The organism is Campylobacter sp. RM15925 (assembly GCF_012978775.1).
In the GTDB taxonomy this organism is placed as follows: Bacteria; Campylobacterota; Campylobacteria; order Campylobacterales; family Campylobacteraceae; genus Campylobacter_A; species Campylobacter_A canis.
This window is the reverse complement of record NZ_LIWP01000008.1, coordinates 1-57671: the sequence shown is the minus strand read 5'-3', so window position 1 is coordinate 57671 and position 57671 is coordinate 1. Positions and strand designations below refer to the sequence as shown.

The 57671-nt window shown below is 38.9% G+C and carries 60 protein-coding genes (1 of these 60 running past the window's edge); 24 read left to right on the top strand and 36 right to left on the bottom strand.

Annotated features, from left to right (window positions below):
* The 4 genes from CDOM15925_RS10095 to CDOM15925_RS06260 form a co-directional block, all read right to left on the bottom strand.
* Window positions 1-391: the 5' portion of a hypothetical protein gene (locus tag CDOM15925_RS10095; protein WP_249934700.1), read on the bottom strand. The gene continues 305 nt to the left of window position 1, outside the view; the window shows 391 of its 696 coding nt (coding positions 1-391); its start codon is at window positions 389-391; its stop codon lies beyond the left edge, outside the window.
* Window positions 392-471: 80 nt separating this feature from the next.
* Window positions 472-2760: an ATP-binding protein gene (locus tag CDOM15925_RS06270; protein WP_169942213.1), complete on the bottom strand. Its 2289-nt coding sequence runs from the start codon at window positions 2758-2760 to the stop codon at window positions 472-474.
* A gap of 9 nt (window positions 2761-2769) precedes the next feature.
* Complete coding sequence (locus CDOM15925_RS06265; RefSeq protein ID WP_169942210.1) at window positions 2770-3483, bottom strand: PilZ domain-containing protein; 714 nt, start codon at window positions 3481-3483, stop codon at window positions 2770-2772.
* 224 nt (window positions 3484-3707) lie between these two features.
* Window positions 3708-4307, bottom strand: a complete 600-nt coding sequence (locus CDOM15925_RS06260; protein ID WP_169942208.1) for a peroxiredoxin — start codon at window positions 4305-4307, stop codon at window positions 3708-3710.
* A 202-nt stretch (window positions 4308-4509) separates the two neighbouring features.
* Between CDOM15925_RS06260 and CDOM15925_RS06255 the strand changes: the two genes are divergently transcribed.
* The 6 genes from CDOM15925_RS06255 (at window position 4510) to CDOM15925_RS06230 (ending at window position 7816) form a co-directional block, all read left to right on the top strand.
* Window positions 4510-4794, top strand: a complete 285-nt coding sequence (locus tag CDOM15925_RS06255) for a DUF362 domain-containing protein (RefSeq protein ID WP_169942207.1) — start codon at window positions 4510-4512, stop codon at window positions 4792-4794.
* Window positions 4795-4893: 99 nt separating this feature from the next.
* Entirely contained in the window at window positions 4894-5307 is a 414-nt protein-coding gene (ndk, locus tag CDOM15925_RS06250) for a nucleoside-diphosphate kinase (RefSeq protein ID WP_169942205.1), read from the top strand.
* An 8-nt stretch (window positions 5308-5315) separates the two neighbouring features.
* Entirely contained in the window at window positions 5316-5672 is a 357-nt protein-coding gene (locus CDOM15925_RS06245) for a DUF177 domain-containing protein (RefSeq protein WP_169942203.1), read from the top strand.
* A gap of 11 nt (window positions 5673-5683) precedes the next feature.
* Window positions 5684-5830, top strand: coding sequence for a 50S ribosomal protein L32 (gene rpmF / locus CDOM15925_RS06240; protein ID WP_169942201.1), 147 nt, complete (start codon window positions 5684-5686; stop codon window positions 5828-5830).
* A gap of 5 nt (window positions 5831-5835) precedes the next feature.
* On the top strand, window positions 5836-6825 hold the full coding sequence (plsX, locus tag CDOM15925_RS06235; protein WP_169942199.1) for a phosphate acyltransferase PlsX: 990 nt from the start codon (window positions 5836-5838) through the stop codon (window positions 6823-6825).
* A gap of 4 nt (window positions 6826-6829) precedes the next feature.
* Window positions 6830-7816 (top strand): beta-ketoacyl-ACP synthase III, encoded by a 987-nt coding sequence (locus CDOM15925_RS06230; RefSeq protein WP_169942197.1) that lies wholly within the window; start codon window positions 6830-6832, stop codon window positions 7814-7816.
* A 515-nt stretch (window positions 7817-8331) separates the two neighbouring features.
* On the opposite strand, the gene CDOM15925_RS06225 is transcribed toward CDOM15925_RS06230, so the two are convergent.
* Both CDOM15925_RS06225 and serC read right to left on the bottom strand, forming a co-directional pair.
* The gene (locus tag CDOM15925_RS06225; protein ID WP_169942195.1) at window positions 8332-8970 is read right to left on the bottom strand and encodes a Crp/Fnr family transcriptional regulator; all 639 of its coding nucleotides are present in this window, start codon (window positions 8968-8970) and stop codon (window positions 8332-8334) included.
* A gap of 198 nt (window positions 8971-9168) precedes the next feature.
* Window positions 9169-10248, bottom strand: a complete 1080-nt coding sequence (gene serC / locus CDOM15925_RS06220) for a phosphoserine transaminase (protein ID WP_169942193.1) — start codon at window positions 10246-10248, stop codon at window positions 9169-9171.
* A gap of 143 nt (window positions 10249-10391) precedes the next feature.
* Here serC and CDOM15925_RS06215 point away from each other — a divergent pair, with 143 nt between their 5' ends.
* From CDOM15925_RS06215 to CDOM15925_RS06175, 9 genes are all read left to right on the top strand, one after another.
* Window positions 10392-11819, top strand: a complete 1428-nt coding sequence (locus CDOM15925_RS06215; RefSeq protein WP_169942191.1) for a CYTH and CHAD domain-containing protein — start codon at window positions 10392-10394, stop codon at window positions 11817-11819.
* 10 nt (window positions 11820-11829) lie between these two features.
* The gene (gene ubiE, locus CDOM15925_RS06210; RefSeq protein WP_169942189.1) at window positions 11830-12546 is read left to right on the top strand and encodes a bifunctional demethylmenaquinone methyltransferase/2-methoxy-6-polyprenyl-1,4-benzoquinol methylase UbiE; all 717 of its coding nucleotides are present in this window, start codon (window positions 11830-11832) and stop codon (window positions 12544-12546) included.
* Window positions 12540-13703 carry an exodeoxyribonuclease VII large subunit gene (gene xseA / locus CDOM15925_RS06205; protein WP_169942187.1) on the top strand — a complete coding sequence of 388 codons (1164 nt, stop codon included), beginning with the start codon at window positions 12540-12542 and terminating at the stop codon, window positions 13701-13703. The genes ubiE and xseA overlap by 7 nt, the downstream gene beginning before the upstream one ends.
* A gap of 9 nt (window positions 13704-13712) precedes the next feature.
* Complete coding sequence (locus tag CDOM15925_RS06200; RefSeq protein WP_169942185.1) at window positions 13713-15215, top strand: DUF1266 domain-containing protein; 1503 nt, start codon at window positions 13713-13715, stop codon at window positions 15213-15215.
* The gene (locus CDOM15925_RS06195; RefSeq protein WP_169942183.1) at window positions 15212-16699 is read left to right on the top strand and encodes a DUF1266 domain-containing protein; all 1488 of its coding nucleotides are present in this window, start codon (window positions 15212-15214) and stop codon (window positions 16697-16699) included. Before CDOM15925_RS06200 ends, CDOM15925_RS06195 begins: the two co-directional genes overlap by 4 nt.
* 80 nt (window positions 16700-16779) lie before the next feature.
* Window positions 16780-17451 (top strand): CsgG/HfaB family protein, encoded by a 672-nt coding sequence (locus CDOM15925_RS06190; RefSeq protein WP_169942181.1) that lies wholly within the window; start codon window positions 16780-16782, stop codon window positions 17449-17451.
* Between the two features lie 9 nt (window positions 17452-17460).
* The gene (locus CDOM15925_RS06185) at window positions 17461-17832 is read left to right on the top strand and encodes a DUF4810 domain-containing protein (RefSeq protein WP_169942179.1); all 372 of its coding nucleotides are present in this window, start codon (window positions 17461-17463) and stop codon (window positions 17830-17832) included.
* Window positions 17822-18493 (top strand): DUF799 domain-containing protein, encoded by a 672-nt coding sequence (locus tag CDOM15925_RS06180; protein WP_169942177.1) that lies wholly within the window; start codon window positions 17822-17824, stop codon window positions 18491-18493. The genes CDOM15925_RS06185 and CDOM15925_RS06180 overlap by 11 nt, the downstream gene beginning before the upstream one ends.
* 2 nt (window positions 18494-18495) lie before the next feature.
* Complete coding sequence (locus CDOM15925_RS06175; protein WP_169942175.1) at window positions 18496-19044, top strand: DUF7821 domain-containing protein; 549 nt, start codon at window positions 18496-18498, stop codon at window positions 19042-19044.
* A gap of 60 nt (window positions 19045-19104) precedes the next feature.
* Here the strand turns inward: CDOM15925_RS06175 and CDOM15925_RS06170 are convergent, their stop codons facing one another.
* Complete coding sequence (locus CDOM15925_RS06170; RefSeq protein ID WP_169942173.1) at window positions 19105-19827, bottom strand: ankyrin repeat domain-containing protein; 723 nt, start codon at window positions 19825-19827, stop codon at window positions 19105-19107.
* Between the two features lie 92 nt (window positions 19828-19919).
* On the opposite strand from CDOM15925_RS06170, the gene CDOM15925_RS06165 reads away from it, so the two are divergent.
* The 4 genes from CDOM15925_RS06165 (at window position 19920) to CDOM15925_RS06150 (ending at window position 23372) form a co-directional block, all read left to right on the top strand.
* On the top strand, window positions 19920-20951 hold the full coding sequence (locus CDOM15925_RS06165) for a DUF6630 family protein (RefSeq protein WP_169942171.1): 1032 nt from the start codon (window positions 19920-19922) through the stop codon (window positions 20949-20951).
* Between the two features lie 2 nt (window positions 20952-20953).
* A complete protein-coding gene (locus tag CDOM15925_RS06160) occupies window positions 20954-22021 on the top strand; it encodes a DUF7821 domain-containing protein (protein WP_169942169.1) in 1068 nt (355 codons plus the stop codon).
* Between the two features lie 83 nt (window positions 22022-22104).
* Window positions 22105-22557 (top strand): DIP1984 family protein, encoded by a 453-nt coding sequence (locus CDOM15925_RS06155; RefSeq protein ID WP_169942167.1) that lies wholly within the window; start codon window positions 22105-22107, stop codon window positions 22555-22557.
* Between the two features lie 248 nt (window positions 22558-22805).
* A complete protein-coding gene (locus tag CDOM15925_RS06150; protein ID WP_169942165.1) occupies window positions 22806-23372 on the top strand; it encodes a hypothetical protein in 567 nt (188 codons plus the stop codon).
* Between the two features lie 157 nt (window positions 23373-23529).
* Here the strand turns inward: CDOM15925_RS06150 and CDOM15925_RS06145 are convergent, their stop codons facing one another.
* From CDOM15925_RS06145 to CDOM15925_RS10210, 23 genes are all read right to left on the bottom strand, one after another.
* Window positions 23530-23940 (bottom strand): Fur family transcriptional regulator, encoded by a 411-nt coding sequence (locus CDOM15925_RS06145; protein WP_169942163.1) that lies wholly within the window; start codon window positions 23938-23940, stop codon window positions 23530-23532.
* A 63-nt stretch (window positions 23941-24003) separates the two neighbouring features.
* Window positions 24004-25833: a 1-deoxy-D-xylulose-5-phosphate synthase gene (dxs, locus tag CDOM15925_RS06140; RefSeq protein WP_169942276.1), complete on the bottom strand. Its 1830-nt coding sequence runs from the start codon at window positions 25831-25833 to the stop codon at window positions 24004-24006.
* 11 nt (window positions 25834-25844) lie between these two features.
* The gene (gene fliH, locus CDOM15925_RS06135; RefSeq protein ID WP_169942161.1) at window positions 25845-26729 is read right to left on the bottom strand and encodes a flagellar assembly protein FliH; all 885 of its coding nucleotides are present in this window, start codon (window positions 26727-26729) and stop codon (window positions 25845-25847) included.
* Window positions 26726-27757, bottom strand: a complete 1032-nt coding sequence (fliG, locus tag CDOM15925_RS06130; protein WP_169942160.1) for a flagellar motor switch protein FliG — start codon at window positions 27755-27757, stop codon at window positions 26726-26728. Before fliG ends, fliH begins: the two co-directional genes overlap by 4 nt.
* On the bottom strand, window positions 27757-29454 hold the full coding sequence (fliF, locus tag CDOM15925_RS06125; protein ID WP_169942158.1) for a flagellar basal-body MS-ring/collar protein FliF: 1698 nt from the start codon (window positions 29452-29454) through the stop codon (window positions 27757-27759). The genes fliG and fliF overlap by 1 nt, the downstream gene beginning before the upstream one ends.
* A gap of 3 nt (window positions 29455-29457) precedes the next feature.
* Window positions 29458-30558, bottom strand: coding sequence for a histidinol-phosphate transaminase (gene hisC / locus CDOM15925_RS06120; protein ID WP_169942156.1), 1101 nt, complete (start codon window positions 30556-30558; stop codon window positions 29458-29460).
* Window positions 30555-31634 carry a prephenate dehydratase gene (gene pheA, locus CDOM15925_RS06115; protein ID WP_169942154.1) on the bottom strand — a complete coding sequence of 360 codons (1080 nt, stop codon included), beginning with the start codon at window positions 31632-31634 and terminating at the stop codon, window positions 30555-30557. Before pheA ends, hisC begins: the two co-directional genes overlap by 4 nt.
* Entirely contained in the window at window positions 31618-32400 is a 783-nt protein-coding gene (locus CDOM15925_RS06110; RefSeq protein ID WP_169942152.1) for an HAD-IIA family hydrolase, read from the bottom strand. The genes pheA and CDOM15925_RS06110 overlap by 17 nt, the downstream gene beginning before the upstream one ends.
* Window positions 32397-33635: a diaminopimelate decarboxylase gene (gene lysA / locus CDOM15925_RS06105; RefSeq protein ID WP_169942149.1), complete on the bottom strand. Its 1239-nt coding sequence runs from the start codon at window positions 33633-33635 to the stop codon at window positions 32397-32399. The genes CDOM15925_RS06110 and lysA overlap by 4 nt, the downstream gene beginning before the upstream one ends.
* Window positions 33636-33691: 56 nt before the next feature.
* Complete coding sequence (locus CDOM15925_RS06100; RefSeq protein ID WP_169942148.1) at window positions 33692-34753, bottom strand: LptF/LptG family permease; 1062 nt, start codon at window positions 34751-34753, stop codon at window positions 33692-33694.
* 246 nt (window positions 34754-34999) lie between these two features.
* Window positions 35000-35551, bottom strand: coding sequence for an aminoacyl-tRNA hydrolase (gene pth, locus CDOM15925_RS06095; protein ID WP_169942146.1), 552 nt, complete (start codon window positions 35549-35551; stop codon window positions 35000-35002).
* A 15-nt stretch (window positions 35552-35566) separates the two neighbouring features.
* Window positions 35567-36103 (bottom strand): 50S ribosomal protein L25/general stress protein Ctc, encoded by a 537-nt coding sequence (locus CDOM15925_RS06090; protein ID WP_169942144.1) that lies wholly within the window; start codon window positions 36101-36103, stop codon window positions 35567-35569.
* Between the two features lie 63 nt (window positions 36104-36166).
* On the bottom strand, window positions 36167-37378 hold the full coding sequence (locus CDOM15925_RS06085) for a type IV pilus twitching motility protein PilT (protein WP_169942142.1): 1212 nt from the start codon (window positions 37376-37378) through the stop codon (window positions 36167-36169).
* 10 nt (window positions 37379-37388) lie between these two features.
* The gene (locus CDOM15925_RS06080) at window positions 37389-38399 is read right to left on the bottom strand and encodes a transaldolase (RefSeq protein ID WP_169942140.1); all 1011 of its coding nucleotides are present in this window, start codon (window positions 38397-38399) and stop codon (window positions 37389-37391) included.
* A gap of 11 nt (window positions 38400-38410) precedes the next feature.
* Window positions 38411-39034 (bottom strand): phosphoserine phosphatase SerB, encoded by a 624-nt coding sequence (gene serB / locus CDOM15925_RS06075; protein WP_169942139.1) that lies wholly within the window; start codon window positions 39032-39034, stop codon window positions 38411-38413.
* A 10-nt stretch (window positions 39035-39044) separates the two neighbouring features.
* Window positions 39045-39545: a chemotaxis protein CheW gene (locus tag CDOM15925_RS06070; RefSeq protein ID WP_169942137.1), complete on the bottom strand. Its 501-nt coding sequence runs from the start codon at window positions 39543-39545 to the stop codon at window positions 39045-39047.
* A 3-nt stretch (window positions 39546-39548) separates the two neighbouring features.
* Window positions 39549-41894, bottom strand: coding sequence for a hybrid sensor histidine kinase/response regulator (locus CDOM15925_RS06065; protein WP_169942135.1), 2346 nt, complete (start codon window positions 41892-41894; stop codon window positions 39549-39551).
* Window positions 41895-41903: 9 nt separating this feature from the next.
* The gene (locus CDOM15925_RS06060) at window positions 41904-42851 is read right to left on the bottom strand and encodes a chemotaxis protein (RefSeq protein ID WP_169942133.1); all 948 of its coding nucleotides are present in this window, start codon (window positions 42849-42851) and stop codon (window positions 41904-41906) included.
* Window positions 42844-43578 carry a UDP-2,3-diacylglucosamine diphosphatase gene (locus CDOM15925_RS06055; protein ID WP_169942131.1) on the bottom strand — a complete coding sequence of 245 codons (735 nt, stop codon included), beginning with the start codon at window positions 43576-43578 and terminating at the stop codon, window positions 42844-42846. The genes CDOM15925_RS06060 and CDOM15925_RS06055 overlap by 8 nt, the downstream gene beginning before the upstream one ends.
* A gap of 1 nt (window position 43579) precedes the next feature.
* Window positions 43580-44584, bottom strand: coding sequence for an N-acetyl-gamma-glutamyl-phosphate reductase (gene argC, locus CDOM15925_RS06050; RefSeq protein WP_169942129.1), 1005 nt, complete (start codon window positions 44582-44584; stop codon window positions 43580-43582).
* On the bottom strand, window positions 44585-45073 hold the full coding sequence (greA, locus tag CDOM15925_RS06045) for a transcription elongation factor GreA (protein ID WP_169942127.1): 489 nt from the start codon (window positions 45071-45073) through the stop codon (window positions 44585-44587).
* Window positions 45074-45075: 2 nt separating this feature from the next.
* Entirely contained in the window at window positions 45076-46107 is a 1032-nt protein-coding gene (gene lpxB, locus CDOM15925_RS06040; RefSeq protein WP_169942125.1) for a lipid-A-disaccharide synthase, read from the bottom strand.
* Complete coding sequence (locus tag CDOM15925_RS10210; RefSeq protein WP_169942123.1) at window positions 46104-46541, bottom strand: lysozyme inhibitor LprI family protein; 438 nt, start codon at window positions 46539-46541, stop codon at window positions 46104-46106. The genes lpxB and CDOM15925_RS10210 overlap by 4 nt, the downstream gene beginning before the upstream one ends.
* 128 nt (window positions 46542-46669) lie before the next feature.
* On the opposite strand from CDOM15925_RS10210, the gene surE reads away from it, so the two are divergent.
* Both surE and CDOM15925_RS06025 read left to right on the top strand, forming a co-directional pair.
* Window positions 46670-47443: a 5'/3'-nucleotidase SurE gene (gene surE / locus CDOM15925_RS06030; RefSeq protein ID WP_169942121.1), complete on the top strand. Its 774-nt coding sequence runs from the start codon at window positions 46670-46672 to the stop codon at window positions 47441-47443.
* Complete coding sequence (locus tag CDOM15925_RS06025; RefSeq protein ID WP_169942119.1) at window positions 47436-48080, top strand: tRNA threonylcarbamoyladenosine dehydratase; 645 nt, start codon at window positions 47436-47438, stop codon at window positions 48078-48080. The genes surE and CDOM15925_RS06025 overlap by 8 nt, the downstream gene beginning before the upstream one ends.
* A 129-nt stretch (window positions 48081-48209) precedes the next feature.
* On the opposite strand, the gene CDOM15925_RS06020 is transcribed toward CDOM15925_RS06025, so the two are convergent.
* Together CDOM15925_RS06020 and CDOM15925_RS06015 are read right to left on the bottom strand one after the other, a co-directional pair.
* On the bottom strand, window positions 48210-48362 hold the full coding sequence (locus CDOM15925_RS06020) for a hypothetical protein (protein ID WP_169942117.1): 153 nt from the start codon (window positions 48360-48362) through the stop codon (window positions 48210-48212).
* A 51-nt stretch (window positions 48363-48413) separates the two neighbouring features.
* Window positions 48414-48839 (bottom strand): isoleucyl-tRNA synthetase, encoded by a 426-nt coding sequence (locus tag CDOM15925_RS06015; protein WP_169942115.1) that lies wholly within the window; start codon window positions 48837-48839, stop codon window positions 48414-48416.
* Between the two features lie 246 nt (window positions 48840-49085).
* Here CDOM15925_RS06015 and CDOM15925_RS06010 point away from each other — a divergent pair, with 246 nt between their 5' ends.
* From CDOM15925_RS06010 to CDOM15925_RS06000, 3 genes are read left to right on the top strand one after another with little or no spacing between them, the layout of a single operon-like run.
* Window positions 49086-49733 carry a MerR family transcriptional regulator gene (locus CDOM15925_RS06010; RefSeq protein ID WP_169942113.1) on the top strand — a complete coding sequence of 216 codons (648 nt, stop codon included), beginning with the start codon at window positions 49086-49088 and terminating at the stop codon, window positions 49731-49733.
* Window positions 49730-53194: an acyl-[ACP]--phospholipid O-acyltransferase gene (locus tag CDOM15925_RS06005; RefSeq protein ID WP_169942111.1), complete on the top strand. Its 3465-nt coding sequence runs from the start codon at window positions 49730-49732 to the stop codon at window positions 53192-53194. The genes CDOM15925_RS06010 and CDOM15925_RS06005 overlap by 4 nt, the downstream gene beginning before the upstream one ends.
* Window positions 53181-54161: an amidohydrolase family protein gene (locus CDOM15925_RS06000; RefSeq protein WP_169942109.1), complete on the top strand. Its 981-nt coding sequence runs from the start codon at window positions 53181-53183 to the stop codon at window positions 54159-54161. The genes CDOM15925_RS06005 and CDOM15925_RS06000 overlap by 14 nt, the downstream gene beginning before the upstream one ends.
* A gap of 254 nt (window positions 54162-54415) precedes the next feature.
* Here CDOM15925_RS06000 and gdhA read toward each other — a convergent pair whose 3' ends face one another.
* From gdhA to CDOM15925_RS05980, 4 genes are all read right to left on the bottom strand, one after another.
* A complete protein-coding gene (gene gdhA / locus CDOM15925_RS05995) occupies window positions 54416-55774 on the bottom strand; it encodes an NADP-specific glutamate dehydrogenase (protein ID WP_169942107.1) in 1359 nt (452 codons plus the stop codon).
* 256 nt (window positions 55775-56030) lie between these two features.
* Entirely contained in the window at window positions 56031-56453 is a 423-nt protein-coding gene (locus tag CDOM15925_RS05990; RefSeq protein ID WP_169942105.1) for a Sua5/YciO/YrdC/YwlC family protein, read from the bottom strand.
* 81 nt (window positions 56454-56534) lie between these two features.
* The gene (locus CDOM15925_RS05985; protein WP_169942103.1) at window positions 56535-57356 is read right to left on the bottom strand and encodes a DNA-methyltransferase; all 822 of its coding nucleotides are present in this window, start codon (window positions 57354-57356) and stop codon (window positions 56535-56537) included.
* A partial coding sequence (locus CDOM15925_RS05980; protein WP_169942102.1) for a DpnII family type II restriction endonuclease occupies window positions 57346-57671 on the bottom strand: 326 nt, incomplete at its 5' end. The genes CDOM15925_RS05980 and CDOM15925_RS05985, both read right to left, overlap by 11 nt.

Sequence of the window (57671 nt, the reverse complement as noted above, 5' to 3'; positions counted from 1 at the left end):
TAAAATCTGCCGCATAATCTTTAGAATCGTCCAAAGAAGAGTTCTGCTGGCTTAAAGCAGCCGATTCTTTATCGCTACTTGTATCCATATTTTCAAAATCACTTAAATTTAAATCAAGAATGGCAGTTTGCACGGAAGCAACCTGCAAGCTTGTCTCTTCGCCAAAACTTTCGTTTAATACGACGCTTTGATCAAGCTTTAGCGCATCGCTTCCTATCAGAGTTATCTCTTTATCGCCAAGTGCAATTACAACTTTATCGTTTATAGAATTTGTGATTATGGTATCGCCTGTCGTTACGCTATCACCTACGATAAGCCCTAGAAGTTCGCCGCTTTCATCTTTTACAAAAGCGCTTCCTAAAATTTCTTTTACAGTACCGACACTTGACATAAAAATCCTTATTTTCTATTTTTGATGTTATTGTAGTAAAAAATAAGGCTTTAGTGTATTGTACTTTGGTACGATAAGGGTTATCGCCAGAGGATAACTACCTTTTCATCGTATATATCGCTATTTTTTGGAGAAATTTCTATCTCGTTTATGTCGATATTTTTTACATCGTTTTTCTCTTTTAGCTTGCCGGCCTCTTCTTCAAATTTAGCCATTAAGGCTTCTATATCTGCGTTTATTTCAGCTACGGTTTGTTCGCTAAGCTTTACGTCATCGCGCTCTTTTAGGATTTTGTTTGCGCTTTTTGCAGAGCTTGCCACTTTGCCTAAATTTGTGCGACTTAGCAAATTTCTACCAAAGATTGCTCCTATTATGCTTGTCCCTACACTAATAGCGGCTTCAAGTCCCTTTGACTTAACCTCTTTTTGCTCTTTGTCTAATTTCAACAAGGCTTTATTTAGCTTGTCTTCAAGCTTAGCCTTTTCTTTTTGAAATTTCTCTGTAAGTTTTGCCGTCTCATCTTCTAAAATTTCATTACACTTATCGCTTAATCTTAGATAAAATTCCTCCCTGCTCTCGCTTGGAGACGAATTTAGCCCAAGAGCGCTAAAAAGACTAAGTTTTACATTTCTATAAACATAATCTTTAAAATTTTTACTTACCGCCTTAAAGTCTTTTGCGTTGGTTATCATAGCGGGCAACTGAGCAAAGGATATCTTGCCGCTTGGCTCGCCGACAGTAGCTATGCGTATATCCTGCGCCGCCTCACCCCAATCAATCTCGTTTTGCTCTTCATCGAGCCTATAAAGAAAACTCACTTCCTTGGTGTGGTCAAGTCCCTTTTTAGCGTCATAAAATCTCACTTTAGCTTTAGCGTAAAGATAGCCTTCAAGCTCATCGCTATTTGATGCGTAAATTTGCTCAATCTGCGGCGAGATTATAGGTTTAGCGCTAGTTTTTGAGCTTTTATTTTTCTGGCTTAAATTATCAACTTGAGTCTTTTTGTCTTGCATCAAATTTGAAATTTGCTCGCGGCTCAAAGGCCCCTTTAGATAGCTTAGCGCCCATCTGGTTGAGATAACGCTAAGCCCGTCTTCGTGAATGTTTTTAACCAAAAAATTTCGCTTAGCTAAATTTGAGATTAGATCCTCTATCTCTTTTTTATCCATGTCCGAGCCTGAAATTCCCGTCATACCGTCAATGACGCGAGCTTTATCTTGGGCGGTTTGAAGTCTGCCGATAAACCATGTTCCGATATTGCTAAGACCTTTATAATCAAGATCGACAGGGTTTTGCGTGCTTAAGATAACGCCAAGTCCGTGCGCGCGAGCCTGCTTTAAAAGTGTAAGCATCGGAGTTTTTGAAGGAGGATTGCCGTTTGGCGGAAAGAAACCAAAAATTTCATCCATATATAAAATCGCCCTAAGTGAGCTTGTTCCCTCGGTCTTTCTCATCCAAGCGATGATCTCATTAAGCAAAAGTGTCACGAAAAACATCCGTTCGCTATCTTTAAGGTGTGAGATAGTAAAGACATTGCAACGCGCCTTGCCGTTTTTATCAAACAGCATCTTGCCTATATCTAAGCGCTCGCCGTTTAACCAAGCCTTAAAATCAGGGCTTGCAAGAAGAGTGTTTATCTTTATGGCAAGCTTCATGCGCTCGCTTGAAGGGTAAAATTTCTCCACGTCAAACACGCCTATTTTCGCAAACGGCGGAGTTGCGATAAAGCCTATGAGCTCTTCAAGTGTAACGTCTGAGTTTTCTTTAAATTTGTGAGTAAAGATATTTGATATGAGCAAATGCTCTTTGGAATTTACATCGTTATCAACACCGATAAGCGATAAAATCGAGCTTGCAAGCGAGCTTACATACTCGCTAAATTCCTCTTCGTTATCCATATAAGGACAAGCAAAATCGCCAAGCAAAGCCACTCCGACTCCCGCAGAGCTCTTTGGAGTGTAAATTTTAAGCTCTACGCTATCTTTGAAAGTTTTTACGCGCTCTAAACTTTGAAACGAATTTTCTATACCTTTTTTCCAAGTTTGGCTCTCATTTTGCGCAAATTCCTCTACGCTTAATCCTTTATTTTGAGCCTCGCTTTCTTCTATATAAGGCAAAAAATCCTCAGCCCTCATCTCTTCAAAAGCAAGCGCTAAATTCGTCATATCACCCTTTGGATCGATGATGATAGACGGGATATTATCTATACAAGCCTCTTCTAAAATCGTTATGCCAAGACCTGTTTTGCCGCTTCCGGTCATACCGATAATCGCCGCATGTGTCGTTAAGTCTTTATTTTTATATAAAAACGGCTCTTTATCTTTAAGTCCTACATAAAATAGCTTTAAATTTTCTTGTATAGTTTTCATAAATTCACCTTAGTTGTATAAGCTAAGTTGCTCTTTTAGCTCCTCTATAGTCTCTTTAACTCGCTCTTTTGTAAATCTTGCGATATCCGCCTGTCTAGGCTGACCGCTTAATATCTGACAACAATACCTAACCGCTCCGCGATAAACCAGATCGGCAAGCAGCTTCATCTGCACCTCGATACTGACAATCTCTTTTGTCGAATTAAACTCAAGTTCAAATTGCGCTATGATAGGTTTTTTCTTATCAAACGGCGCACAATCGGCACTGACGACACCTATGCCGCCTTCTGAGATATCATATAAATTTCCCTTAACTTGAATTTCACCCTGCTCTAAAACGACTTTTGTGTAACGATTTGGATATACGCGCTGAAACTGCCTTAAATTCGCATGCAAGTTGTTCATATAGATAAAATTTCCAAGCGTAACTGTTAAATTTGAGATATCAAAAGATATTATGTCGGCCTTTAAATTCTGAGCGAAAAAAAGATCGGTTACTATGTATGCGTTACGCTCTTCTTTCATGGCTAAAATTTGCAACAAAGTAGTTTCGCATACTACGGTATCATTTTCAACGGATAAAATTTTACCCAAGCACTCAACTTTAACACCATTGTATAAATTTAAAAAATGCACCGAATGCCCATCGTTTAGGGCTTTTTCAAAGACATCGATGGCTCTTTTTAAAATTATGGAGTTACTATTTTTTACACCTTTATTCATTCAGTCCGATCTCCTCCCTCCTGACAAGTGAAATTATTGATCAAAAATTTGCTAATTATAGTAAAATTTTTCTATTGATTTTATTAAATTGAAACTATTTTATCTAAATTTATAAAATGTATTTTAAAATTTTAAACTATTTTTTGAATTTTATTTTAGAAAGCTGTTTTTGTTTAAGAAGAAAGAGGGGCTAAATTTGCCCCACTCAAATTTTATATTAAGTCCTATAACTTGTCGCAGTTATTAGCTAGGTAATCGGCAACTCCGGCAGTATCAGCTTTCATACCCTTATCACCCTTATTCCATCCCGCAGGGCAAACTTCTCCGTGCTCATTAGTAAATAGCATAGTATCAACCATTCTTATCATCTCGTCGATATTTCTTCCAAGTGGCAGGTCATTTATAACCGCATGGCGAACTTTACCGCATTTGTCGATCAAAAATGATCCGCGAAGAGCAACTCCAGCCTCTTCGATTAGCACGTCAAATCCTTTTGATATAGCGTGATTTGTATCAGCTACGATCGGGAAGCGAACTTTGCCTATGCCGCCTTTATTTACAGGTGTTTCTTTCCATGCAAAGTGTGAGAATTGATTGTCTGTTGAAACCGCTATAACCTCGATACCGCGAGCCTTAAATTCATCATATCTTTTATCAAACGCTATTATCTCGCTTGGGCAAACAAAAGTAAAGTCCATCGGATAGAAAAATACCACCGCGCCCTTATCTCCTATATTTTTATATAGGTTAAAATCATCTACGATCTCATTGTTTCCTAAAACCGCTGCAGCCGTAAAGTCAGGCGCTTGTTTTGTTACTAACATTATATGTTTCTCCTTGTAATAATTTTTATTAATGGCTAGATTGTATCATTTATTATTTAAATTACAGTTAAATTTTATATTTTAAATTTGCCATTAAACAGAAATTTATAAATTTAAACCCTTGAAATAAATTTTATTTTTTATATCAAATTTACTAATATTTTGATATCGTTACAAAAATTTTTAAACCCAAGGAGAAAATATGTCAGTAAAAATTACCGATATTTGCATAAGCTGCGGCTCTTGCATAGATGAGTGTCCGGTAGAAGCCATAGTAGATGATAGCGATAACCCGACAGGAGAAGATATATACTACGTATATGCCGATAAATGCGTTGAGTGCGTAGGACACAACGACGAACCGGCTTGCGCTTCAGCCTGTCCGACCGACGGCTGTATCGTATGGGATATGCCTTACGAAGGACAGCCGTCACGCGATGAGATAAGCTCTGATATGAGAAAAAACGCAACTCCTGTTATAGCTTAAATTTTAATAAGCCTGTTTTAGCGGGCTTATTTTGTTTTTAATATTTTTTTTGATATAATCCCCAACTCTTGAAAAAAATCAACAACACAAGGAAATTTGATGCAACAAACACTTTCTATCATTAAGCCTGATGCTGTAAAAAAAGGTGTGATCGGCAAGATAGTCGATAGATTTGAGAGCAACGGACTAAGAATCGCGGCTATGAAGAAATTAAGACTTAGCAAATGCGACGCTAAGGCATTTTATGCGGTTCATAAAGAAAGACCTTTCTTTAACGATTTGGTTGAATTTATGACTAGCGGACCGGTTGTAGTTATGGTTCTTGAAGGTGAAAATGCAGTAGCTAAAAACCGCGAACTAATGGGAGCTACGAATCCTAAAGAAGCGGCACCCGGCACTATCAGAGCTGACTTTGCCGAAAATATCGATGCAAACGCGGTTCACGGAAGCGATAGCCTAGAAAACGCGAAAATTGAAATCAACTTTTTCTTTGCCACAAGAGAAATCTGCTAAGGAAAAATTTGAAAATAGCATTTGCAAAGATTGCAAACAACGAAATTCCTTTTGAATTAAAAAAGGAAGATCTGAAATTTAGCGGAAATTTAACAAGAACTGGTCACAGTTTAATTGATTGCAAAGCTAGTATAAACGGCTCTTTAGAGCATACCTGCGATAGATGCGGCGATGACATTACGCTAAATTTGGATGAAAATTTAAAATTAATCATAAGCGATGGAATTTACAAAGGCTCGGAAGAAAATTTAGACGATGTAGTTGAATTTTTTGACGGATTTGTAGATTTAGATGAAGTTTTTATAAGTGAAATAGAGGCTTTTAAAAGCGATTATTTTTATTGCGAAAAATGTAAAAATTTATAAAGGAGAATGAAATGGCAGTACCTAAGCGAAGAGTTAGCCACGCACGTGCGGCAAAAAGAAGAACTCACTATAAAGTAACACTTCCTATGCCGGTTAAAGATAAAGACGGCTCATGGAAAATGCCTCACCGCGCAAACAAAACAACCGGTGAGTATTAAAATATATGACAAGCATTTGTATTGATGCAATGGGCGGGGATTTTGGTCCCAAACCCATAATAGAAGGTGTAATAGAGGCTTTAAAAATAACCAAATTTAACGCTGTTTTAGCGGGCGAATCTAAAATTTTAAAACCTCTTATCCCTCCACACCTAGAAAAATACATTAGTTACCTAGAAGCGTCTGAAATAGTATCAATGGAAGACGGTGCAACGGACGCTCTTAAGAAAAAAGAAAGTACAATTTATAAAGCTATCGAACTACTTAAAGCAAAAGAGGTTAAAGCGGTCGTATCTGCAGGTCACAGTGGAGCTACGATGAGTTTAGCCACATTACGAGTAGGCAGACTTAAAAATGTCTCAAGACCCGCGATAGCTACACTTATGCCAAATGTTTTAGGCAAAAAAACTCTTGTTTTGGACGTCGGAGCAAATGTTGATTGCAAAGCCGAACATCTATTTCAGTTTGCCGTAATGGGCGAAGCTTACGCAAAAGAGATCTTAAAAATCAAAAATCCCAAAATAGGACTTTTGTCAAACGGCGAAGAAAAAAGCAAGGGCAACGAAGTTACAAAAGAGGCTTACTCGCTACTTTCCAAATTAGACAGCTTTGTCGGAAACGCCGAGGGCAATCAAGTATTTGACGGGAGTGTAGATGTGATAATCTGTGACGGCTTTGTCGGCAACATATTGCTTAAAACAAGCGAAGGAGTAGCCGATGCTATAACTAAAATCATCAAAAAGCACGTTAAAAAGTCCCCTATCGCGATAGCCGGCTCACTTCTAATGAAAAAAGTTTTCAAGACGCTTAAGCAACAAGTTGATTACGACGAATACGGTGGCGCACCGCTTCTTGGAGTAGATGGCTGTGTTATTATAAGTCATGGCAAAAGCAATGCAAAAGCCATTAAAAACGCTATCTTTCAAGCTTTAAATTTCGCGGATTCAAATATAAACGAAGTCATCAAAGACGAACTTTCACATTTTGTAAGGTAAATTTATGCCAAAAGCCTCTCTTATCTCAATCGGCGCTTACGTTCCAAAGGACACTCTTACTAACTTTGATCTTGAAAAAATGGTAGAAACAAGCGACGAGTGGATAGTAAAGCGAACAGGAATTCACACTAGACACATAGCCACAGGAGAGATAACAAGCGAAATAGGCGCAAAGGCGGCGCAAGTTGCGATTAAAAGAGCGGGTATAACTACAAACGACATCGACGCAGTTATCTGCGCGACAATAAGTCCCGATCATCTTTGCATGCCTTCCACAGCCTGCAAGATAGCTAAAATTTTAGGCATAGATAATGTAACCGCTTTTGACATAAGTGCGGCATGCACGGGTTTCATCTACCTGCTTGAGCTTGCAAAATCTCTCATAGAAAGCGGTGCGAAAAAAAATGTACTTATCGTAGGCGCAGAAAAACTTAGTTCAATAGTTGATTACAAAGACCGAAGCACTTGCATACTATTTGGCGATGGAGCGGGTGCGGCTATCGTTACGGCAAGCGAAGAAAACGAGATCATCGACGTGCATACTGCAAGCGATGGAAATTTCGCTGACTTACTCATAACTCCGGGATGCGGAAGCGTATATCCTTGCTCGCCTCAGATGCTTGAAGAGAGGCTAAATTTTATCCAAATGGCAGGTAACGAGGTCTTTAAAATAGCAGTTCAAACGCTAACTAAAGATGTAATTGATATACTTGAAAAAAATGGTGTTACAAGTGATGAAATCGATCTTTTTATACCGCACCAAGCGAATTTACGCATAATAGATGCCGTAAAACAAAGGCTAAATTTCAGCGACTCCCAATGCGTAGTAACTGTCGGCAAATACGGCAATACAAGCTCCGCATCAATTCCTATGGCGATAAATGAAGCTTATGAGGAAGGTAGGCTTAAAAATGGAGATTTGATGCTTCTTGACGCATTTGGCGGCGGATTTACTTGGGGAAGCGCTTTGCTTAAATTTGGTGGCAAATAAAATTTATTAAATCAAAACTAATTCTTTTACTGTCTATTTTTAAATCTTTTTAATGTAGTTTATCGACTTCGATAAGCTTAATAATTTTATATCAAGAAAACTAATTCTATATTTTAAAATTTTCAGATTTTACATAACACAAGCTCCCAAGCCAAACAAATAAGCTGTTGATAACTTTACACGAATTAAAAAGTATATGAAAAAGGTGTATGTAACAATATTATGCGCCTAAACTATACTTAACTTTTGTATGCATATCTGTAGAGTAACTTCAAAAATTTCACTAAGCAAATTTGTGGATAAATTATTATTAAATTCAAAAAGTATCTTAACGGGTATTCGCAAATATCAATAATAAAACTAAAATTTTAACTCTCTAAATTCGCCAAAATTGCTTTCGCTGAAGTTCTTGCCAAAAAACCTATATAGCCCTTAGAGTATATCAAATCTCTTTTTAATTATAAAAACACAAGACTAAGCCGCACAAGGATAATTCAAGCAAAATACCCAGATATTCACGCCTCATAAAGCTCTTTTAGCTTGTCATGTTCAAGTATGGTTATATTCTTCTTAGCGTCTATTGCTATGTAGCCGTTTTTCTTAAATTTAGTAATAACGCGAGAAAAAGTTTCAGGCGTAGTATTTAGCATTTGAGCGATTTGCGAGTACTTTTGCATCGGCAATTCGTTTTGATATTCGCTGATAAAAAGAGCTATCTTGCCCTCCACGCCAAGGGCTATTTCTCGGTGTAAAAGTCCTTGTATCATCCTAAAATTTTGCGAAAGCGACCTGATGATCTCCATACAGACATTAACATCATTCATAAAATTTTTCTTAAATTTAGCAAAGTCTATCATCAAAACTTCCGAATCCTCGACAAAAACAGCCGAAGCGGGAAAAGGAGTGTCGTCGAAATTTGCGAATTTAGCCACGGGCGAACCCGGCAAAAACTCATGCACAAACAGCTCTTTACCGTTTGGCAGGGTTTTGTAAATTTTAACTCGCCCCTTTAAAAGTATATAAAACCACTTTGGCGTTTCGCCTTCGATAAATAGTATTTCGTCGCGCTTATAGCCTCTGATTATGCTTATATCGGCAAGTTTTTGCAAACGTTCGTCATCAAGCGAACTAAATATCTGAATATCTTTAAGCATTATTTCCGCCTTTTCTTGCTTTTTTTGGATTTTATAAAATCTAAAATAAATTTTCAATATTTAACCGGAGTGTCAAATTTGTAATAATATAAATTTAAGCTAATTTAACGCCAAAGATAGCTCGTTTGGTCATTTAAAAGCAAATTCACCCGCCAAAGCTCTTTTAAATAATATAAAGCAATAGCGGGAGGATAATCTCTAGCCGAATTTCTTAGCGAATTCGCCCATAAACGAAACTAAAGTTTTAACGTTTTCAAGGCTTACGGCATTATAGATAGAGGCGCGAATTCCGCCAAGATGACGGTGTCCTTTTAGACCTATCATGCCCGCTTTTTCGGCTTCTGCTACAAACACCGGCTCAAGCTCGGAATTTGCGGCGATATTGTAGCTTACGTTCATTATGGAGCGATCTTTTTTGATAGAGTGCCCTTTGTAAAAACCGCCCGAATTATCAATGGCTTCATATAAAATCGAAGCTTTTTGCTCGTTTATGCCTTTTATCGCGTCAAGTCCGCCTTGAGACTCGATCCACCCAAGAGTTAAATTTAGTAGATAAATTCCAAATGTCGGAGGCGTATTAAAAAGCGATTTTGCGTCGGTGTGAGTTTTGTACTTAAGCATCGTAGGCACATTTTCGCCTGCTCTATCAAGCAGGTCTTTTCTGATTATTACTACGGTAACGCCACTTGGGCCGGCATTTTTCTGAGCTCCGCCGTATAGCACGCCGATATTTGAAAAATCCATTTTATAAGAGAAAAAGTCGCTTGAAGCGTCAATCACAAGTGGCGCTTTTGTCTTTGGTAAGCTCTTATACTGAGTGCCGTAGATTGTATTGTTCGTGCAGATATAAGCATAATCCGCATCGTCGCTGAAATTTATATTTTCAGGAATTCTGTCGAAATTCGTATCTTTTGAGCTTGCGATCACTTCGTAATTTATGCCCTGTATCTTGGCTTCTTTGATCGCTTTGCTCGTCCAGACTCCCGTATCTACATACTCGGCTTTGCCGCCTTTGCATAAATTCATAGGGATCATTGCAAACTGCAAGCTTGCACCGCCTTGCAAAAACAAAATTTCATAATCATCGCTTATACCATAAAGCCTTTTTATCTTATCCATCGCACCGAAATGAATCTCTTCAAAAACCTTGCTTCTATGGCTTATTTCCATTATAGAATATCCCTTGCCTTGATAGCTGGTCAGCTCTTTTTGAGCATGCTCCAACACGCTTAAAGGCAATCCGCTAGGTCCTGCGCTGAAATTTATTTTTCTATCCACGAAAGCTCCTTTAAAAATTTTTTAAAATTTAGCACAATTTGAGTTAAAAATTAATTTTAATCCCGTTTTTTAAACTAAATTTTCAAAATTTACACTTTAAGCTATGTTTTGATACAATCTATTACTTTCCAAAGGGGCGAATTTTGGTTTTAGAGATTGAACGTAAATTTATATTAGACGGAATTTCAGCTATACAAACCCTCGAAAAAGACGGTATCTTAGCAACTTCTAACGAGATAATTCAGTTTTATACGAAGATCACACAGCTTGAAGAGATCAGGTTTCGCAAATCGGGCGACAAATTCACCGTAACGCAAAAAATCGGCAGGGGACTCGTCCGCAAAGAGAGCGAAATTCCAAGCGATAAAAAAAGCTACAAAGACGCTCTTAAAGAGATCGTAGGAATGCCTATAAAAAAGACTCGTTTTGAGTTTAAGATCAACAATCTTCCATGTAATATCGATATCTATCACGAATTTCTTGAAGGGCTTGCTACGCTTGAGATTGAATTTTTAACAGTAAATGACGCTCAAAATTTCGCCATACCTGAATTTTTAGCAAGATATATAACATCAGAAATTACCGAAGATGAGCGCTATAAAAACAAATCATTAGCGCTTTTTGGCGTGCCCGAAATCAAATTTGACATACAATCAACCCTTAAAATAATAGATCAAAATCACGATTTAAAACTTGCTTTTCCAAGCTCTTTACGCTCTTTTGACGCCGCTAGGGTTATGTTTTTTCAAATTTACAAACAGATACGAAAATATCGACAAATATATCTTGAAACAAAAGATGAAGAAGCGCTTCATCAGTTTCGTGTAAATTTACGCAAAACCCGCTCAATGCTTAAGCTTTTAAGCTCGGTTTTTGACAAAAAAACAGCAGATCACTTCAATAAAAATTTCAAAACCATAGCCAGCTCAACAAATAAAAAACGCGATATAGACGTATTTTTAGACTTTTTAAAAGAAGAAAAACGAACCAAACCGCTAATCTTACTCGCCCAAGAAGTAAAAGAGGCCGAAAATATAAAAATCACGGCTATGCTAAATGCGTCAAAAAGCGAAGAAGTCTTTAAAGACTGGGAGATATTTTTAAAAGAGCAAAGCGACTTTTATCAAGGAAAAGACTATGATAAGCCTATCAAAAAAGTCGTCGCATACGCACTTAGACTACAGATATTAAGACTTCAAAAATCACTTGCACTCCTAAACAACGAATGCGAAAATTTACATTTTCACAACACCAGAATTCAAATAAAAAGATTAAGGTATCTTCTTGAAATTTTCATAGATATGTTTGCGATAAAATCGCTTGAAAAGTGCAGGCAAAGAGCAAAAGAGATACAAGAAATTTTTGGCGATCTGCAAGATAGGGATATCTGGCTTGAAATTTTAAAAGATTTAGAACAAAACAGCAAAGATTCGATTGAAATTTCATCAAAGTTAAAAACTAAAATTTACAAACAGATGTTTAAACTAAGATATAAAATTTTAGATAAAAAACCGAAATTTATGAGAAATTTAGGCAAAATTTCAAAAAATTTAAAAATTTATTACATGTAAAGAAAGATATATGCAAAAACAAGAAAAAATAGTTCAGATGTTTAACGAGATAGCTCCGACTTACGACCTTGCAAACAGGGTTTTAAGCGCAGGAATTGATATCAGATGGCGCAAGATAGCTTGCAAAAACGTGCTTGAAAAATTTAAAAATCAAAGCGTAGATATAGCCGATGTAGCTTGCGGCACGGGCGACATGATGGGATTTTGGAACAATATCGCAAAAGATTTTAACGTAAATATAAACAGCCTAACGGGCATTGATCCGTCAAGCGGCATGCTAAAAGTAGCAAAGCAGAAATTTCCAAGCTTTAAATTCATAGAAGCGAGCGCTACGGACACTACGCTACAAAGCGCCGGCATAGATGTGCTAAGTATCAGTTACGGCATAAGAAATGTCGTTGAAAGAGAGCTCGCGCTAAAAGAATTTAACCGCGTGTTAAAAAATGGCGGCTATTTGGTGGTTTTAGAATTTACCAAGCGCAATAAAAAAGGCATGACGACACAGGTAAGAGACTTTTATCTAAGCAAAATTTTACCTAAAATCGGCGGATTTATCTCAAAAAACAAAGAGGCTTACGAATATCTGCCAAGCTCGATAGAAAATTTCCTTGACAAGCAAAGCTTCGTTGATGAACTGCGCACGGCGGGCTTTGAGATAGAGGTCTGCAAGGGCTTTTCAATGGATATCTCGACACTTTTTATAGCTAGGAAATTTAAAGATTGCTAAGTGTCAGCGAGCTAAACGAACAGGCAAAAACTCTACTTGAGACTACATTTTCTTACGTGGAGGTTGAGGGCGAAATTTCGCGCCTTACCAAGCACAATTCAGGACACTGGTACTTCACGCTTAAAGACGAAAAAGCCTCGATCTCGGCGGTAATTTATAAATTTAACAACGCAAAACTAAAATTTGAAATCAAAGACGGCATGAAGGTCGTTCTTTACGGCAAAATTTCACTCTACAGCCCAAGCGGAAGCTATCAGTTTATCGCAACTTCCATCAAGCCAAGCGGCGAAGGAGAGCTTGAACTTGCATTTAAGCAGCTTAAAGAAAAGCTTGAACAAGAGGGTCTATTTGAAATTTCGCGCAAAAAATCGCTTCCTAAATTTCCGCGCAAAGTAGGCATCATCACTTCGCGCACCTCAGCAGCACTTCAAGATATGCTTAGGCTCATAAACGAGCGCTGGCATCTTAGTGAAATTTATATATTTGACTCGCTCACACAAGGCGAAAATGCTCCCTTGTCCCTTATAAAAGCTTTAAAAAGAGCCGAGGCAAGCGCGCTTGATGTGATTATTTTAGCTAGAGGCGGGGGCAGCAGAGAGGACTTGTGGTGCTTTAACGATGAAAATTTAGCGCGTGAAATTTATGCCGCGACAACCCCTATCATAAGCGCAATCGGACACGAGATAGACTACGTTATAAGCGATTTTGCGGCTGATTTTAGAGCGCCTACTCCAAGCGCTGCGATAAATTCGCTAATGCCAAATAAAGAAGAAATTTTTCAAACGATCGATATGATGAGCCAAAGCCTTCAAAGAGCGTTTGAACTAGCACTTGAGCGCAAAGAAAATCTATTAAAAAATTTGCAAACTAAATTTTCTCAAGCAAGTTTAGAGCAAAAAATCGCCCACAAAGAGCAAATTTTAATTAATTTTAGATCAAATTTAAAAAATGCAATCGGCACAAAATTTCTTAAATTCGAAAACAAAATTTTAACTCTACAAAAAAGCTACGCCCAACAAGAGGCGTTTTTCGAGCAAATTTCATCGTTTGTCAGAGTTCAAAAGGACGGAAAAACAATAAGTCTAGCCGATCTGCAATCAGGCGATGAGGTCGTTTTAAGCTCGGTTCAAACGACTAAAAAAGCAAAAATTTTATAAACTATAAAAATGAATCTAAAATTTATCCCTCAAAACGTCTTTCAGGCTACACAAAGAACAAATCACCTCGATAGAGCCTTCTTGTCCAAAGAGCTTTTTGTAGATCAGTTTTTTAGTTTCACAAGCTCAAACCACCCGTCTTTCTTGCAAGAACTAAGACAAAACCTAAAAGAAACTCACAAAGTAACGAGCAAAGATAGCGTCTATACCGCCATAGATGAAGTAGTCAGCTATGCTTGTTATTACAATATCATCTTAGATCTTTTGTATAAAGCTTACGAGGAGCTTGGTGAGAGCCTTGAAAGTATAACTTGCGAAGAGTTTATGGGCACGTATCTTACGGACGAGTATCTAAAAAACGCTTTAAAAGCGGTTCAAGCCAACTTTTCTTATAGAAAATTTGAGCTTCATAAAGAGAATTTTGCTTATTTTGCAAAGTCGTTTTTTGGCGTTAGCGGCGAAGAGGACGACGAAAACGACGTGCCTAAATTTGTGAAATTTTGCAAGCAGACAAGTGAAATTTATGCGCTTTGTAAAAACGTGGGCAACAGAGGCTATGAACTCTCAAAAATTTTTGAAATCATATCTGATAGCTTTGCGGTGGGTTATATCAACGAGAGCGAATTTTGTGAGTTGATGAACTTTTACGCAGAAAAAGTGCAAAAGATATTTAGCGGTTGGGACGAGTTTATCGCAAGCTGCGTTCTTGGAGGCGCGTTTAGATTTTTTGACGAGGGCGAGATTGATTACATCAAAGAAAGCTACGATCAGATAAACGCCTTTCATAGGTTACTAAACTCGGCTTACAACGTCTTTGGCGCAAGCGGAATTTGGACGCAGAATTTTGACAAAGCAAAGATAAACATTTTAAATCTGCTTGATAAATACGCCGATTTCAAAGAAGAGAAAAACGATAAGGAATACACCCAAAATATCCTAAATTGGCTTGAAAAAGAGACGCAAAAATGCGGTTTGGAATTTAAACACTTGCAACAAGCGACGGAAATTTATTACAAGTGTTTTTACAGCACTCTTAAAAACTCTCGCATCGAATTTATGCTTGAATCAAAAAATAACGGCGTAATAACACCTAGAAAAACGCTTGAGCTGGAGCATTCCTTATACAAAGAAGTTAAAATTTTCATGGATGAAACGGGCTTTAAATTTAGCGACAAAGAATTTCCCGTCCTTCTTATCTTAGCTCCTAAAAAGACGCTAATAACCAACCAAGCCGTCTATACTTACAGCGGAGTACTCTTTAAAAAGCTTAAAGAATTTAACCTGCAAGAGATAAGTTGCGAGGTGAAATTCGCCTATCCTGATGAAATTCACTGCTATTTAAACGACAAAGAGTATTTTTGTATAAGTATCAAAGAGTATTTAAATTTAACGGGCAAAAAGCCGCTTAAAGTCGTAAGTCATAAAGACTTTTTTGACAATGAAATTTCATCGCTAAATTTAGCAATAAACGAGCTTAAGAAAACTGCGAAAACTTTAGGGGAGAATTTGTGAAAAAAGATTTTATAGCGGGCAATATATTTCAAGTTATTTACAAAGTAAGCGACATAGACAGGATTTTCGTCTCAAAAGAGCTTGCAAAAGAGCGGATTTTTAGCCTTGTGGATTTCAACCACCCAAAAAATCTGCAAGAGATCAAGCAAGCCTTGCAGGAATTTTACGATATAACCGATAAAAACAGCATGTATCAAGCGATCATGCACTATGACAGCTTGGAATTTGAAGGGGTTTTAGTCCGTCTGCTTTATATGGCGTATAAAGAATTTAGCGACAAGCTTACGGATATGACTTGGGCTGAATTTGCGCCTAGATACCTAAACGAGAGCAACTTAAAAGATGCGCTTAAAATTTATCTTATAAACTTTAGCGATGAAGATTTCAAAGCCTACAAAGAACGATTTGAAAGCTTTAGCAAGGGATTTTTTGGTTTGGGTGAAAGTGAGCGAAATTTAGTTCCAAATTTTGTAAATTTCTGCAATCAAACAAGCGAGCTTTTTATTCTTTGTGAGCGCACGAGCATTAGCGCATTTGATTATGCTAGAGTGCTTCAAATCCTAAGTTGCAGCTACGCGGTAAATTACATAGACGAAAAAGAATACTTCGAGCAATATAAGTTTTATATGAATTTAATAACTCAAATTTTTAGCGGATTTGGCGAATTTATGGCAAGCTTTTTACTCGGTTCGGCGTTTATGAATTTAAGCTATAGCGATGATAAAACGGACTTCATAAAAGATATAAACGAGCGCATAAAAGCTCTTTACGTCGCGCTAAATTCGCCTTACGATATGTTTAAAGAAAGCGGAATTTGGGCTGATAGCTTAAAAGCCGAGCGAGCTAAACTAAATGAAATTTTAAGCAAGCATATAGACAAAAATGAAAATCAAAAGAAGCTTGATGAGATGAACTCGCTTCTTGATAATCTAAAGCAAGATATCAAAAAACACGGCTTTAGCTTTGAAATTTTTACTCAAACGCTTGATCTGTTTTACAAGAACTTCTATAACATCCTAAAGGAGTATAGAGTGGAGACTCTCGTATCAATCCCCGATCAAAATTTAATCTTTACTCCGCGAGACGAGCTTGAACTTAACTTCTACGCTAGTGCAGATACATTCATAAAAAAGGCTAAAATTTTATTGCAAAGCGACGAATTTCCGATTATGGTAAATTTAAGCGGCAAAAGCTGGCTTATCACAAATAAAGCCGTTTATATACTAAGCGGAATGCTGATGTTTAAAAAGCTTAAAAGAGTTGCGCTAAACGAGGCTGATTTTAAGATTAAGACGCATTACACGCGAGAAATTCGCTGCTTCGTTAATCAAAACGACTATTTTGAGATATACACTAACGAGTATGAAAAGCTAACGGGCAAAAAACTAGGAGTAGAAGATGACAAGAACGATTTAATCTTTAAAGATGAAATAGAAGCACTCTGGCTTGCGTTTAACAAGCTAAAGAGTATTGCAAAATCTTAAAGATAAAATACGGTTGCAAATTTATCTGTTTGTTATCTTAATTAGTTATCATTATAAAATTTATAAATAAAAGGAAAAACATGCTAAAAACAGGTTTGAAATTTATAGCCGCAGGAGCCATGATAGCGCTGCTGGCGGGTTGTGCAAAAGAGAGTTCAAGAGTGGTTGAAACTCCAAAAGTAAATACCGTAAATACATACTATGGCGGCACAAAAGTAGCGATATCAATAGGCAGGTTTAACAACCAATCCTCTTATCAAAACGGAATTTTCGGCGACGGAGAAGATAGACTAGGCAATCAAGCCCAAACTATTTTAGTAAGCAATCTGCAACAAACCGGTAGATTTTCCGTGATGGATAGAACAAATATGAAGGCTATCAAACAAGAGAGCAACATAAACAAAAAAGCGCAAAATTTAAAAGGCGCTAAATACGTTATCACGGGCGACGTAACCGAATTTGGCAGAAAAACTACGGGCGATCATCAGCTATTTGGAATCCTTGGCAAAGGTAAGACTCAAACCGCATACGCAAAGGTAAATTTAAACGTAGTTGAGGTTGAAACTTCCGAGGTTGTCTATTCGTCTCAGGGTGCGGGAGAATACGCGCTATCAAACAGAGAGGTTATAGGATTTGGCGGAACGGCAGGATATGACTCTACGCTAAACGGCAAAGTTTTAAGTCTAGCCATAATAGAAGCGGTAAATAATCTTGTTGCAGGGCTTGAAAGCGGCGCTTGGACAGCAAAATAAGGCTAAAATTTGAACACTAAAATTATATTGCCCGTGCTTTTTGCGTTGCTTTTTGCAGGCTGCGCATCTAGCACCCCAAGGCAAATTTATTATTGGAACGGCTCTTATACGGCTTCGACGTATGATTATTTAAACGAAACAAGCGATTTTTATAAGCATATAGACGAGCTTGAAGAAACGGTTGAGTACGCATACGCTTCAGGGCGCAAGATACCGCCCGGACTGCTAGCTCACATTGGTCTTTTATACTCAAACATAGGCAACGATCAAAAAGCAAGTATGTATCTTGAAAAAGAGGCTGAAATTTTCCCGGAATCAAGAGCTTATATCGAGTTTTTAAAACAACAAAAGCTAAAAAAAGGTCGCAAAAATGGTAAATAAATTTAGATCAACTCTTATTTTGGGTTTATTTGCGATTCTTTTTTCGGCATGCGCAAGCGATCCTAGACCGCAGTATGACTACTCCGCATTTTTACAAACCAAGCCAAGATCGATACTGGTATTAATGCCTACAAACGAATCAACCGAGATAAAAGCATCCTCGGCAGTGCTTGTAAATGCTATATTTCCTCTAAGCGAGGCAGGGTATTACGTATTTGATCCTTCCTTGGTAAATGACACGTTTAAATTTAACGGGGTTTACGAGCCAAGCGAAATTCATCAAATTTCAGTAAATAAGCTAAAGCAAATTTTCGGTGCCGATAGTGTTCTTTATATAAATATCAAAGAGTATGGCTCAACTTATATGGTGCTTGATAGCGTTACTAAAGTATCCGTTGAAGCAAAGCTGGTTGATACAAATACAGGCAATATCATGTGGCAAAAAACAGCATCGGCGACAAACAGCTCCCAAGGCAGTAGCGATATAGCAAGCATGCTCTTAAACGCGCTGATAAAACAGGTAGCCGACACTTTAAGCGATGTTAGCTATGAGTTATCGGCTAGGGCGGATAGAATTTTATTTGCTCAAGACTGCTACGACTGCTTGCTTTATGGACCGTATTCGCCGTATTATGGCAAAGATAGCCAGCTTACAAAGTAGCCATGGAAGTTAAAAATTTTATCAAGATAGAGGAACACTTGCTAAAAAATCACTTAGCAAGTCTCTATTTTGAAAATTCGCCTTTAAAAACAGATATAGCTTTAAGATACTACTACTATCCTCACGACGCAAAAGAGGCTACTAACGACACCATAGAAGCCTCTTTAAAACAAGCCGGCTATCAAAAGCTCTACATACCGCTTAGAGATATGATGAAAACGGCAAATATAACGCCTCCGCCCGAACATGAGATGGATAGTGAAAACAACTGGGTATTTTGCTTTATAAATTTAAAAGTATCTCCGCCGATAAAAGAGAGTTTTAAAAAATATTTTAATGAAGAAAAGATAACCTTTATCTGCGTGCCTTTTATAAATAGCCAAAATAAAAGAGATTTTAGTCTCCTCATCTCATCGCCATCAACCGGAAGGCTGTTTTTGGAGATGAAGTCTTGTAGGCTACTAAAAAATAGCGACGAAACAGATAAAAAATATTTTGAAATTTTTAACGAGGCTGTAAATTTTATCTGCGAAGAATTAGAAATTCACTAAAAAGATGACGCAAATTTGTCTTAAAATATAAATCAAAAGGAGCGCTTGCTCCTTTTAAAGTTATTTGCAGCTTGGCTTGCCTGTGCGGTGATTTATAGCTCCGTTTTCTATAAGCAGCTTAACCATCTCGGGATGATTATTATCGCAAGCAAAGGATAGTGCGCTTTGATCCTTTGGAGTCGCTACCAAATTTACGTCTGCACCCTGAGATATTAGATATTTTGCTATCTCGATGCGATTATTGCTTGCAGCTACGATTAAAAGCGTCTCTGCATCACTCTCTACGGTCTGATCGTTAAAATCAATCTTCTTGCCTGTCTTTTCCTCTATCTTGGCTTGAATTTTACGAACGATGTTAAGATTTTTACCTAAAACGGCTGACTTTAAAGAGTTATAAACATCACCCCTGTCGGTTGCAAAGACATCAGCGCCTTGCGCTATGAGATAATCAACCATATCCTCATACCCGATAAATGCCGCCCAACCAAGTGCAGTCTGCCCCAAATTTGCCTCGTCTTTAGCCTCGATATCCTGACCGCTAGCAACCATCTGCTTAACTTTTTGCAAATTTCCTTGCTTTACAGCATCAAACCACTCGGCATCTTTCCCGCTTGAGGCCTCTTTGTAAAATATCCTCCACTTTAGTTTGGTAGGACTTGCGATGTCTTGCATCTCTTCTAAGCTAAAGCGAAATTTACTCAGATCCGCATCTTTTGCGTTTGCCACGCCAAAAACCGAACAAATAGCCAAAACAGCGGCTAAAATTTTAAAATTTTTTTGCATTTTTACTCCTTGAAGTGCGAATTTTATCAGAGAATTTACGATTTATTATTAACGCTATTTCAATAAAATAGTTAAAATTTAAAAAGGTCGTTATGAAAGAGTTACAATATATACCCGATATCATAGATTTAATCCAAGAAGAGCTTTCGGGAGGTCATTTTGCAAACCCTCCCTTTGGCGGCAACTATATGAAAGTTTGGCAGTTTTTCTATCCTTTTAGCATATCTTACGCAACCAAAGGGCTTACAAATCACTTCTTACCAAAAGCGGGTTACACCGACACTTATACACCGCTTAAGGAATTTATGAGCAAAGCAGGCTTTAGCGCGATACCAAAAGAGGAATTAAACGACGACTACAACGATGTATTTTTGATGATTAGCTTTTATCATTATCCGGCTATATCAAATAAATTAAAAAAGCTATACGCTAATGAAAAGCTGTTATTTTTCGTTATCCCCTATGGAGAAAGCGAAGAGGATTATAAAATTTTACTCAAATCAGAGCCAAACGAAAATATATTTTTAGATATGAAAGAAAGTAGGATTTTAGATCCAAATAGCGAGGATAAAGAGGATCAAATCTACCTTAATACACTGAGCAAAGCGATTAAATTTATCTACAAAAGACTTGGCATAGTAATTGATGATGAGCTTTTAAATTTAACTACCGATGAGGCTTTGAGCGAATTTATGAATTTATGCGAAGTAAAAGACAAAGAGGAGTTTAAAAGCTGCTTTTATAAAGTGCTTCTTGAGCCTGAAATTTGCAGCGCCGAGCTTGCCGAGCAGGGTTATGCCGATCCCGATGAAACTCTTAGTGAAAAAGAGTTATTTTATAGTTTTTTACTTGCACCGATGCTTGAGGCTCATGAGGACGACTGGAAATTTGACACGAAGGATTTAAGCGCTTATATATTTAAATTTACGGGCAAAAGGTTGCGCTTAAGTGAGGATATGGAGCTTTTTGATGTTGCAGATAGGCTTGAAAAAAGGTCGGAATTTTCGCTGATTGAGATTGATACGCAGATGGATAGCATCTGTGTTTTTGTATGCAAAAAAGAGCACAAAGAAAAGATTGTAGATCTTGGGCGAATGCTTGGATTTGAGATTAAGGGGTTTTAAAATTGAAAAACGCAGTTGAGAAATTTAAAGATATAGAGAGATATTTAAACGAGAACGAGACTACAACTATAAGCTTTGATAAATCTCCTTTTGCTGCAGACGTAACGGTTGATTATTATTTCTATCCGCAGGAATTTTTAAATGATGAAGAGGCGCAAAACGCGTTAAAAAGAGCTAAATTTAACAACCTATACGAACCGCTTGCAAAACTTATGCAAAACGCCAAGCTAATTCCGCCTTCAAAGGAGCGGATTGATAGCGGCGAAGGCTGTTTTTTTACCGTTATAGGAGTGTGTGTAAAGCCGGTGATAAAGCTTGATATGAAAAAATATCTGCGCTTAGAAGATATCGCCTTCATCTGCTTGCCGTTTGAAGATGATGAGGGCAACGAGGGCTTTAAGATACTCATCAAGTCGCCTACTACGGGAGATTTGTTTTTTGAGATGAGAGACTGCAGGCTTTTGGACGAAGATTTAAAAGACGAGCAAGAGAAAAAATACATAGAAGTGTTCATAAAAGCTGTAAATTTCATCCACAAAAGGCTAAATTTAAGTACAGATGAAACCGAGGATATAAATTTAAGCACCCAAGACGCTCTTAGCGAATTTGCAAATCTAACCCAGATGAGCGCTAAAAACGAAGCGGAATTTGTAAAAAGATTTTTCTTGGCTCAAAATGAACCCCAAAAGTGCGCGAAAATTTTAATAGAAAAAGGAATTTTATGGCAAGGATACGAAAACCATACTCCAAGCCGGGAATTTCTAGTCTATAACTTTATCTTAAAAGACACTCTTAAAAGCTTTGAAAGCCATTGGGAAATAGATATTTCAGGGCTTAAAAGATACATAAAGAAAACAACGGGCAATGAGCTTAAAATCGGCAAAAGCGATATCCTAGAGCCTTACAAGATAGCTTTAAGGCTGGAAGAAATTTCAGACTACACGATACTAAACGTAAATCCGAGTAAAGATAGCTTAGAGGGGTATTGCTTCTTTGTCTGCAAGAAAGAGGATAAAGATAGGATTTTAAAGCTGGCGGAGTTTTTAAATTTAAATATCCACGAATTTTGATTTTTCAAGATAAATCAAGAAATTTTAACGCCGTCTTAAAAATTAAAGGTATAATTTTTACAAAATAAATTTTAGGAGCAGCTATGAAACTGGCAGAAGCACTTATCCTGCGCGCGGATTTGCAAAAACGCATCGAACAGCTTCGTGTGCGACTTAACAACAATGCAAAAGTCCAAGAAAACGACAAAGTTGCGGAGCAACCAAGCGAACTTTTAAAAGAACTTGACGGCTGTATAAACGAGCTAAATTCTCTCATATCAAAGATCAATAAAACCAACTGTGCTTCGCAAATCGAAGGGCAAAATTTGGTCGATCTTATAGCTAAGCGCGATACTATGACGATGAAAGCGGGAATTTTGAGGGGCTTTATAGAAAACGCCAGCAGAAAAGTCGAGATGTATTCAAGCAAAGAGATTCGAATCTTAAGCACGGTGGACGTAGCAAGCCTGCAAAAAGAGCTTGACGGAATTTCAAAAGAGATTCGCCAGACCGATACACTGCTTCAAAGAGCAAATTGGCAGGTTGATCTGATTTAAATTTTGGTTAAATATCATCAAAAGCGAGTATAAATCCGTTTAAAACTAGGCTACACCCGCGATTCGGAGAGATCGCAAACAAGCAGATTTATCTCAGTAATCTTACAAGGGCAAAGTTAGCGAGTAATGTTACTACCATATACTGATTTGATGATACAGGGTGGGTTTGGGGGCAGATAAACCAAGCGGCTAATTCAAAATTCGGTTTAAATTTGATCCGCTAAAATTTAAAACAAAAAGGAAGATAAATGTCGAGATATATTAAATTTTTAAGCCTAGCGATAACCGCGGCTTTGTTTTCAGGTTGCTTTGAAACTAAAAAAGAGTTGGCTTGCGATGATAAAAATGTTCAAGAGACTATTAAAAAACTTATCAAACCTCATCTTGGCGATCTTTTTGCTGCAAGCGTTTATAAAGACGAGCTTAACTCAAACAAGGCGGTAAAGGATGTAGTATCCAATCTATCCTCAGGCTTTTCGCTCAAAAAAGTTCTTCAAACAAGCCATGTCGCGCAAAAATTTAATCCCTCAAAAGAGTGCGATAAAGACGATCTGCTTTGTAAAATCATTAAAACATCGGATAAATTTAATGAAAAAGCCACTTTGGATATGATTGTGCTTAACGGCTTTAATGCCTCAGATAAAAGCAGTGACGGAAATACTATCGCTTGCAGCTCGGATATCGGCATTAAAGATACTCAAAAAATAATTCCCGATATAAATGTGACAAATTTTCCTAAAATTTCTACACTTGATTATGAAGCGAAGCTAACCGAAGATAAAAAGCAAATCAGAGTCGAGATAAAAAGACTTTAAAGAGCTTTCAAACGATTTTTTATAGCAAGATAGAAAAATAAACTGAAATCAAAAATGAAAATTTGAGTAAATTTATAAAATAAGATTGGGTTGTTTTGTATTTAAATTTTATGAATTGACTAAAATAAAAAGAAGCGGTAAGGGCTAAATTTAGCCCTTATCTGCAATGCTTGCAATCCTTAACTGTGGCCAGGACGTTCATTCTCTCAACTATATTTCCAAGTCTTTTTTCAAGCTTCTGCTTACAATCATCAAGCGATATATCACTATGGGCTACGTCGCTGACTTTACCGCATTTTTCGCATACCACGTGGATATGAGGCTCTTCAAAGATATCATATCTTGCCTTTTGGTTTGGCATATTTACTTCAACTACAAGACCTTCATCTTTTAGCATATTTAGGTTTTTATATACCGTAGCAAGCGATACTGAAGGATTTTCGATACAAATTTCTTCATAAAGCTCATCGATAGTCGGGTGCATATGACGATTTAAAATTTTTAGCACGCTAATGCGCTGCGGAGTTGCTTTTAGTCCGTGTTCTTTCAATAAATTCATATAGTTCATGCTTCTCTCCCAATTTTTTTAGCTAACTATACAAAAAATTTATTTAAAAGTTTATTATAGTTGTTAATATAAATTATCTTTTAGTATTTTTTCAGAAATACTTTTAACATCCACTCCAAGATATCGCTCAACGGCCTCGGTTTTACCGTGGCTTATAAATTTATCCTCATACTCAAAACTGGTTATTTTAACGTCATAAATTTTTTCATCCTGTAAAAATGCTGCGAGAATTTCGCCTACGCCACCCTTTTTGGCTCCATCCGAAAATACATACCATATCTTTTTTTCTTGAGCTAAATTTAAAAGAAGCTCCCTATCAAGCGGCTTTATAAAAACCAAATCAACAAGAGTCGCATCAAGCTTACCGACGAGCTCTTTTCTAACCAAATTTGCTTTTCCGACCGCGTTTCCGTATCCTATAAATACTATTTTTCCATCTGCAGGAGCTAAAATTTCGCCTTTACCAAGCTTAAATTCACGAGCTTCAAATTCACCCTCTTCAAGCAGAAAATTTCCGCGCGGGTATCTAAAAGCACAGGCTCCGGTATGCATATATGCATACTCCATAGCAAATTTAAAATTTGCCGCGCACCTTGGAGCAAAAAGCGTGATATTTGGAACTAAATTTAGATAACTGATATCAAAAGCTCCCTGATGAGTCTCTCCGTCTTCACCCACGATACCTGCTCTATCCATGGCAAAGACGACGTTTAAATTCATAATACAAGCGTCGTGAATAACTTGATCGTAAGCTCGCTGTAAGAAAGTTGAGTATATAGTGATAAAAGGCTTAAAACCCTCTTTTGCCATCGCAGCCATAGAGGTTACAGCGTGCTGCTCGGCGATTGCCACATCCCAAAATCTATGCGGAAACTTCTCTATAAGTGCGTCAAGACCTGTTCCCGTAGGCATCGCGGCAGTAACGCCTACTATATTTTCATGCTTGCTTGCAAGCTCTGTAAGATACTCGCTATAAAGAGCGGTTGCCGATTTTGCGACGGATTTTTTGATACTCTCTCCACTTTTAAGGTCAAACGGACCCACGCCATGCCAGTTTGCGTAGTGTCCTTCGGCCTTTTCATAGCCTTTGCCTTTTAAGGTTTGAGCATGCACTATAACGGGTTTTTTCATAGCTTTTGCAACTTCAAGTGCGTCTATGAGGGCTTTGATGTCGTGTCCGTCGACAGGACCTATATACTCAAGTCCAAGCTCTTCAAAAAACATGCCCGGAGTTATAAGTCTAATCCCCTCTTCCATCCTGCGCGCCATGTAAGCGGCAGAATCAGGCATGTAGCTTAAAAATTTCTCGACCCTGCTTTTAAATTTCTGATAAGGCTGTCCCGCCATCATCTGGCTTAGATATTTGCTAAGCGCACCTATCGGCTTACTTATGCTCATCTCGTTGTCGTTTAGGATGATGACGCAAGGGTATTTGCGGTCTCCAAGCTCATTTAGCGCCTCGTACGCCATGCCCGCACTCATCGAGCCATCGCCTATCATAGCTACAGGCAAGCGATCTTCGCCTTTAAGTCTTATTGCTTTAGCGGCTCCTACGGCAAGGGAGATAGAAGTAGAGCTGTGTCCCGCTACAAAATAATCAAATTCGCTTTCGCTTGGCTTGGTGTAGCCGCTTATGCCGCCAAATTGCCTTAGCGAGTCAAATTTATCCCAGCGACCCGTTAAGAGCTTATGTGCATAGCTTTGGTGGCTCACGTCAAATATAAACGGGTCTTTACTCACGTCAAACACGTAATGCATAGCAACTATAAGCTCTACCGCACCGATGTTTGAACTAAGATGCCCGCCGTTTTTACTCACGGTTTGTAAAATTTTATCTCTAAGTTTTTGAGCAAGTTCTTCTAGCTCGCTCACACTCATCGCTTTTAAATTTATCTCATCCATTTTCATTCGCTAATTATCTTTTTGATCTTTTCAAATCTTGATTCTATAGTGCCGTCAAGATTTCCGATATCGCTCATCACGATCACGCCGCCTACATTGATGGCTTCATCAGGCACAACTTGTATATTGTCGCTTGCGCCAAACTGCTCTTTTAAAAACTCAAAATCCTTTTGACTAACGCGAATTTGCACATCTTTAGCTTCGCTTAAATCCTTCATCAAGGCTTTTGCCAGTGCGTAAGCCACACTTGAAGAGCTTGTTGAAATTTCTTTTTTAACTATCTGCCTTGCGATATCAATAGCGGTATTTGAGAGCTCCTCTTCGCTTGAAACCAAAAAACGCTCAAATTTAGCAGATTCGTTATCAAGCCTTGAAACAGAAGAGCTATATCTGCTTTCAAGCTCTTTTAATTTCTCTTCAAATTTCGCTTTAGCCTCGGTATTGCCTTGCTGCAAGCCTTCCTCTTTAGCTCTTGCAACTTCGTTTTCAAGGCGTCTGGCAAATTCGGTCTCTTGATTTTCTATCTGCATTTGAAGCTTTATGATACTGCCTGATAGCTCATCGATTCGCTTTAAAAGCTCCTCTACGAAATTTGACTGACCAGATTGATCCTGTAAAACATTAGCCTGCAAAGTTTTTTGAGGCGCTTCTTTTGTTGAAGCAAAATTTGAATCAAAAATTCTAACATCGTCAGTCGAGCCTATATCTTTGTTGTATTTTAAGCCTCTACCGACAAAAACGCTGCTATCATCAGCGCTATCAACATCTAGAGTGTTATCATTATCATGGCTCTCTTCGATCTTTTTTTCCTGACCCAAAACCTTAAACCGATAATTTTCAACAAAGTGCTTTTTAGCATCTTCGTTGGATATAACGCTACTTCTCATTCTATCATCTCATCAGCTTCACCGACTTGGAAGACTCCTTGATCGGCTAAAGCTTGGACTTGCTCTACTATTCGGCGTTGCGCCTCTTCGACGTCTTTTACGCGAACGGCGCCAAGATACTGCATCTCCTCTTTAAACGCCTCGCTTGCACGCTGTGACATACTGGACATAAATTTCTCTTTAAGCGCGTCGCCCGAGCCCTTAAGTGCAACCATAAGATCTTTTTTATCGACGTTTTTAAGAATTTCTCTAATGGCGATTTGATTAAGCGTGTTGATATCTTCAAATGTAAACATAAGCTCTTTGATAACGGTAGCAAGCTTTTCATCGCTGTCTTCGATATGCTCAAGCGTTGATTTTGAGGCTTTTTGCCCAAGTCTATTAAGCACTTCGGCAACCGCTCTTGGACCGCCGACCTCAACTTTATATGAAGTGAGACTTTCAAGCTTGCCTTCAAGCACGGTTGAAACTCTTTTGATAACAGAAGGGCTGATATCGCCTAAATTTGCCATTCTCATCACGACTTCGCCTCTAAGATCGTCGCTAAAATAAGAAAGCGTTTCCGCAGCGCTCGTTGAGTCCATATGAGCAAGTATCAAGGCTATGGTTTGAGGGTGTTCTTTGGTGATGAAGTCCGCTAACTGCTGAGGCTTGATCTTGGTTAGATAACCAAAGCTCTTGGTGCTTTCCATGCTTTTAGCAAGTTTATCAAGAATTTTTTGCGCGGTTTCAGGACCAAAAGTACGGTATAAAATTTCCTTAGCATACTCAAGACCGCCGCTTCTCATGTATTGATTTGACTGCATAAGTGCGTAAAATTCTTCCAAAACCGCAGCCGCAACCTGTCTATCTACGCTTTTTGCCGTAGCGATGTAGCGTGAAATTTCAGTTATAACATCAACTTCCATATGAGAAAACAAAAGCGTAGTGGCATCTTCTCCAAGCTGGATTAGAAGTATCGCGACCTTTTCTGGCATTGAAAGATCGTCGTAAATTAACTTTTGTTGTTCGTTTAACTTAGTAGCCATCAAAAATCCTTGCGGTTGCTAAAATCAACGTCATTTTTAATCATATCCTGAATAAGCACCGATATCTCCTCGCTTCGCTCTTGCACGATAAGCTTAGTCTTTTCAAGTAAGACATCGTATCTTAGCTCGTCTTCGTTGAAATTTTCACCGATTCCAAGTTGCTCTTCGACTTTTTTCTTAGCAGCTTTAAATTTCTCCAAAGCGTCTTCGCTATCGTCAAGATCTATCATATCAGGCAACTCTTCAGGCTCTTCTTCTTTGATATTTTCAACCATTTTTTCCATGAACGGCACGATGATTTTCTTATAAAATATAAATAATAAAAGCGCGACAAAAAGATACTTAAGCATCGGCAAAAACGGCGTTACGTAAGCGTCAAAAAACGAATTCACCTTACTTGCAGGCGTTTCGTTGTTCGGGCGCTGGAATTCAAAATTGCTAAGAGTAACTTCATCGCCTCTATTTGCATCAAAGCCTACGGACTGCTTGATAAGTGCGTTTATCTGATCAAGCTGTTCTTTGTTAAGCGGTATGTATTCGATCTCTTTTGTTAAATTTCCGCTCTCATCTTTTTTATTTTCGTATCTTCCGTCAACCACTACCGCAGCGCTTAAACGCTTGATAGTAGCGAACTGATCCTTGATACGCATAACTTTCTTTGAAATTTCATAATTCGTAGTTGCCGAGCTTTTGGTATAAAGCTCCTCAAGTTTTTTATCTTCAAGACCCTCAACAGGACCTATATTGCTAACCGCACCAGGCACGCCCTGCACTTCAGGCGCTTTAGAGCCTTGGCGCTTTTCTTCGATACTCTGCTCGCTTCTTGCGACCGAATTTGGATCAAAAGTCTCGCTTTCGCTATCTTTGCGCGAAAAATCAAAATCAATCGTAACCTTAGCCACGACCTTATGCATGCCGCCTACGATAGGCGAAAGCACATTCAGTATCTTTTGCTCGAGCGCATTTTCGGCTTCGCGCTTGTATCTTATCTGCTGAGCGATCATATCGCTATCATAGTCGCCATCCTCTTCTCCCAAAGGAATTCCGTCTTGATTTACGATTTTTACGTTTTGAGGAGTGAGATTTGCAACCGCCGAAGAGACTAAATTTTTAATTCCGGTAATCTGCTTTAAATTAAGACTCTGTCCGTCTTTTAAATTTAATACTATCGAGGCTGAAGGAGGAGTCGTCCGCTCCGTAAATAACGTCTCTTTTGGGATTGCTATTCGCACAAGAGCCTTATCTATCGGCGCTAGGCTTTCTATCGTACGCGCTAACTCACCTTCAAGAGCTCTTTGAAATTTGACCTTTTGCTCGGCATCCGTAGCTCCAAATTCCTGCTTGTCAAAAATTTCAAAACCGACTTTATTGTCCTTTAAAATTCCCATAGAAGCTACGGAAATTCGCTCTTTATAAACGTCGGCAGTCGGCACTAAGATGGTGCCTTCATTGTAAATTTTATATTTTACGCCGTTTTTTTCAAGCTGCTGAACGATAAGCGCGGAATCACTCGGAGAGATGTTTTCAAAAAGTACGCTATATCCGTCATAGCTTTGAGCTTGAGAGCTTTTATAAATACTAAGAAAGACCAAAAAACCCACGACAAACACAACCGAGCTTGCCGCGATTATACGCTGTTTTAAAGAGAGATTTTGATAAATTTGTCCAATCTGCTGAAATATCGCTTTAAAATCCATTTCCTATCTTATAGTCCCCTCTAATTCGCTTAAAACTCTATCATTTTGCCACTGTAGTCCTATTGTGATACGAACGGCATTTAGTCCATAACTTTTTAAATCACGTAAAATTATACCTTTTTTTAGCAGAATTTGCGCGATATCGCTTGCATTTAGCTCATTAAATTTATAAGTTATGAAATTTGTATAGCTATTTATAAACTCGATTTGGTTTTTCTTTGCAAATTCTTCATACCTTATCATCTCTTTAAAATTCGCTTCTATCGAGCGCCTTACGAACTCCTCGTCTTTTAGAGCCTCAATCGCCGCTTTAAGACTTAAATTCGTGATGTTAAAAGGCGCCCTAAGCTTGCCAAGCTCGCCTATGACGCTAGCGTCTGCGATACCGTATCCCACTCGCATACCGCCAAGCCCGTAAGCCTTAGAAAAGGTACCAAGATAAATGGCGTTTTTAAATTTCGCTATAAGCTCGTTTGGTTTTATCTCTTTTTTAGCGTCTTTAAATTTTGCAAATTCCTGATACGCACCGTCGATCACCACAAGCACGTTTTCATCAACTTCGCCAATAATTTTATATACTTCATCAGCATCTATACACTCGCCAAGGGGGTTGTTCGGCAAGCAAAGAAATATGATAGCAATCTCGTCTTTATGCGCATTATAAATTTCTCTAAATTCGTTTAAATCATGTTCTTTGGCTTTGGTTTTATAGATTTTAGTACCGGTTTGTTTGGCGTAAATTTCATACATAGCAAAGGTCACTCCCGCCATCAGCACGGCGTTTTTAGCATTTGCCTTTGCATGAACGGCAAATTCTATCACTTGATCGCTTCCCGAGCCTATTATAAGGCACTTTTCATCTACGCTAAATTTCTTTGCAAGTGCAGCTTTTAGCTCAAAATAGCTATCATCAGGATACAAGCTCATCTTGTTTGCATACTCTCTTATAGCTTCAACGACGGCTTTGCTCGTGCCAAATGGATTTTCGTTACTAGCTAGCTTGATCACGTCATTTGCTGCTATGCCAAATTCTCTAACTACAAGTTCGATCGGCTTGCCCGCTTCATAATTTATCAAATTTGCCAAATTCTCGTTAAATTTCATCTCTCATCTCCTGAAATGTAGCTTCCAAGCCAGGTTATCTCATCACCGAATGTCTTTACTTTTTCAATGGCTCTAACGACGTTTTCATCGTCTATATGACCTTCAAAATCTATATAAAAGACAGTCCTAAACTCGCGCTCTTTTATAGGACGGCTTTCAAGCTTGGTTAAATTTATCCCCTCGTCCCTAAAGGCTCCAAGCAGGTCGGCAAGCCCACCGGGACGGTGATCGGTGCGAGCCAAAATAGATGTTTTATTTCTCTGAGCGCGTTCGTTTTTAAAATCACTCAGTATAAAAAATCTCGTGCGATTTGCCATATTATCCTCAATCGTCTCAAACAAAATCGGCACATTATAAAGCTTGGCTGCAATCTTTGAGCAGATAGCCGCCGAATTTGGCTCAGTTGAAGCGAATTTCGCAGCCTCTGCGGTTGATTTTGTAGGGATAAATTCGGCACTTGAAAGCAGATGATCATCTAAAAATTTAAGGCATTGGTTGTATCCTTGCGGATGTGAATAAATACGCTTAATGTCGCCTAAATTCTCGCAAGTACTTGCAAAGCTATGGTGTATATCCATGTAAATTTCAGCCACTACTTTAACGCCCTCAAACCTGCCAAGACAATCAAGCGTCGCACCAACTGCGCCTTCGGTGTTGTTTTCGATAGGAACTACACCGTATTTTGCCTCTTTGTGCTTAAGCTTGGTAAAAACCGACTCAATCGTAGCAAGCGGCAGATACGAGCTCATCGCGCCAAATCTACTCTCGGCAGCCTGATGAGTGTAAGTGCCTTCAGGCCCTAGATAGGCGACTTTCTCGGGCATTTCAAGATTTCTGCTAACTGCGAAAATTTCAAGATATATCGCTTCGATTGCCGATTTATTTAAGATATTTGAGCCGCTACTTTCAAGGCGGTTTAGTATCGCTCTTTCTCGCTCGGGACGATATATAGAAGTGCCGCTGGTCTGCTTTAATTCGCCGATTTTTTTGACAAACTTCATGCGCTCGTTTAATTTTTTTAAAATTTCATCATCAATCTTGTCGATTTCACTTCGCAAATCATTTATATTTTGCATATAGCTCCTTTAAAAACTCAGAAACATCGGCGTAAATTTTATCTACTACGTGTGGCTTAACGCCTGAATTTTTAGCATCCTTTACCTTGCCGCTTAAAACAAGAGCCGTTTTCATGCCAAGCTCTTTTGCGCCCACCAAATCGCCCTTAGCATCATCGCTGATTATCAAAATATCGTTAAATTTAGCCTTTGCATTTTGTAAATTTAATAATTCCAAAGCGGCTTTATAAAACTCCTTGCTTGGCTTTCCGATGACTTCATATTCGCGTCCCGTAGCGTAATTTAGCATCTTGGCTATCGCTCCTACGCCGGGATAGCTTCGATTATTTTTTTTATATATGCTAGTTTCACTCATTGCAATTAGTTTTGCACCGTTTTGCAAAATTTCTATCATTGAAGCGAATTCATCAAATTTAAAGTCATCTCCGCTAGCCACTATCACGGCTTTAGCGAAATTTTCATCAAGCTCATAGCCTAAATTTCTCATGGTTTGTTTGAATTTATCGGCTCCAAAGGCTGCGATTTTACAAGGCGGCAAGATGCTTTCAAGTACGCAAAAAGGATCTATATAAGCACCCTCTTTTATCGCTAGCCCCTTGCTTCTAAGCTCTGCTAAAAACTCATCGCTTTTAAATTTCGTGTTATTTGTTATGACGACATACGGAATGCTTTGCAAATTTAAACACTCAATCAGCTCACAAGCGCCGTTTATGGGGCTTTTGTCACTATCGCTTATCAAAGTGCCCTGAACGTCGATAAATATCACAAAAGATCCTTTTCAAGAGCGATCAGATCTTCAAAACTTTCGCGACGCCTAATCAAAAAATCCTTACCCTCTTTTACGCCAACTTCTGCAGCCCTTAAGCGCGTGTTGTAGTTGCTACTCATGCTAAAGCCGTAGGCTCCTGCTGATTTTACTACGAGTAGATCCTTGCTATCGCAAGTCGGTAAATTTACATTTTTGGCTAAAAAATCGCCGCTTTCGCATACTGGGCCTACTACATCGCAAAGGCTAAAGTCAAATTTGTCCAAATCCTCTTGCTTGCAGCTGCAGACCGCTTGTCCGTCTTTAACTGCAAAAATTTTATGCTCCGCTCCGTAAAGGCTTGGGCGAAGCAAGTCGTTCATCGCTCCGTCAACCACGACAAAGCGCTTTTGTTTATTAAATTTCTCATACAAAACGCTAGTTAAAAAATACCCGCTATTGCCTACGATAAATCTACCCGGCTCACAAACGATCGTTACGTCAAGACCGCTTAAATTGCTTAAAATTCCCTGCGCGTACTCATATAAATTCGGCTCTTTTTCATCGCCATATACGATACCAAGTCCGCCGCCAACGTCAAAAAATTTGATATCGATCTCAATTGATTTTAATTCCCTAAGCAGATTTGAAACGACCTTTGAAGCCTGCACTATAGGCTCTATATCGGTGATTTGCGAGCCGATATGAGAGTGTATGCCGACAGGCTCAAGGAAGGCTGAATTTTTAGCGTGTAAGTACATTTTTTTAGCGGTTTTAATATCAACGCCAAATTTATTTTCATTAAGTCCCGTTGAGATGTAAGGGTGGGTTTTAGCGTCTATATCGGGATTTACCCTTATACTTATGCGAGCCGTTTTACCAAGTTCTTTTGCAACCTTTTCAAGACTATACATCTCGGCTTCGCTCTCTAAATTTATCATCAAAATTTCATTTTCAAGGGCGAATTTGAGCTCATCATCGCTCTTGCCTACGCCGCTAAAAATGATCTGATATTTTTTAGCTCCCGCCGTCAAAGCTCGCCTTACTTCGCCTTGGCTTACGCAATCAAACCCTGCGCCTAAATTTGCAAGATGCTTCAAAACGCTTAAGTTTGAATTTGCTTTAACGGCATAGCAAACCAAAGATTTTCTAGCGTGAAAAGCCTGCTTTAAAGCCTCATATCTAGCGGCTATATAATCAAAATTATAAACATAAAGAGGAGTGCCGTAAGTTTTGGCTAAATTTGTAAAATCCATAAAACTAACCTTGATAGAAATGATTAGATTTTACTGAATTTTCGCCTAAATTTGACTTAACGGTGCTTAAAATAAAGATATAAAGCAACCCCAAATATACAAACTATCGGCAACAAGACTCCAAGCTCCGGCAGTATAACACCGTTATGAGCAAATCTCATGAGTACAAATAGAGCACCCCAAACACAAAGTGTTACTATAATAAACACAAAACTGGCAAGTGCGAGATTAAAAAATCTACCAGTAACAGGCAAGAAATAATAGATTATAAAAACCATTAGAGGCGCAAAAAACGGAGAAAAGGCTAGATTGTACAAGGTGGTTTTAGCCGCATTTAGCCCAACGCCTTCTTTTTCAAATGCAAATATAAAATCAAGCGCGTCTAAAATGGATATGGAGGAGCTTGCCTGATAGGCATTTTCTATGGTTTTTGGTTTAAAGCCCTCCAAACTCTCAAGAGTGTCAAAGTGCTTTATATCAAGCCCTTTTGCGCCAAGCTTTACGATTTCCGGCATAGTAGTTACATTTACATCTTTAAGTAACCATTTGTTATCGCTAAAGCTTGCTTCGTTACCAAAAGTAGCGCTTAGCAGCTTTCCATTAGACACATCAAATATCCTTATGTCTTTTACCGTAGCCGTTACGGGATTAAGCTCTTTGATGTAGATAAATTTGCCCTCAAATTTCAAAAATATATCAGAACTAACACGCGAAATTTGAGAAGTTTTCATCAAATTTCTTTGAAATTCGTAGGAGTAGGCAAAGGGGGTAAAATTTAAGCCGACATACATAAGAGTAATCACAAGAGCAATTATAAAAGGCGGTTTAATAAGCGTGTTTTTGCTAATACCAAGAGCGTAAAAGCTAACAAGCTCGTTGTTTCTAATCATGCTAAATTTACTAACAATCAAGGCGAAAATCAAAGATAGCGGAAGCACGTAATTAACGGCAGTAAGCGATGTAAGCGAGAAATAAAGCAGTCTTAAGTTCGCACTTGTAGGCATGTCTTTTAGATTTGTAAGTATATCGATACCCACGTAAAAAAATATGAGGGCTAAAAATATCACAAAAAACGATTTAAAATATAGCCAGCCGACATATCTTGCATACAAATTCACTAAAACACCTTCATTAAATTTGTCGAATTCTATCTAATTTAAATTAAATCCAGCCTATTTAAAGATAAATTTTAAGTTTCAATTTGACAAATAAGATATTTTTGACTTTTGCAATAATGAAATTTATAAGAATCTTGGGGTTTCTTTTAAATAAATAGTTTTCAACGAAAGAATAAAAGCTGATTTGGGAATTTTTATTGTTTAATTTTAACTCTTTAAAATCAAATTAAAATTTAGGATTTTAATTTAACAAATTCCTTTTTTTGTAGAGTATTTTTGAGAAATACTAGCAACATCGCTCCTAATAAGCTCTAAGACCGCCTCTTTGGTATAACTTAAAACTTTTTGCAAGCATTCATTTTCATCTTCGCTAAATGCACTTAGAACATGGCTTGTGACACTTGTCTTATCGCTTCTGCCTATGCCTATACGGACTCGTTCATACTCGCTTCCAATTAAGCTGTCGATCGATTTTAGTCCATTATGCCCGCCGCTACTACCGCCTATTTTAAATTTAACCGTTCCAAGCTTAAGGTCTAAGTCATCGTGAATTACTATAATGCGCTCCGGTTTGTAAAAATCATTTACCGCTTTTACGCTGTTTCCTGATAGGTTCATGAAGGTTTGAGGTTTTAAAAGAAGCAAATTTGAAAATTTAAAAAGTTGGCCTTGAAATTTGCTAGAACTAACGTCGGTAAATTTCTCGGTTTTAAGTAGGTCTATAAGCATAAACCCGATATTGTGTCTTGTTTTTTCGTATTGTGAGCCGGGATTTCCCAGCCCAACTATAAGGATCAATCTATAAGCCTTAAACTACTTAGCTTTTACGACTCCGACAACTGCAACATGACCGGCATCAACCATGCTAACGCCTGTAGGAACGGTGATATCTCTTACTAATATCGTATCTTCTACGTCAAGCTTGCTAACGTCAAGCACAAATGAATTTGGTAGGTTTTCAGCTGTACATTTTACCGCAAGTCTCTTTTTAGATAGGATCAAAACACCTTTATTTTTAAGGCCGATCGGTGTTCCAAAAGGCTTAACAGGGATTAAGTATTTTGATACTACACCAGGAAGTGCAACTTTTAGATCCACGTGCTTAAGAGCGTTTGTGATAGGATCTTTTTGATACTCCACGATAACGACTTTAAGTACCTTATCGCCAACCTTTACATCAAATGCAAGACTATCTTTTTTGCGCACCTCTTTGATAAATTCATTCACCTTAAAAGCCGCCTCAATATTCTCTAATCCTTTTCCGTAAATGTTCGCGATTAGATAACCATCTCTTCTCAAAGCTTTAGAAGCTTTTTTACCGATACTCTCTCTAACGATACCTTCTAACATCGTTTTCCTTTCATAAAAAATAAATGCCGATTTTAGCCAAAATTTTATAAATTTAGCCTAAATTTAACTGTCCAAGTCTTTAAGCGCGATTACGTCGCGTTTTAACCTTTCAGTGTAATCTTCTTCTCCGCTTGCAAGATCAAGCATGCCCTCTTTTGCTAAATTTGCGTTTTTGATCTTGATTTCAAGGTTATTTCTCTTACTTGATTTTTCCAGAGCCTCTTCAAGGTCTATTATCTCTTCATTGTAAAGTTCAAGCAGATGCTGATCAAAAGTCTGCATACCGTAAGTGTTTTTACTCTGCTCTATCGCGTCATAAATTTCACCCTCTCTGCCATCCATGATCATGTTTTTAATTCTTACGTTTTTAATCATCACTTCAACGGCAGGTCTTCGTGTATTTTGAAGAGTTCTAACAAGTCTTTGAGAAATTATCGCTTCCACAACCGAAGCAAAGGTCATCTTTATACGATTTTGCTCCTCTTTTGGAAACATATTTATAACCCGCCCCACAGTCTCTTTAGCATCCAAAGTATGCAGAGTAGAAAGCACCAAGTGTCCTGTTTCAGCCGCAGCCATCGCTGTTTTTACGGTTTCAAGATCTCTCATCTCGCCAACCAAAATCACATCGGGATCTTCGCGCAAAGATGCACGCAAAGCGTCTGAAAATCCGCTCGCATCTTGCCCTATAGCTCTTTGATTTACGATACTTTTTTGATCGGTATATACGTACTCGATAGGATCTTCAATAGTGATAATATGACGCTTTTTTTGAGCGTTCATTCTATTTATCATACTTGCAAGAGTTGTCGTCTTACCGCTTCCTGTTGGACCGGTAACTAAGATAATCCCACGATTTACCGTATCGCAAATTTTTTCTATTATAGGCGGGAGATAAAGCTCTTCAAAATTTGGAATTTTCGTAGGTATAGTTCTAAAAACCGCAGAAACACCTTCCATTTGGAAAAATATATTTACACGAAAGCGATAATCGTCATTTAGCTTATGGGTAAAGTCGATATTTTTCATATCCACAAGCTCTTTAAAGCGCGAACGCAAAAGCTCTTTTGCCAAAGTAATGCTATCTGCTTGACTCATTATTTCGGTATTCATTTGGCGAATTTCACCGTTAAATCTACCGTAGATATATCCGCCCGATTTTATGTGAAGATCGCTTCCGCCGCCTTCAACAAGCTTTGAAAGATATCCGTTAAGTTTATCTCTTAAGATAAAATCTAATTTACTGACGTCTACTTCAAATTGAGAAATTTCCATAGCTCGCTCCCTAAATTTGGTTTTGTTTTAATGCTTTCATTATCTCTTCATATGCCTGCACAAACTGCTTTATGCCGTCATTTAAAAGCTCTTTATAAACTCTGCTCATATCTATATCGGCTCGTTTTACCACCTCAAAAAATCTCTCGATACTATCATCGCTTGCGGCTTCTTTTGGCTCGCTATTTTGGCTTATAAAAGCTTTGATCGTATCAAGCGGAGCTGTATTGATCGAGTTTTTATACATTAGCTCTTTTACGTAATAATCCTTGCTAAGCTCATCGCCCTTTACGCCGGTGCTTGCAAAGAGCGCTCTTACGTTGGCTAAATTCCTAGCCTCTATGATTTTATAAATTTTAGTAGCATTCATTATGCCGATTTGTCCCGTAGGAAGTGAACTTTGACGCATCTTTTCGTCAAGCAATCTATCAAAACGGCTTACAAAAATACTTATCACGCCTTGAGGAAGTTTTGTATTTGGGAATTTTTTCTCGTAAATTTTTGTTCCGCTCTCAAAGGCTTCAAGGCAAGATATCGCTTGCTCAGGTGAAAATATAAGCGTAGCATTGACTGAAATTCCTCTTGCTATAAGCGCGCTCATCGCTTCAAATCCGGCCTTTGTCGCAGGAATTTTTATCATAACATTTGGCATAGCCATCTCATTAAACAGCCTAACACCCTCTTCTATCGTGCCTTGAGTATCATCACAAAGGTTTGGATCAACCTCGATACTTATAAACCCGTCATCGTCGTTTGCGAAATTTTTTATAAGCTTATTTGCCGCGATTTTGATATCTTGCATAGCAAGAGTCTCGTAGATATTTTTAGGATGTTTTCTCTCGCTTTGCTCTATAGTGCTTTTGTAAGCACTTGAGGTTAAAAAGGCCGATTTAAATATCGCGGGGTTTGAAGTAGCTCCGTTTATCGCACCTGAATTTATAAGTTCTACAAATTCTCCATTTAAAAAATCCCTCTCCACAAAATCACACCATAGCGAAAATTTGACATTACCGTTAAACATCTTTTTGCCTTTTATACTAAATTTATTATCTCTCTTAAATCTTTTTTATCTATACAGTGCGTCGCTTTGGCTCTTAAAATTTCTTTAGCGCAAAAAGCGATTTTAAGACTTGAATGTTCAAACATGGATATATCATTGGCTCCGTCTCCTACACTCATAGTTTCGTCTTTGCTTATGCCTAGCAAATTTTGCAAATTTTGCATCATAGCGCCTTTTGAGAAACCAAACATCATCTCGCCTCCCACAAGTCCGCTTAAAGCGCCGTCTTTTGAGTGCAAGATATTTGCAAAGCTAGCGTCAAATTTAAGCTTAGCTTGCGCCCTATCCGTTCCTGCGTGAAATCCTCCGCTAAAAACGACTACTTTTATGCCTTTGGATTTTAGATGAGCTATCAGATCAAAGGCTCCTGGCATAAGCGGTAAATTTTCACAAATTTCATCTACTTTCTCTACGCTAAGTCCTTTTAGCAGGCTTACGCGCTTAGTTAAACTCTCAAAAAAATCAAGTTCGCCCGCCATAGCGCGCTTGGTTATAGCACTAACTTCATCACCTACTCCTTGAGCCTGCGCTAAAAAATCAATAGTCTCTCCGTCCATCAAAGTAGAGTCAAAATCAAAAACACAAAGTTTTATCAAAATTTAGCCTTTAAAAATCGCGCTTTAAGAGCGACTCAACTTTTAAAATCGTAAGGATATTTTGATCTCTTTTGCCGATTCCATAGATCATGCCTTTTTCTTTCAGCAAAGTCTCAGGCGGCGGATCAATCCTATTCTTTTTAATTCTAATTGCCTCGGTTAGCCTATCTATAACAAATCCCGCCACTCTGTTTTCATCATCTTTCATCACGATATATCTCGTGTTTGCATTAGGCTTTGTGGCGTTTAGCGAAAAACGCTTCCTAAGATCAATTAGCGGTATAACGCTTCCGCGCAGATTAAACACACCTAAAACATACTCGGGCACGCTAGGCACGCGAGTATATTCGATCGGTTTAATAATCTCTTGGATGTTTAAAATCGGTATCGCATACTCCTCGTCTCCTACTATAAATCCGACAAGTTGGACTATCTCGTCTCTATCCTTTTCGCTAGGATCTGAAATTTGCTTTTTCTGTCTTTTTAGAACCTGATTTAATTTGTCATTCATGTTCTATCCTATCATTTTAATATTTTTTCTAACTACGTTTTCAAGGTATTCCGATGAATACGGCTTAGTGATATACTCGGTCATTCCCACTTCAACTCCTCTTAATCTATCCGTCTTTGAAGTCCTTGAAGTAACTGCTATCAGCGGTAAATTTCTATACTTTGAGTATTTGCGAATTTCCGCAGCCAAAGTATATCCGTCCATCCTTGGCATCTCTATATCTATAAGCATAGCATCAAGAGCGTGTTCGCCCGATTTTACTATACTAAGCGCTTCAACGCCGTTTGTAGCTTCTATAACGGTTACGCCAAGCGGCTCAAGCGATCTTTGCATGATATTTCTATCCATCTTGGAATCATCCACTATCAGCACCTTATAATCGCTCGGCTTTTCTTTAGTCGCTTTTGAAGCCTCAAGACTGGCTCTAATATCTACTTTGATATCTTTTGCCATCTCCATCATAGCGGCAACGTCGATTATAAGCGTTACGCGTCCGTCACCTCTTATAGTAGCGCCTGCAATTCCTGGGATGTTTTGCAAGTAATCGCCCATGGATTTTATAACGATCTCTTCTTGACCTACAAGGCTATCTACTATGATACCAAGCTTAGCTTCCGCAACCCCGATGATAACTACATAAGTCTGCTCTCCTCCGTCAAATACCTGCTTAACGCCAAAGATGTCTGAAAGCTTAACAAGCGAAAGAACCTCGTCTCGCAACCTAAGTACGTTCTTGCCGTCGATAGTGTATATATCATCTATAGGCACTCGAACCGTTTCAAGAACACTTGCAAGCGGGATAGCGAAAAATTCCTCTTGAGAGCCAACTAAAAGTGATTGGATGATAGCTAGAGTAAGAGGAATTTTAAGTTTTACGACCGTTCCTTTTCCAAGCTCGCTATCTATATCGATTAATCCGTTTAGCTTTTCTATATTTGTCTTAACGACATCCATTCCTACGCCGCGTCCGCTTACGTTTGTGACCTTTGCCGCAGTTGAAAATCCGGGCTTAAATATAAGACTAAACGCCTCTTTATCACTCATCGCATCAGCTTCACGCTCGGTTATTATGCCTTTTTCGATCGATTTTGCTTTAAGCATATCGGCATCAAGGCCTTTACCATCATCTGCGATCTCAACTACTATGTGATTACCTTCGTTATAGGCTTTTAGCTGAATAGTTCCTTTTTCGCTCTTGCCTGCGGCAATTCTAGTCGCGCCGTCTTCTATGCCATGATCACAAGAATTTCTTATCATATGCACAAGTGGATCGCCGATTTGCTCGACTATGGACTTATCAAGCTCGGTCTCTTCACCCGCGATTTCAAGATCGATCTGTTTATTTAACTCACGACTTAAATCTCTTATCATACGAGGGAATTTGTTAAACACTTTAGCAATAGGAAGCATTCTTGTCTTCATAACCGCAAGCTGGATATCCGTAGTTACAAGGCTTAAGCTAGAAACCACTTGATTTAGCTCTTCAAGGAATTTTTCGCCCTCATATCTTTCCTCTACGTCATCATAAATTTTAAGCAAGCGGTTTTTGCCAAGCACGAGCTCGCCGATTAAATTCATCAAATGATCAAGTCTTTTAACTTCTACGCGTATAGTCTGTTCCGCATCGCTTCCGCCTGCTGAAGGAGCTGGGACTTTCTTCTCGGCTTCTACTTTTTTAGGAGCACTTGGCGCAACAGGTTTAGGCGCAGACTGGACGGCTGCTTTTGGAGCCTCAGGAGCTAAATTTGCACTTGGTGCAGGCGCGCTTGCCGCTTTTTGCGCTCTACGGGCTTGATCTTCCGCTTTTCTTACTTTAAGCAGTCTTTCTATCTCGGCTTCTATCTCGTCATCGCTTAAATTTGATAAATTTTCATCGCTAATCGGCTCAGGTTCAGGCTCGGCTTGCACTTCCTCTACAGGCTCGGCTTTTGGGCTTTCTTGAACCGCGGCTGCGCTTTCGCCCTCTGAAATAGCAGTAAGTCTAGTGCAGATATCATTTATATCTATGCCTACATCGGTGTCGTTTCCATTATCTCTAATTCCGTGCAGAAGCGACTTCATCATGTCGATTGATTCAAGTACGACATCCATGATGTCAGGCGTTATCTTAAGCTCATCTTTTCTAGCTTTGTTTAAAACATCTTCCATATGATGCGTAAGTTTGGTTAAAACATCAAAATTTAAAAACGAAGATGATCCTTTTACGGTGTGAGCAACGCGGAAAATTCTATTTAAAAGCTCCAAATCTTCAGGGTTTGACTCAAGCTCGATAAGGTCATGGTCGATTTGCTCAACTAGCTCAAAGGCTTCTACCAAAAAGTCTTCAAGTATCTCTCTCATATCATCCATATCTTACCCCTATTTCGCTGATTTTTGCGCTTCAATAACACGAAGCACCTCATTATAAAGAATAGTCGCATCAAATTTCGTTAAGTACGCAGCACCGCCCGCCTCTTTACTCTGAGCCTCGCTATAAACATTGCTCAAAGAGGAGTTAAAGATAATAGGTATGTTTGAGTATCTACTATCATCTTTAAGAGTCGCCGCGAAACGGTATCCGTCCATCTGAGGCATCTCGATATCGCTTAATATAATCCTTAAATGTTCGTTTAATTTATCTCCGTACATCTCGTAAAGATCTTTCATCTTAGAAAGTCCTTCGATACCGTCTTTTGCCTCAACTACTTTTAATCCCATCTTTTCAAGAGTATCTTTTACGAGCTTTCTGGCAGTCGAGCTATCATCAAGAACAAGCGCTACGCCGTGAAGCTTCTTAGCCTCATCTATATCAACCTCTATCTTAGGACTATAAATTCCAAGCTCTTCAACGATACTTTCAAGATCCAGTATCAACAAAACTTCATCGTTTTCTATGCGAGTTACGCCTGTTATTTTGCCTTTGTCAAGCGTGCCTGAGCTTGCAGAAAAGCTTGCAGCTTCTATATCCGCCCAATTAATTCTGCGAATTCTTTTAGCTTCATGAACTATAAAACCTATCAAAATTTCGCTAAATTCCGAAATTATTACGCGCGGTTTCATAACGGCTTCTTGCGGCTCTTTTATATTCATCCATTTGGCTAAATTTATAACCGGTATCACTACGCCCCGTAAATCAAAAATTCCTTCTATATATTCAGGAACACCCGGAAGTTCGGTCAAATTTGGCATCTTGATGATTTCGCGGACCTTGGCGACATTTACGCCGTATATACCCTCATATACTCTGTCGCCAGTCTGCTTAAAAATTCTAAAATCAACAAGCTCCATCTCGTTTGAACCGGTCTTTAAAACGTTATCATCAAACATCTTGGCCCCTTGCGCTCTTTAGAGCAAACTTAATCTTTGGTGCGTATTCTACTATAAAATAACTTTGCTCGCATGCAAAACTTGGAACGTTGATATATTGTTGATTTTGAAACTCAAATATATCTCCTTGGTGAAAATGCCCTTCGATTATGATTTCTTCGGTATAATTCGCCACTCTTTTTGCCGCTAAATTTTTAAAATTTGGAATTTTATAAGTTAAATTTTTATGTCGTAATTTTTTAAAAAGTGCTTTTGAAATTTTAAAATTTAACAAATTATCAATAAAATTCATACATTTTAAAAATGGTTTGAGCCTTAAAAATCTCAAAGCATATTTGCTAACAAAAGGCAAAAATATATCTCCGTGCGCAATAGCCACGTTTTGCGCGCATTCGCTCTTAAATTTGACAGGTTGCGCAGCGATCGGAAAGACTCGCACGTTTTTTAAGATTTTTGAAAGGTTAAAGTCGTGATTTCCTTCAAAATAATAAATTTCCATCCGCCCTGAAAGCTCATTTATAAGCCTTATATGCTCGCTTGCAAATTTAAGCGGATAATCGCAGTAATCCGATAAAAAATCAAACATATCACCCATCAAAAATAGCTGCGGAGCGCAAATTTTGCCCTCTTTTAATGCTCGTAGAAATTTTAAAAATTCGGGGCGATTTTCGTTAGCGTGAGAATCGGCTATAAAAATCGCGCCATTTTTTATCGTCAAATTTTGCATTTTAAGGAAGACAAGTATAAATAGGAAGTGCCGTATCTTCGCTAAATCCGCAGATTAAATTCGCATTTGCAAGAGCTTGCGAGCTGGCACCCCGCAAGAGATTATCGATGGCTGAGTTTATAAAAATTTTATCCTCGTGCACATAAGCCGTTATATCGCAAAAGTGCGTTCCGGTAACGCTTTTGATGCTAACGGGCTCATTTTTAACCCGCACGAATTTTTCAGCTTCATAAAATTTATTTAAAATTTCGCAAGGATCTATCTTGCTAGCAAGTTTCGCATAAACACTTACCAGCATTCCGCGCGTTATAGGAAGCAAGTGAGGCACGAAAAGCGTGGGTATTTGCCTGCCTGCAATAAGTGAAATTTGCTCTTTTATCTCGTCGCTATGGCGGTGCTTTATCGGATTATAGGCGTTTGCGTTTTCATTCACGCTCACAAAATGGCTTGTCGCGCTTAGTTTTTTGCCCGCACCGCTAACTCCGCTTTTTGCATCTATTATCACGCCAAATTCCATGTCGATAAATGGCAAAAACGGCGCGATAGCCAATATCGAAGCAGTCGGATAACATCCCGGATTTGCGATCAAATTTGCTCTTTTTATGCGTTCGCGGTTTAGTTCTACTAGTCCATAAACCGCACTTGATAAATTTTCAGGATCTAGGTGCTCGCAGTAATTTTTCTCATAAAGCTCAAGACTCAAGCGGTAATCGGCCGAAAAATCAACAACCTTAACGCCAAATTTCAAAAGCTCTTTTGCATACTTCATCGCCTCCTGATGCGGCAACGCCAAAAAGACAAGTTCGCATTTTTTAGCCGCTTGGCTTGCGTTTGCAGCGCTTACTTCAAACTCGAAAACGCCTTTTAAAGATGGGAAAATTTCCTCTATCCTAGAAGCAGAGCTTGCAGCAAGGTAAGCGATCTTAAATTCAGGGTGATTTAAAAGCAGCTTTATAAGCTCAAATCCCGTATATCCGCTAACGCCGATGATGCCTACATTTATCATCTACTCTCCAAATTTGATAGGTTTATAGCTAACGGAGATGATCTCTATCTCGCTTGCGCCGTTTGGCAAATTTAGCGTCACGTCATCGCCCTCGCTCTTGCCTATAAGCTGCCTGCCAAGGGGTGAGTTTATAGAGATTAAGCCTCGCTCTAGGTTGCTCTCAGGCGTTCCTACCAGAGTATAGGACTTTTCTATCTCGGTTTCAACGTCCATTATCACAACCGTTGAGCCGAATTTCACCTTATCATGCTCGTATTCGCTGGGATCTATAACTTTTGCTCTGCTTACTATGTCGCTAAGCTCGGCGATCCTGCTTTCTATGAAGGATTGCTTCTCGCGGGCTGCGTGATATTCGGCATTTTCTTTTAGATCGCCATGACTTCTTGCGATGTCGATCTCTTCAACTATGCGCGGACGATCCACGGTTTTTAAATTTTTAAGTTCGTTTGTGATTTTTTCGTATCCAAATATAGTCATCGGTTCAGTCATTTTTATCCTTTTTTATTTTGTATAATATTTGCAACTGCGTTTGCAGAGCCGTGCTCAAGATACTCTCTAAGCTGCGCACAGCCGTTTATAAATTTTTGCCTATCACACTCTTGATAAGCCTTAAGCAAATTTTGCACAGTTACTTCATCCTGCAAAAGCTCGGTGTGAAGCGGCTCTTTGCCTAAAAAATCAAAGATGATATTAGCAAGCCCTGCAAATTTCACTTTCACAAGCCTTCTAGCGATAAACATATCAATGGCTTTTGCCTTGTAAGCTAGCACAAACGGCGTTGCGATAAGGGCTGATTGAAGCGTAGCCGTTCCCGAGCAGATAAATGCAAATTCGCTTTGCAAGAGCGCTCTTGGTGCGTTATTTGTAAGCGTAAATTCGCTTATATCACCGTAAATTTCAAGCTCTTTCATCAAAAACTCAGGCACGCAAAGTAGCTTTTCGCCCTCTATCTGCTTAGCAACTTCGCGAAAAACAGGCATAAGCCTAGTTATCTCAGCCTTTCTAGAGCCTGGTAAAAAGGCTATCTTACCGCTATTTATAAGCGTATTTTTACGCACTCTAAGCTCGTCCATCAAAGGATGTCCCACGTAAGTAGCACGGCTATAAAACATCTTATCAAAAGGCAAGATAGAAGCCAAGTTATCGCAATACTTCTGCACTTTAGCCACTCTGCCCGCCTTCCAAGCCCAAACTTGCGGCAAGATGTAGTAAGTTATAGGCGTTTTAATGCCTGCTTCTTTAATCGCCTTTGCCAGCGGTAAATTGAAGGCCGGACTATCGATGAGCAAGACGTGATCGCACTCGCGAGCTAAATTTACCATCTCTTTGATGGCGCGTTTTGCCTTAAAATAAAGTGGCAAAACCTCCACAAAACCCATCGCCGAAAATTCGCTACTTCGCATAAAAGGCTCACCGAATTTCTCATCAAATATGCCGTTAAGCTCGTAATTATGCAGATACTCAAGCACCTCGGCCAGGTGCAAATTTGCCGAAGCCTCAAGGCAAGAAACAAGCAACTTCACTGATTTCCCTCAAACTCTTCTATGACGTACTGAAGCTCTTGCGTTCGCTCCTTAGTCATCTTTAGATAGCAATTCGCCGAAACAACGAGATACATCGTGCCTTGAGGCGGTATAAACGGGCATTTAGCCTCTTTATAAGCGATCCATTTTCTTTGGATATCTTTTAGCTTCTTTTTATTTTCGTCGTTTAATACACTCATAGCTTTTTTATAAGTTTCGTTTAAAATTTTGTCTTGAATTTCAAACTCTTTATTTATGCACTCTATCATCCCTGCCGTAGAGCTACCGGCCTCTATGCACGCTTTTACTCTTAGTTCAGATTCATCCGCTACGCTTTTGCTTAAATTTGGAGCGCTTTCAGTTTTAACAACAAGCTGCTGCGCGCTAAAAGCAAGGCTTGCCGCAAGCACGATAAATGTAAATTTTTTAAGCACATTTTATCCTTTGGAATTTGACAAAGATTATCCCTAAAAGTGGCTAAATAAATAATAAATTTACAATTTGGCTTTATCAGGCTATAACGAAAGCTATGTTAAAATCGCAAAAATTTTAAAGGCGAAATTTGAAAGAAATTCTTATCACAAACGACGATGGATTCGAGGCTAAAGGGCTTCATGAGCTAGCCAGAACCTTAAAAGAAATTCCAGATACAAACGTTACTATCGTAGCCCCAAGTAGCGAGAAATCAGCCTGCGCGCACTCCCTTACTCTTACAAAGCCGCTTAGGTTTATAAAGATAGACGATAACTTCTTTAAACTCGATGACGCAACGCCGAGTGATTGCGTATATCTGGCGCTTCACGCACTTTATAACAAAAAGCCCGACCTCATCATAAGCGGCATAAATCACGGCGCGAATTTAGGCGAGGATATAACCTACTCAGGCACGTGTGGAGCGGCTATGGAAGGGGTTTTGCAAGGAGTTAAGAGCATAGCGTTTTCGCAATTTTACAAAAACGACAGCATCGATATGCTTGGCTTTTCTTTGGCGCGAGAAATAGTTAAATTTATCGTTCCTCGAGTGCTTGATGGGCGAATTTGCTTGCCTGAAAGGCAATTTTTAAACGTAAATATCCCCGCCGTTACGCAAAAAGATTTTAAGGGCTATCAAGTAGTGCCCGTGGGCAGGCGAAGCTACGCGACTCACGCAACGCTCAATCGCAATCCCCGCGGAGTGGAGTACTACTGGCTGGGAGTTGCCGCGCTTGATTACGAGCAAGGCGATCCAAGCGATATCAGCGTAGTAAACGAAGGCTACGCGAGCTTAACGCCCATAATGCTTGATATGACGGCGCACGCGAGCTTAAATTCGCTCAAAAAGAGCCTTGATGGATAGATTTACGCGCGTTAGGTGGCTTTTGGGCGATGAAAAATTCGCCAAACTTCAAAAGGCTAAAATTTTAGTTTGCGGAGTTGGCGGCGTGGGCGGAATTTGCGTTGATGCACTTGCTCGTTCGGGTGTGGGGCAAATAACCATCATAGATAAAGACACATTTGACATCACAAATCAAAATCGCCAAATTTATAGCGAAGCGGTCGGAGCGGTCAAGGTAGGCGAATTTGCTAAAATTTATCCTAACATCACGCCTATTTGCGAACTTATAACGCCTGAATTTTTGGCGAATTTTAACTTTAGCGAGTTTGATTTGGTAATCGATGCGATTGACGATATGGCAGCTAAGGTTGCTCTTGCAAATGCAGTGCACGGCAAACTCATCTCCTCGATGGGTGGGGCAAAAAGGCTTGATCCTACTAAAATTTGCGTCGCTTCGGTTTGGAAAACTTGCAACGATCCTTTGGCTAGGAAATTTAGATATGAACTTAGAAAATCAGGCTTTAAAGGCGATTTTGAAGTAGTGTTTTCAACCGAAGAGCCAAACTGCAAAGAGCTTGGAAGTTTCATGGGAGTAACGGCTGTTTTTGGACTAAATTTGGCGAGCTTGGCGGTTAAAAAGCTAATCGGTGAAAATTAAAACTTAAAAATAATACTAAGACAAACATAATCGATAAAAATCAAAATACTAAGATAAATCGTCTTTTTATTTATCCGTCTTTCAAGCTCAAAAAGGCTATAAAGCGCGATTAAGAGGCGATTCATCATCTTAAACCCTCCTAAATGTTTCGATAACCAAGATAATTGAGATGATAGTAAAAAGTATCATCATGTTTTTAGTGATTTTACGGCTGTAAATATGAACTAAAACAACAGCCAAGATCATTAAAAGTTTTATGATATCTGGTAAAAATTCCTGCATAACCTTCTTTTAATCCGCATCAACGTAAATTTTATACTTGCCGCTTTGGCTTTAAATTTTTCTCTCAAAACTCTTGTGAGAATTTTCATCAAAATAATAAATTTTGCTTCTGCCTTTATAAATTTCAATCGCGTTTAATTCATTTCCTTTTGCGTCTTTTAGCATAACAGGCTTTGCAAATAACGCTTCTCCGACCTTTTTGCCAATACCATCATGCCAAGAAGTGGCGGCTACAAGCAAAATCAAAACAAAAACTACGCGCATAAATTTTCTAAAAGGAGCGTATAAAATAAGATATCCAAACACAAGAGAGATAGGCAAGATCAAAAGCCACGGCACGCTATCAACGAATATGACGTTAAAGTATTCATTTACGCCGTAATAATCAAAATAACTGGTCTTAAGCCCCACAAAAATCGTAAAGATGGCGGCTAAGACAAATAAAAATCCGATAAAAAACGCATTTACAAATTTCATCTAATTCCTTTTGAGAAATTATATTGAAATTAGGCTTTGAATTCAAAACTGAGGCTAAAATAAGCCTATCTTAAAGCAAATTATCAAATTTAAAAGCTCAAATTTTATCTTAAAACATCAAGGTCAAAAGCAAAATTTAAAAGCCGAGCGGGTTTAGTTAAAATATAAATAGTGTAAAGTGTCACTTAACACTATTTTAAGCTAAAAGGGTGTAAGATTTCATAAATTTTAAAAAGGAGAATGAAAATGCTAAAGATGAATGAGCTTATAGAGCGTAGCAAAACGCCTAAATCAACCATCCTTTACTACATCAAAGAAGGCTTACTGCCCGAGCCCTTTAAAGAAAAAGCAAATTTGCACCTTTATAGCGAGGAGTGCGTGGAGATAATTGAGTTTATAAAATATCTCCAAAGCAACTTTAACTCAACAATAGCGGAGATAAAAGCGCTTTTTGCACATCCGAATTTTGATATCAAAAGCCCATACGAAACGCTTTTGGGCACGCTTGAGCTTGTCATGGGAGCATCGCTTACTCAAATTTATAGCGCCGATGAGCTTTGCAAGGAATTTAAGATAGATCAAAAAACGCTTGAAAAATATGTAAAAGACGGCTTTTTGATGCCGCGAGAGGGCAAATTTACGGCTAAAGAAAGAGAAATTTTAGCCATCATCATGAAGTCGGATAAAAACCAGCTTGAGATACTAAAAGCTTATATAAATTTAGCCAAAAAGCTAGCCAAAGAAGAGGTCGCGCTTACTTTTAAATCGCTTGAGGGCGTAGATGAAGCAAGCAGAAATGAAAGCTTAAAACACCTCTTTGACATCTTGCTAATCGCAAAACCATACATACTAAACATGCATACATTAGAGTTTTACCAAAAGGAAAACAGATGAAAAATTTACTATACATCAAGGGATTTTTACCCTATCTTGCTATCGCGTTTTTAAACGCAAGCGTTGATCTAGCGCATAAGATAACCATACAAAACGTGCTTTTAAAGAGCTTTTCAGGCGATACTCTAGTAGTCTTAACCGCACTCATAAACGCGATGATACTGCTGCCTTTTATCGTGCTTTTTTCGCCTTCGGGATTTATCAACGACAAATACTCCAAAACCAAAGTCATACAGATATCCTCGCTTGTTGCGGTAGCCATTTGCCTACTTATCTTACTTAGCTATCTTTTAGGGCTTTTTGAGCTTGCATTTTTCCTAACGCTAATTTTAGCCGTACAAAGCGCCATCTACTCGCCAGCCAAATACGGCATCATCAAATCAATCGTAGGCACGGAGCTTTTAGGCATGGCAAACGGCGTTATACAGGCTCTTACTATCGTTGCGATACTGTTTAGTTCGTTTGCATTTTCTTATATGTTTGAGATATTTTACGTAGCATCTTCAAGTCCGAATGAAATTTTATCAAGCATATATGTGATAGGGTTTTTCTTAGTCGCTCTAAGCGCGCTTGAAGCGATTTTTGCATTTAGACTCCCTTATTTTGAAGCTAAAAATAAAGACGGCAAATTTAACGCCAAAAGATACTTTAAGCTTAGCTATCTAAAAGAAAATATCAAAATTTTAAGAAAAGACAAAAATATCTGGCTTAGCATCATCGGACTTAGCATATTTTGGGGAGTTTCACAGGTGATACTAGCAGCGTTTCCCGCGCATTATAAAATTTTATTTAACGACGATAACGCAATTATCATACAAGGAATTCTAGCCGTAAGCGCCGTGGGTCTTATCATAGGCTCGTATATAGCGGGCGCGATGAGTAAATTTCACATCGAGCTTGGTATCGTGCCGATCGGTGCGTTTGGAATTTTTGTCTCGATGTTTATATTCGGTTCGGCAAATAGCGCCTTTGTCATAGCTCTTTGTTCGTTTTTATTCGGAGTTTTTGGCGGACTCTTTATCGTGCCGCTAAACGCCACTATACAGTTTTTCGCACCTGAAAAAGATATGGGCAAGATAATGGCGGGCAACAACTTCTTGCAAAACATCGCAATGGTCGCGTTTTTATGCTTAAGCATCGCCTTTGTCTATACGGGAATTTCAACCAAAGGTCTCTTTATCTTCGCTTCGGCGGTGTGTTTGCTTGGAAGCTTTTACGCTATTTTTCAGCTTCCGCATCTATTTACAAGACTGCTTCTTTTGCCGCTTCTTAAGAGCAATTACAAATTTAACGTCGAAGGACTTAAAAATCTTCCTCAAAGCGGCGGGGTTTTGATGCTTGGCAACCATATAAGCTGGATTGATTGGCTGGTGCTTCAAGTAGCAAGCCCTAGAGGGATAAAATTTGTGATGTATAGAGGCATTTACAACAAATGGTATCTAAACTGGATTTTAAAATTCTTTAAAGTTATTCCAATCGGAGCAGGTGCTAGTAAAGAGTCAATAGAACTTATCAGAAAGCATCTTAAAAACGGCGAAGTCGTTGCGCTATTTCCTGAAGGGCACATCAGCTATAACGGTCAGATCAATGAATTTCAAAAAGGCTTTGAGCTCATCATAAAAGATCTTGATGAAATTTGCATAGTGCCGTTTTATCTGCGCGGACTTTGGGGTTCAAGCTTTTCAAGAGCGGATAAATTTTATAAGGAACTAACAGCCAAAAAAGGCAAGCGTGAGATCATCGTGGCGTTTGGTAAGCCGATTTATGAGTTCATAGATAGCGCAGCCATGAAGCAAAAGGTGGTCGAGCTTTCGTTTTCATCGTGGGAAAATTTCCTCTCTCGCCAAAAGCCGCTAACTCATCACTGGCTTGATACGGCTAAGTCAAATTTACTCAAAGAGTGCGCGGTAGACAGTATGGGCACGAGCCTAAGCAATGCCAAATTTATCACTGCCGTGCTTGTCTTTGCCAAAATTTTAAAATCCGAGCTAAAAAATGAAAAGCACGTCGGAGTGCTACTTCCAAGCTCGGCTATAGGCGCTATCATCAACATGACGCTTTTGGTTATGGGCAAAATTCCCGTGAATTTAAACTACACTCTAAGCGAGCAGGCTATGAACGCGGCACTTAGAAAAGCTGATATCAAGCGAGTTATCACATCGCACAAATTTCTTGAGAAGCTTTCAAGCAAGGGGTTTGATTTCGCTAGTGTTTTAGAGGGCAAAATTTTAAGCGTGGAAGAGCTTGGTAAAAAGGTAAGCAAACCGCTTAAAATTTACTCGTTCATGCTTGCGCTTTTTGCTCCTGAAAGCCTTATTAAAGCGCTTTACTTCGCCGATGTAAGTCTTGAAGATACGGCTACTATTTTATTTAGCAGCGGGAGCGAAGGCGAACCAAAAGGTATCGAGCTAAGCCATAAAAACCTGCTTGCAAACATCAAGCAGATCAGCGAACTGCTAAATTTCAGAAAAGATGACGTGATACTAAACTCGCTTCCGATATTTCACTCCTTTGGACTAACAGTAACCACACTCATGCCGCTTTGCGAAGGCGTAAAGATGGTAAGCGTGCCTGATCCTACGGACGGTGCGGCAGTAGGCAAAATGGCAGCCAAGCACTCGGTTAGCATTCTTTTTGGAACTTCGACGTTTTTTAGGCTTTATATCAAAAACAAAAAACTCACTCCGCTTATGTTTCAAAGCGTTCGCATGGTCGTTGCGGGTGCAGAAAAGTTAAAAAAAGAGGTAAAAGACAGCTTCAGGCTTAAATTCGGACTTGAAATTTACGAAGGATACGGCACGACCGAAACCGCTCCCGTAGCAGCCGTAAATATGCCTGACATCATTGAAAAAGAAAGCCTCAAAGAGCTAAATTTCAACAAACCGGGCTCAGTTGGATTGCCGCTTCCGGGCACCATTATAAAGATCATAGATCCGGATACTCTACGCGAACTTAGCGTAAATGAAGACGGTCTTATCGTCATAGGCGGCTCGCAAGTGATGAAAGGCTACTTAAACGACGAAACAAAAACTAACGAAGTGATAGTTCAGATAGAGGGCACCAGATACTACAAAACAGGAGATAAAGGTCATATCGACGAAAAAGGTTTCGTAAGTATCGTAGATAGATACTCGCGCTTTGCCAAAATCGGCGGAGAGATGATAAGCCTAGGAAGCGTAGAGGAGCAAATAGCTCAAATTTTAGCCGATGAGGCGAATTTTATCGCGGTAAATATGCCCGATGAGAAAAAGGGCGAATGCGTCGTGCTCATCGCTAAAAGCGAGCTTAGCGAAAGCGAGATAGCCTCAAAGCTAAGAGAGGGAAATTTACCTGCGCTTATGCAGCCTGCGCATATATTTTTAGTTGATGAGCTGCCAACGCTAGCAAGCGGCAAAGCCGACTTCAAAGGAGCAAAAAACCTAGCCGCAAATTTAATGGAAAAATCAGATGAAAACGCTTGATATACACACTCATTTACTTAGTTCGGAGGTAAAATTTGATCGGTTTTTCGACAAATTTGCCATAAATTTTTTCGCTAAGAAATTTGGACTTGAGGCTAAAGAGCTTTACGAAAATCCTTATGAGGCTTACAAAAAAGGCCTCATAAACAACTTAAGAAGTTCAAAATACGTAGGCAAAATCGCGCTTTTTGGAGTTGATGCGAAAGTAAATGAGCGCGGCGAAATTTTGCATAAGGACAAAACCGTATGTGCAACAAATGACGATGTGTTTGAAGTTTATAAAGAAAATCCAGGCATCATCGTGCCGTTTTTTTCGATAAATCCGCTTCGCCCGGACGCGCTTGAGCTTATAGAAAAATATCACGAAAAGGGCTTTAAAGGGGCGAAATTTTTGCAAAATTACTGGGGAGTTGATACGAGAAAAGAGCGGTTTAGAGCGTATTTTGAAAAGCTCAAAGAGCTAAATTTGCCCCTAATCGTGCATGTGGGCAACGAAAACACCATCCATTCGGATAAGGCGTGCGAGGATATCAGCATGCTTTATCATCCGTTAAAGGTCGGCGTAAATACGATTTGTGCGCACATGGCTTTGGGGTATGACGGCAATATCTTTCGCGCCATCTCGAAAAAGCCGCGAAATTTCAACAAAGAGTATCACGCTCTTTTAGAGCTTTTAAAGACGCATGATAACTTATACGCCGATGTTTCCGCACTCTTAACGCCCGTTCGTGCCAAAGTGCTTCGCCACTTAAGCGAGCAAAAAGAGGTGCATGAAAAGCTGCTTTATGGATCTGATTTCCCTGTGCCCTACTCGGTTATCTACAACAGCTATGATTTAAATTTTAAGACACGGCTTGATCTGCATAAGCTGCAAAATCCCTTTGATAGATATGCTAACGGAATTTTGGAGTATTTTGACGAGGAAAATCCGATATGGAGCAACTATAAAAAACTCATAGCCGAGTAAATTTGATAAAGCCTTGCGAGTTTAAATACCTTGCAAGGCTTATAGTGCACAAAAGACGACATAGATAAACTGAGCTATCATTAAAAAAGCCGCAAATTTCTTAGCAACTGCGAATTTATCAGGCATAACTAGATACACAAATACCAAAAACGGCAAGTATAAACACGGCTAAATTTTGCATTTAGACTCTTTAAATTTCGCCACGCACGCAAGCATAAGCGCACTTAAATTTCACCTTCGCTTCATGGCAAATTTCACACATACCCCTGATCTATCATCGCATCAGCCACTTTTCTAAAGCCAGCGATATTTGAGCCAAGCACAAGATTGCCCTCATCGCCAAATTCCTTGCTCGTCTCATAGCTTAACTCAAAGATATGATCCATGATACCGTGAAGCTTCTCATCTACCTCATCAAAGCTCCATGAAGTCATGCTTGCATTTTGCATCATCTCAAGCCCGCTAGTAGCTACTCCGCCGGCATTTGCCGCTTTTGCCGGAGCGAAATAAAAATCCTTTTGCGCCAGCATAAAATTTATCGCATCCAAAGTGCTTGGCATGTTTGCCCCTTCTGCTACAAACCTACAGCCGTTAGCATAAAGCGTCTTAATATCCGCAAGTCGCAGCTCATTTTGCGTTGCACACGGAAACGCTCCGTCGCAAGGCATGTTCCACACCGCGTTTCTGCCTTGCTCATAATCGCTAACAGGCGTAAATTTAGCATGCGGACGGAATTTCAAATACTCGCTTATACGCCCTCTTTGCACCTCTTTAATCTCTCTAAGAGCGTTTATATCAATGCCTTCACTGTCGTAAATAAACCCGCTAGAGTCAGAAGCCGTTATGGGCAAAGCGCCCACATCATAAAGCTTTTTAATCGTATAAATCGCCACGTTACCCGATCCGCTTACTGCGCATTTTTTGCCTTCCAGGCTAAGTCCTGCGCGCCTTAACATATTTTGCGTAAAATAAACAACCCCATATCCCGTAGCCTCCGTCCTAGCCAGACTTCCGCCCCAGTTTAGCCCCTTGCCCGTAAAAATTCCGTCAAATTTGCCCGTAAGCTTCTTATACTGACCAAACATATATCCGATTTCGCGCGCTCCCACGCCGATATCGCCTGCGGGCACATCGGTCGTATCGCCTATATGTCGGTAAAGTTCGTTCATGAAAGAGTGGCAAAATCGCATTATCTCATTATCGCTCTTTCCTTTGGGATCAAAGTTGCTTCCGCCCTTTGCGCCGCCTATTCGCACGCCCGTAAGAGAATTTTTAAAAATCTGCTCAAACCCAAGGAATTTCAAAACTCCAAGATCAACACTCGGATGAAACCTAAGCCCGCCCTTATAAGGACCCACAGCGGAGTTAAACTGGATGCGATATCCGTTGTGCACGTGCACGCTACCGTCATCGCCCGTATATGTAACGCGAAATATTACGCTTCTTTCAGGCACCGTGATGCGCTCTAAGATGGCGTGCTTTTGGTATTTACTCTCTTTTTTTAAAAGCGGCTCCAGGCTATAAAGCACTTCGGTTGCAGCTTGCACGAACACATCTTGCCCGGGATTTGCTCTTTTGATATGCTCCATCATTTTGCTTACATACTCACTCACGCTATCTCCTTTGTAACAATTTATGGTGAAATATTAGCACGATATGATTTTTTATTTTTTTAAATTTAATTTTATATTTTTATCTTAACCATTTGATGTTACATATCGAAACTATGAAGAAATTTACTTAGTAAATAGAAACAAATTTTGGCGAACAAGAGCTTTTATTTAATATTTAAATTTTATAAATTGAAATTTTATATAACCTAATTACTTAATATATAAAAAGTAAGTGCGTTTTGAGTTTATGATTTATCTATCTTATCTTTTTTAAATTTCTTTTTGATAGTTTGTAGATTTTCGAGCTTGAATTTTCTTGAAAATTTTCATCGACAACTACATCAGCAACGCTTCTAGCCCAAACTTCGTCAAATTTCTCCGAGCTTAAATTCGCACTACTTGAGTAAAACCAGCCGTTTTGATCAAGAAATTTAGCGTGCGCACACTCTTTGACGACCCGCACGGCCTTTAAATTCGGATATAAAAATGTAGTTTTTCTTGCTCGGCGCACCAAATTTTTAAATTTATCAGGAACCCGCACAAGCGTTTTTAGCTCGCTAAATTTTGACGTAGTGATAAGGCAAGGCTTATGCAAAGGACGGTTTTTTAAGCGATTTATCTCCTTAAAATCCTTGCTTAAAAATCCCGCCGTAGTGTCTGTTTGCGCTAGGTAGATCAAAATTTTCCTTTTATTAAAAGATAAATTATTTGTGAGTTTATCGCTGTAAAATTATAGCTAACTTAAATCTATAAATTTATATTAGATAAGGCTTGAATTTATCTTTGAAATAAGCTTCAAATCGGAAATTTTACTCTTAAATTTATTCAAATTTTGATCTAGCTCTCTTTTCCTATCTAAAGAAATTTTTATAAACTCATCCTCTTTTTCTATGCCTACAAATTTTCGTCCAAGTAAATTTGCAGCGATTCCGGTTGTGCTTGAACCGCTAAAAGGGTCGCAAATGACTGAATTTTCAACGCTTGCCATCAATATCAATCTAACCAAAAGCGAAAGCGGTTTTTGCGTCGGATGCTTACCGCAAGCTTTCTCCCAAGGCGCAATAGCCGGAAAACTCCAAACATCCTTCATCTGCTTATCATTATTTAGCTTTTTCATGAGCTCATAGTTAAAGATATGCTTATGCTTTTCGCTCTTTCTCGCCCATATGATCTGCTCGGTAGAGTGGGTAAGATACCTGCAACTAAAATTTGGCGGCGGATTTGTCTTTTGCCATGTGATGATATTTAAAATTTTATAATCAAGCTTCTGCAAAGCCCGCCCGATAGAAAAGATATTGTGATACGTTCCGCTTATCATCACGCTCCCATTATCCGTTAGCGCATTTTTTGCTAAATTTAACCAAGTTAGGTTAAACCCGTCAATCTCGTCTATTCCGTAACTCTTATCCCACGCGCCCTTATTGACGCTAACTATCCGCCCGCTTTGGATACTTAAGCCGTCGTTTGATAAAAAATACGGCGGATCGGCAAAGATTAGATCAAATTCTTTTGTGAATTTCGGCAAGATTTCAAAGCAATCGCCTTGGATAAGATTAAACTCGCTTGTCATACTATCTATCATTTTTTATCTCGCGAGCAAAAAGATGAAGCGTGGCTAGGTTATAAATCTTAACGTTTTCATAAGCTTCTTGAAGTTTGTTTTTAGCATTTAACCAGCCTTGCCCATCCGTTATCCAGATGAATTCAAATCCGTTAAATTTTGAAATTTCTTGAGCGATTTTTGTATAGGCTCTTGCTACCTCATTTAATTTTGAGCCTCCTACGCTATAAAAATTCGTCTCAATCAGATAGGTTAGGCTATCTGATTTTATTACAAAGTCAAATACTTTGTTATCGCTACCTAAATTTAAGCCGAGCTCTTGGCTGCTAACTTCAG

Coding starts and splice junctions, on each gene's coding strand:
- CDOM15925_RS06005 (WP_169942111.1), top strand. CDS start 49,730: ATGAAAAATTTACTATACATCAAGGGATTTTTACCCTATCTTGCTATC.
- CDOM15925_RS06015 (WP_169942115.1), bottom strand. CDS start 48,839: ATGAAATTTGTAAATGCGTTTTTTATCGGATTTTTATTTGTCTTAGCC.
- CDOM15925_RS06170 (WP_169942173.1), bottom strand. CDS start 19,827: ATGCAAAAAAATTTTAAAATTTTAGCCGCTGTTTTGGCTATTTGTTCG.
- rpmF (WP_169942201.1), top strand. CDS start 5,684: ATGGCAGTACCTAAGCGAAGAGTTAGCCACGCACGTGCGGCAAAAAGA.
- CDOM15925_RS06260 (WP_169942208.1), bottom strand. CDS start 4,307: ATGTTAGTAACAAAACAAGCGCCTGACTTTACGGCTGCAGCGGTTTTA.
- lysA (WP_169942149.1), bottom strand. CDS start 33,635: ATGGATTTTACAAATTTAGCCAAAACTTACGGCACTCCTCTTTATGTT.
- plsX (WP_169942199.1), top strand. CDS start 5,836: ATGACAAGCATTTGTATTGATGCAATGGGCGGGGATTTTGGTCCCAAA.
- CDOM15925_RS06200 (WP_169942185.1), top strand. CDS start 13,713: ATGAATCTAAAATTTATCCCTCAAAACGTCTTTCAGGCTACACAAAGA.
- CDOM15925_RS06265 (WP_169942210.1), bottom strand. CDS start 3,483: ATGAATAAAGGTGTAAAAAATAGTAACTCCATAATTTTAAAAAGAGCC.
- CDOM15925_RS06080 (WP_169942140.1), bottom strand. CDS start 38,399: ATGTTTAACGGTAATGTCAAATTTTCGCTATGGTGTGATTTTGTGGAG.
- CDOM15925_RS06145 (WP_169942163.1), bottom strand. CDS start 23,940: ATGAACTATATGAATTTATTGAAAGAACACGGACTAAAAGCAACTCCG.
- ndk (WP_169942205.1), top strand. CDS start 4,894: ATGCAACAAACACTTTCTATCATTAAGCCTGATGCTGTAAAAAAAGGT.
- CDOM15925_RS06255 (WP_169942207.1), top strand. CDS start 4,510: ATGTCAGTAAAAATTACCGATATTTGCATAAGCTGCGGCTCTTGCATA.
- CDOM15925_RS06090 (WP_169942144.1), bottom strand. CDS start 36,103: ATGTTAGAAGGTATCGTTAGAGAGAGTATCGGTAAAAAAGCTTCTAAA.
- CDOM15925_RS06165 (WP_169942171.1), top strand. CDS start 19,920: ATGAAAGAGTTACAATATATACCCGATATCATAGATTTAATCCAAGAA.
- CDOM15925_RS06175 (WP_169942175.1), top strand. CDS start 18,496: ATGGAAGTTAAAAATTTTATCAAGATAGAGGAACACTTGCTAAAAAAT.
- CDOM15925_RS06020 (WP_169942117.1), bottom strand. CDS start 48,362: ATGCAGGAATTTTTACCAGATATCATAAAACTTTTAATGATCTTGGCT.
- CDOM15925_RS06180 (WP_169942177.1), top strand. CDS start 17,822: ATGGTAAATAAATTTAGATCAACTCTTATTTTGGGTTTATTTGCGATT.
- CDOM15925_RS06085 (WP_169942142.1), bottom strand. CDS start 37,378: ATGGAAATTTCTCAATTTGAAGTAGACGTCAGTAAATTAGATTTTATC.
- fliF (WP_169942158.1), bottom strand. CDS start 29,454: ATGGATTTTAAAGCGATATTTCAGCAGATTGGACAAATTTATCAAAAT.
- CDOM15925_RS06060 (WP_169942133.1), bottom strand. CDS start 42,851: ATGTTTGATGATAACGTTTTAAAGACCGGTTCAAACGAGATGGAGCTT.
- fliH (WP_169942161.1), bottom strand. CDS start 26,729: ATGAGAAGTAGCGTTATATCCAACGAAGATGCTAAAAAGCACTTTGTT.
- CDOM15925_RS06190 (WP_169942181.1), top strand. CDS start 16,780: ATGCTAAAAACAGGTTTGAAATTTATAGCCGCAGGAGCCATGATAGCG.
- CDOM15925_RS06065 (WP_169942135.1), bottom strand. CDS start 41,894: ATGGATGATATGAGAGAGATACTTGAAGACTTTTTGGTAGAAGCCTTT.
- CDOM15925_RS05985 (WP_169942103.1), bottom strand. CDS start 57,356: ATGATAGATAGTATGACAAGCGAGTTTAATCTTATCCAAGGCGATTGC.
- fliG (WP_169942160.1), bottom strand. CDS start 27,757: ATGGCTACTAAGTTAAACGAACAACAAAAGTTAATTTACGACGATCTT.
- CDOM15925_RS06025 (WP_169942119.1), top strand. CDS start 47,436: ATGGATAGATTTACGCGCGTTAGGTGGCTTTTGGGCGATGAAAAATTC.
- CDOM15925_RS06230 (WP_169942197.1), top strand. CDS start 6,830: ATGCCAAAAGCCTCTCTTATCTCAATCGGCGCTTACGTTCCAAAGGAC.
- CDOM15925_RS06270 (WP_169942213.1), bottom strand. CDS start 2,760: ATGAAAACTATACAAGAAAATTTAAAGCTATTTTATGTAGGACTTAAA.
- CDOM15925_RS06155 (WP_169942167.1), top strand. CDS start 22,105: ATGAAACTGGCAGAAGCACTTATCCTGCGCGCGGATTTGCAAAAACGC.
- CDOM15925_RS06055 (WP_169942131.1), bottom strand. CDS start 43,578: ATGCAAAATTTGACGATAAAAAATGGCGCGATTTTTATAGCCGATTCT.
- CDOM15925_RS06225 (WP_169942195.1), bottom strand. CDS start 8,970: ATGCTTAAAGATATTCAGATATTTAGTTCGCTTGATGACGAACGTTTG.
- CDOM15925_RS06150 (WP_169942165.1), top strand. CDS start 22,806: ATGTCGAGATATATTAAATTTTTAAGCCTAGCGATAACCGCGGCTTTG.
- CDOM15925_RS06010 (WP_169942113.1), top strand. CDS start 49,086: ATGCTAAAGATGAATGAGCTTATAGAGCGTAGCAAAACGCCTAAATCA.
- hisC (WP_169942156.1), bottom strand. CDS start 30,558: ATGAAATTTAACGAGAATTTGGCAAATTTGATAAATTATGAAGCGGGC.
- pheA (WP_169942154.1), bottom strand. CDS start 31,634: ATGCAAAATATAAATGATTTGCGAAGTGAAATCGACAAGATTGATGAT.
- greA (WP_169942127.1), bottom strand. CDS start 45,073: ATGACTGAACCGATGACTATATTTGGATACGAAAAAATCACAAACGAA.
- CDOM15925_RS06070 (WP_169942137.1), bottom strand. CDS start 39,545: ATGAATGACAAATTAAATCAGGTTCTAAAAAGACAGAAAAAGCAAATT.
- argC (WP_169942129.1), bottom strand. CDS start 44,584: ATGATAAATGTAGGCATCATCGGCGTTAGCGGATATACGGGATTTGAG.
- ubiE (WP_169942189.1), top strand. CDS start 11,830: ATGCAAAAACAAGAAAAAATAGTTCAGATGTTTAACGAGATAGCTCCG.
- CDOM15925_RS06000 (WP_169942109.1), top strand. CDS start 53,181: ATGAAAACGCTTGATATACACACTCATTTACTTAGTTCGGAGGTAAAA.